General features: G+C 55.0%; 49 protein-coding genes (2 of these 49 cut by a window edge). 12 read left to right on the top strand and 37 right to left on the bottom strand.

Features of this window, described 5'->3' with window-relative positions; all coding sequences use genetic code 11:
• Positions 1–1,053, bottom strand: partial view of a RepB family plasmid replication initiator protein gene (locus L6D80_RS21450; RefSeq protein WP_175442762.1) — the 5' portion only. It extends 411 nt beyond the left edge of the window; the window shows 1,053 of its 1,464 coding nt (coding positions 1–1,053); its start codon is at positions 1,051–1,053; the stop codon falls past the left edge of the window.
• 1,770 nt (positions 1,054–2,823) lie between these two features.
• Positions 2,824–3,291 carry a hypothetical protein gene (locus L6D80_RS21445; protein ID WP_023383514.1) on the bottom strand — a complete coding sequence of 156 codons (468 nt, stop codon included), beginning with the start codon at positions 3,289–3,291 and terminating at the stop codon, positions 2,824–2,826.
• A 356-nt stretch (positions 3,292–3,647) separates the two neighbouring features.
• On the opposite strand from L6D80_RS21445, the gene L6D80_RS21440 reads away from it, so the two are divergent.
• A complete protein-coding gene (locus tag L6D80_RS21440) occupies positions 3,648–3,908 on the top strand; it encodes a xenobiotic compound monooxygenase A subunit (RefSeq protein ID WP_023383513.1) in 261 nt (86 codons plus the stop codon).
• Positions 3,909–5,511: 1,603 nt separating this feature from the next.
• Here the strand turns inward: L6D80_RS21440 and L6D80_RS21435 are convergent.
• The 4 genes from L6D80_RS21435 to L6D80_RS21420 all read right to left on the bottom strand — a co-directional run bounded on the left by L6D80_RS21435 (position 5,512) and on the right by L6D80_RS21420 (position 9,866).
• Positions 5,512–6,549, bottom strand: coding sequence for a ParB/RepB/Spo0J family partition protein (locus L6D80_RS21435; RefSeq protein WP_023383512.1), 1,038 nt, complete (start codon positions 6,547–6,549; stop codon positions 5,512–5,514).
• Entirely contained in the window at positions 6,546–7,667 is a 1,122-nt protein-coding gene (locus L6D80_RS21430; RefSeq protein WP_023383511.1) for a ParA family protein, read from the bottom strand. Before L6D80_RS21430 ends, L6D80_RS21435 begins: the two co-directional genes overlap by 4 nt.
• Before the next feature lie 382 nt (positions 7,668–8,049).
• On the bottom strand, positions 8,050–9,201 hold the full coding sequence (locus L6D80_RS21425; protein ID WP_054893896.1) for a tyrosine-type recombinase/integrase: 1,152 nt from the start codon (positions 9,199–9,201) through the stop codon (positions 8,050–8,052).
• The gene (locus tag L6D80_RS21420) at positions 9,198–9,866 is read right to left on the bottom strand and encodes a hypothetical protein (protein ID WP_023383816.1); all 669 of its coding nucleotides are present in this window, start codon (positions 9,864–9,866) and stop codon (positions 9,198–9,200) included. The genes L6D80_RS21425 and L6D80_RS21420 overlap by 4 nt, the downstream gene beginning before the upstream one ends.
• 962 nt (positions 9,867–10,828) lie before the next feature.
• Here L6D80_RS21420 and L6D80_RS21415 point away from each other — a divergent pair.
• The gene (locus tag L6D80_RS21415) at positions 10,829–11,854 is read left to right on the top strand and encodes a DNA-binding protein (RefSeq protein WP_023383815.1); all 1,026 of its coding nucleotides are present in this window, start codon (positions 10,829–10,831) and stop codon (positions 11,852–11,854) included.
• A gap of 165 nt (positions 11,855–12,019) precedes the next feature.
• Here the strand turns inward: L6D80_RS21415 and merR are convergent, their stop codons facing one another.
• Complete coding sequence (gene merR / locus L6D80_RS21410; RefSeq protein ID WP_003089120.1) at positions 12,020–12,418, bottom strand: Hg(II)-responsive transcriptional regulator; 399 nt, start codon at positions 12,416–12,418, stop codon at positions 12,020–12,022.
• Positions 12,419–12,492: 74 nt separating this feature from the next.
• Here merR and L6D80_RS21405 point away from each other — a divergent pair, with 74 nt between their 5' ends.
• Genes L6D80_RS21405 through L6D80_RS21395 form a run of 3 tightly spaced genes read left to right on the top strand, consistent with a single transcriptional unit; the run spans position 12,493 to position 13,351 of the window.
• Positions 12,493–12,843 carry a mercuric transporter MerT family protein gene (locus L6D80_RS21405; RefSeq protein WP_003089115.1) on the top strand — a complete coding sequence of 117 codons (351 nt, stop codon included), beginning with the start codon at positions 12,493–12,495 and terminating at the stop codon, positions 12,841–12,843.
• Between the two features lie 12 nt (positions 12,844–12,855).
• On the top strand, positions 12,856–13,131 hold the full coding sequence (gene merP / locus L6D80_RS21400) for a mercury resistance system periplasmic binding protein MerP (protein WP_003150552.1): 276 nt from the start codon (positions 12,856–12,858) through the stop codon (positions 13,129–13,131).
• Between the two features lie 7 nt (positions 13,132–13,138).
• On the top strand, positions 13,139–13,351 hold the full coding sequence (locus L6D80_RS21395; protein WP_003089113.1) for a GDCCVxC domain-containing (seleno)protein: 213 nt from the start codon (positions 13,139–13,141) through the stop codon (positions 13,349–13,351).
• Between the two features lie 12 nt (positions 13,352–13,363).
• On the opposite strand, the gene L6D80_RS21390 is transcribed toward L6D80_RS21395, so the two are convergent.
• The 3 genes from L6D80_RS21390 to L6D80_RS21380 are packed head-to-tail and all read right to left on the bottom strand — an operon-like array spanning position 13,364 to position 17,010.
• A complete protein-coding gene (locus L6D80_RS21390) occupies positions 13,364–16,357 on the bottom strand; it encodes a Tn3 family transposase (RefSeq protein ID WP_003299771.1) in 2,994 nt (997 codons plus the stop codon).
• Positions 16,358–16,360: 3 nt separating this feature from the next.
• On the bottom strand, positions 16,361–16,771 hold the full coding sequence (locus L6D80_RS21385) for a putative toxin-antitoxin system toxin component, PIN family (RefSeq protein ID WP_003150546.1): 411 nt from the start codon (positions 16,769–16,771) through the stop codon (positions 16,361–16,363).
• Positions 16,771–17,010, bottom strand: coding sequence for a ribbon-helix-helix domain-containing protein (locus L6D80_RS21380; RefSeq protein WP_003089107.1), 240 nt, complete (start codon positions 17,008–17,010; stop codon positions 16,771–16,773). The genes L6D80_RS21385 and L6D80_RS21380 overlap by 1 nt, the downstream gene beginning before the upstream one ends.
• 201 nt (positions 17,011–17,211) lie before the next feature.
• Between L6D80_RS21380 and L6D80_RS21375 the strand changes: the two genes are divergently transcribed.
• Positions 17,212–18,141: a recombinase family protein gene (locus tag L6D80_RS21375; RefSeq protein WP_003150544.1), complete on the top strand. Its 930-nt coding sequence runs from the start codon at positions 17,212–17,214 to the stop codon at positions 18,139–18,141.
• 81 nt (positions 18,142–18,222) lie between these two features.
• Positions 18,223–18,678: a hypothetical protein gene (locus L6D80_RS21370; RefSeq protein WP_023383814.1), complete on the top strand. Its 456-nt coding sequence runs from the start codon at positions 18,223–18,225 to the stop codon at positions 18,676–18,678.
• A 60-nt stretch (positions 18,679–18,738) separates the two neighbouring features.
• Here L6D80_RS21370 and L6D80_RS21365 read toward each other — a convergent pair whose 3' ends face one another.
• From L6D80_RS21365 to L6D80_RS21355, 3 genes are all read right to left on the bottom strand, one after another.
• Positions 18,739–21,237 carry an HD domain-containing protein gene (locus tag L6D80_RS21365; RefSeq protein WP_176514623.1) on the bottom strand — a complete coding sequence of 833 codons (2,499 nt, stop codon included), beginning with the start codon at positions 21,235–21,237 and terminating at the stop codon, positions 18,739–18,741.
• The gene (locus tag L6D80_RS21360) at positions 21,234–23,768 is read right to left on the bottom strand and encodes a DNA topoisomerase (RefSeq protein WP_023383812.1); all 2,535 of its coding nucleotides are present in this window, start codon (positions 23,766–23,768) and stop codon (positions 21,234–21,236) included. Before L6D80_RS21360 ends, L6D80_RS21365 begins: the two co-directional genes overlap by 4 nt.
• 141 nt (positions 23,769–23,909) lie before the next feature.
• Positions 23,910–24,902, bottom strand: a complete 993-nt coding sequence (locus L6D80_RS21355) for a hypothetical protein (RefSeq protein ID WP_004574787.1) — start codon at positions 24,900–24,902, stop codon at positions 23,910–23,912.
• A 286-nt stretch (positions 24,903–25,188) separates the two neighbouring features.
• Between L6D80_RS21355 and L6D80_RS21350 the strand changes: the two genes are divergently transcribed.
• A complete protein-coding gene (locus tag L6D80_RS21350; protein WP_224459423.1) occupies positions 25,189–25,884 on the top strand; it encodes an XRE family transcriptional regulator in 696 nt (231 codons plus the stop codon).
• Positions 25,885–25,932: 48 nt separating this feature from the next.
• Here the strand turns inward: L6D80_RS21350 and L6D80_RS21345 are convergent, their stop codons facing one another.
• The 11 genes from L6D80_RS21345 to L6D80_RS21295 all read right to left on the bottom strand — a co-directional run bounded on the left by L6D80_RS21345 (position 25,933) and on the right by L6D80_RS21295 (position 40,070).
• Entirely contained in the window at positions 25,933–27,054 is a 1,122-nt protein-coding gene (locus L6D80_RS21345) for a DUF3150 domain-containing protein (RefSeq protein ID WP_023383811.1), read from the bottom strand.
• A gap of 115 nt (positions 27,055–27,169) precedes the next feature.
• Positions 27,170–28,234: an AAA family ATPase gene (locus tag L6D80_RS21340; RefSeq protein WP_023383810.1), complete on the bottom strand. Its 1,065-nt coding sequence runs from the start codon at positions 28,232–28,234 to the stop codon at positions 27,170–27,172.
• Positions 28,235–28,359: 125 nt separating this feature from the next.
• Entirely contained in the window at positions 28,360–30,093 is a 1,734-nt protein-coding gene (locus L6D80_RS21335) for a VWA domain-containing protein (RefSeq protein WP_023383809.1), read from the bottom strand.
• An 80-nt stretch (positions 30,094–30,173) separates the two neighbouring features.
• The gene (locus tag L6D80_RS21330) at positions 30,174–30,815 is read right to left on the bottom strand and encodes a hypothetical protein (RefSeq protein WP_023383808.1); all 642 of its coding nucleotides are present in this window, start codon (positions 30,813–30,815) and stop codon (positions 30,174–30,176) included.
• A 14-nt stretch (positions 30,816–30,829) separates the two neighbouring features.
• Positions 30,830–32,623, bottom strand: a complete 1,794-nt coding sequence (locus L6D80_RS21325; RefSeq protein ID WP_224459422.1) for a helicase-related protein — start codon at positions 32,621–32,623, stop codon at positions 30,830–30,832.
• 279 nt (positions 32,624–32,902) lie between these two features.
• Positions 32,903–33,367: a membrane protein gene (locus L6D80_RS21320; RefSeq protein WP_041925804.1), complete on the bottom strand. Its 465-nt coding sequence runs from the start codon at positions 33,365–33,367 to the stop codon at positions 32,903–32,905.
• 306 nt (positions 33,368–33,673) lie between these two features.
• Positions 33,674–35,266 carry a conjugal transfer protein TraN gene (locus tag L6D80_RS21315; protein ID WP_218187328.1) on the bottom strand — a complete coding sequence of 531 codons (1,593 nt, stop codon included), beginning with the start codon at positions 35,264–35,266 and terminating at the stop codon, positions 33,674–33,676.
• 12 nt (positions 35,267–35,278) lie between these two features.
• On the bottom strand, positions 35,279–36,439 hold the full coding sequence (locus tag L6D80_RS21310) for a hypothetical protein (protein ID WP_041925803.1): 1,161 nt from the start codon (positions 36,437–36,439) through the stop codon (positions 35,279–35,281).
• Entirely contained in the window at positions 36,436–36,852 is a 417-nt protein-coding gene (locus L6D80_RS21305; RefSeq protein WP_023383803.1) for a hypothetical protein, read from the bottom strand. The genes L6D80_RS21310 and L6D80_RS21305 overlap by 4 nt, the downstream gene beginning before the upstream one ends.
• Before the next feature lie 245 nt (positions 36,853–37,097).
• Entirely contained in the window at positions 37,098–38,282 is a 1,185-nt protein-coding gene (locus L6D80_RS21300; RefSeq protein ID WP_175442732.1) for a hypothetical protein, read from the bottom strand.
• An 825-nt stretch (positions 38,283–39,107) separates the two neighbouring features.
• Positions 39,108–40,070 carry a tetratricopeptide repeat protein gene (locus L6D80_RS21295; protein WP_023383801.1) on the bottom strand — a complete coding sequence of 321 codons (963 nt, stop codon included), beginning with the start codon at positions 40,068–40,070 and terminating at the stop codon, positions 39,108–39,110.
• 48 nt (positions 40,071–40,118) lie between these two features.
• Here L6D80_RS21295 and L6D80_RS21290 point away from each other — a divergent pair, with 48 nt between their 5' ends.
• From L6D80_RS21290 to L6D80_RS21275, 4 genes are read left to right on the top strand one after another with little or no spacing between them, the layout of a single operon-like run.
• Positions 40,119–40,550, top strand: coding sequence for a lytic transglycosylase domain-containing protein (locus L6D80_RS21290; protein ID WP_023383800.1), 432 nt, complete (start codon positions 40,119–40,121; stop codon positions 40,548–40,550).
• A complete protein-coding gene (locus L6D80_RS21285; protein ID WP_023383799.1) occupies positions 40,551–40,829 on the top strand; it encodes a hypothetical protein in 279 nt (92 codons plus the stop codon).
• Between the two features lie 9 nt (positions 40,830–40,838).
• Positions 40,839–42,473, top strand: a complete 1,635-nt coding sequence (locus tag L6D80_RS21280; protein ID WP_023383798.1) for a GspE/PulE family protein — start codon at positions 40,839–40,841, stop codon at positions 42,471–42,473.
• Positions 42,379–42,999 carry a thiol:disulfide interchange protein DsbA/DsbL gene (locus L6D80_RS21275; protein WP_224459421.1) on the top strand — a complete coding sequence of 207 codons (621 nt, stop codon included), beginning with the start codon at positions 42,379–42,381 and terminating at the stop codon, positions 42,997–42,999. Before L6D80_RS21280 ends, L6D80_RS21275 begins: the two co-directional genes overlap by 95 nt.
• A gap of 192 nt (positions 43,000–43,191) precedes the next feature.
• On the opposite strand, the gene L6D80_RS21270 is transcribed toward L6D80_RS21275, so the two are convergent.
• The 13 genes from L6D80_RS21270 to L6D80_RS21210 all read right to left on the bottom strand — a co-directional run.
• Positions 43,192–47,388 carry a conjugal transfer protein TraG N-terminal domain-containing protein gene (locus L6D80_RS21270; protein WP_023383796.1) on the bottom strand — a complete coding sequence of 1,399 codons (4,197 nt, stop codon included), beginning with the start codon at positions 47,386–47,388 and terminating at the stop codon, positions 43,192–43,194.
• 9 nt (positions 47,389–47,397) lie between these two features.
• A complete protein-coding gene (locus L6D80_RS21265) occupies positions 47,398–48,837 on the bottom strand; it encodes a conjugal transfer protein TraH (RefSeq protein WP_224459420.1) in 1,440 nt (479 codons plus the stop codon).
• An 11-nt stretch (positions 48,838–48,848) separates the two neighbouring features.
• Complete coding sequence (gene traF, locus L6D80_RS21260) at positions 48,849–49,820, bottom strand: conjugal transfer protein TraF (protein ID WP_082412208.1); 972 nt, start codon at positions 49,818–49,820, stop codon at positions 48,849–48,851.
• 29 nt (positions 49,821–49,849) lie between these two features.
• Entirely contained in the window at positions 49,850–50,413 is a 564-nt protein-coding gene (locus L6D80_RS21255) for a S26 family signal peptidase (RefSeq protein WP_041925802.1), read from the bottom strand.
• 4 nt (positions 50,414–50,417) lie between these two features.
• Positions 50,418–50,882 (bottom strand): hypothetical protein, encoded by a 465-nt coding sequence (locus L6D80_RS21250; RefSeq protein WP_023383792.1) that lies wholly within the window; start codon positions 50,880–50,882, stop codon positions 50,418–50,420.
• 180 nt (positions 50,883–51,062) lie between these two features.
• A complete protein-coding gene (gene traC, locus L6D80_RS21245) occupies positions 51,063–53,495 on the bottom strand; it encodes a type IV secretion system protein TraC (RefSeq protein ID WP_054893906.1) in 2,433 nt (810 codons plus the stop codon).
• A 112-nt stretch (positions 53,496–53,607) separates the two neighbouring features.
• Positions 53,608–53,949, bottom strand: a complete 342-nt coding sequence (gene traA, locus L6D80_RS21240) for a TraA family conjugative transfer protein (protein WP_060500575.1) — start codon at positions 53,947–53,949, stop codon at positions 53,608–53,610.
• A gap of 19 nt (positions 53,950–53,968) precedes the next feature.
• Entirely contained in the window at positions 53,969–54,577 is a 609-nt protein-coding gene (gene traV, locus L6D80_RS21235; protein ID WP_082412207.1) for a type IV conjugative transfer system lipoprotein TraV, read from the bottom strand.
• Positions 54,578–54,591: 14 nt separating this feature from the next.
• Entirely contained in the window at positions 54,592–55,794 is a 1,203-nt protein-coding gene (locus L6D80_RS21230) for a TraB/VirB10 family protein (RefSeq protein WP_054893908.1), read from the bottom strand.
• Positions 55,795–55,796: 2 nt separating this feature from the next.
• Positions 55,797–56,642 (bottom strand): TraK domain-containing protein, encoded by an 846-nt coding sequence (locus L6D80_RS21225; protein ID WP_054925610.1) that lies wholly within the window; start codon positions 56,640–56,642, stop codon positions 55,797–55,799.
• Entirely contained in the window at positions 56,639–57,271 is a 633-nt protein-coding gene (locus L6D80_RS21220) for a TraE/TraK family type IV conjugative transfer system protein (protein WP_023383786.1), read from the bottom strand. The genes L6D80_RS21225 and L6D80_RS21220 overlap by 4 nt, the downstream gene beginning before the upstream one ends.
• A gap of 58 nt (positions 57,272–57,329) precedes the next feature.
• Positions 57,330–57,614, bottom strand: a complete 285-nt coding sequence (gene traL / locus L6D80_RS21215; protein ID WP_054893910.1) for a type IV conjugative transfer system protein TraL — start codon at positions 57,612–57,614, stop codon at positions 57,330–57,332.
• A protein-coding gene (locus tag L6D80_RS21210; protein ID WP_054893911.1) for an OmpA family protein crosses the window boundary here: on the bottom strand, positions 57,611–57,671 show its 3' end. It continues 551 nt past the right edge of the window; only the last 61 of its 612 coding nucleotides appear in the window; its start codon lies off the right edge, out of view; its stop codon occupies positions 57,611–57,613. Before L6D80_RS21210 ends, traL begins: the two co-directional genes overlap by 4 nt.

The following is a 57,671-nucleotide window of genomic DNA, read 5'->3' as shown; positions in this document are numbered from 1 at the left end:
GTTGGCTACTGCAGCCTTGAAATATGCCGCTGGACTTGCAACGTTAGCCCCTTCCTTGCGCATCTGTGCCTCGGTGTAGTCAGCTTGCGCAAGCAGGTACTCTTCATCGTGAGTCATGCCAAGCTCATCGATATCTTTTTGACTCAAGGACAGTGCTTTAAGGCGCTTTGACACGTCCTGGCTAACCAGCTCTGGTGATGGTCCAAGGTCTAGGCCAGGCTGAATCAGTGTCTCCAGCTTGAACCAAAGCTTGTCCATCTTCCGGTTTAGCTTTGTGACGTGCGGTGAGATGCGGAATCTGCGTTCAATGCTGTTGACCTGGTCGATTGCGCGACCCAGCATTTTGTTGAAGTCGCGAAATTCGGCATGTGGCGTAGCAGATCCTGACAGCACAACGCTCCACTCAGACCAATGTGCACGGTACGTCTCTCCCATGGGTGAGCCGAGGTAGCGAGACGTGATCTCGTGCAGAGTGAGAGCAGAGAAGCTGGAGAAGTGGTACTGCATCCGCAAGTCGATCAAGTTGAAGATCGCTGGGTCGAGTAGCCGGCGTTTCAGATCCGGTGGGAACGAAAAGCGAAGGGTCTGGCCATCTTCCAAGATGTAGGCTTCAGCGATCAGGTTTGCGATGCCCCATTCGCTCTTGCGCCCAGGGCTTTCACCCTTGTAGTCAAACTCCACCTGGGTCTGAGACATGCTCACGAGTACCTTCTTGAGGTAATCACGGCTGTTCGACGTGGTGTGTCCAATGTTGTCCTCGACCTGTTTGATCGGGATCTCATGAACCATCTCCTCTCTCGGCCGCTGCTGGGCGAATTGAAGGAGGGTGTTGTAGAGTTTTCGCTGAAGGAATGTGAAGTCACTGGCGGCAGAGACGTTTCGCATCGAGAGGGCTTCGGTTGCCTTTTTCAGCTCTACGGCTTTGGATGGCTCTACATCACGAACGACCTGGAGCTTGGGTGCCCTCTTGCGTTTAGCTGGACTGGTATCCGTTGTCGCTCCGGCTGTACGCTTTGCTCTCGGAGCTCGCGGTGTGGGGGTTTCTGAGTCCATGTGAATTGTGCCATCGGTGACTGTGGTGGCACATTACTCGAACGTATGACTTCTGGTCAACGAAAATACGGTTCCAACGTCAGTGCCCAATTGTGCCATCCCTAGGTACCGCTTTTGCCCTTCGCTTTTGACTCAAAAAAGCGATAGCAAAAAACCTACAACAGCTTGTTTCTGTTTTCACTGCTTTTTTAAAGCTTTGTTAGTGAATCACTCAAACCCTTGATACACAAGGGCTCTAGCCATTTTTCTGTGCCATCTCCAGGGGAAACAGTGCCATCCTCCGAGACTAATGTGCCGGCGGTAGATGGCTCCGGTGCCATCCTTAGAAACATGTGCCACCTTTAGACCCGTACTGTGCCATCGCTAGGCGATCTCGTGAATTGTGCCACTGGTAGGCCTGTGGCTTCCTAGCAATGGCACAATTGGGCCAATCCCAGTAAATACGGGCTTTCCAGCCATTACTGATGATCGATTTCGCATCGGCACCCTCCCTAACGATGGCACTCTTCAGCACGATTCGTGGCACACGAACGCAGCGATCTGCCGAAATTGCTTTAGCAGTGCTCTAACAATGGCACATTTCGTTTCTTCAGCCTTATCAGACACCTACAGAACCCCTCCTCCCCCTGACGATGGCACAATTGATGTTCTAGGGAGGTGCGACTCCCCCCTTAGCCCCCCCTAATAGTGGATTGCCACGACGCATAATGACTCAACCTGTTTGAACTAGTTGAACGAAGCCCGCGATCGGCATCGTTGATATAGTTTTCACTGTGAAAAGTGGCATAAGACTGATGGGGAGACACTCGAAGCGTGGCACATTTGGCTGGGTGGCCACTGCCCCTACCTCATCTAGAGATGGCACATTTCGGACGGCTTCCCAATTTTGCCCACTAACCATGGCACATTTGGGCAATTTCGATCTGTCGTGCCTCTAGAGATGGCACATTTCGCTGTTTCGCCCTGTGATCAGACAGCCAGGTCCAGGGAGGTCCGCGCCTACGAAGGACGCCACCTCTAGCCATGGCACAATTGGCGGCATGAGGTTTTCACGTGAAAACACTGCAGGCGGTCCCAGCAGGTCACCTCGATCAAGAGCCCTGGGTCACTTGAGCCATGACAGAGAGAAAAAGGGGGGCGATCGAGTCGACCAGGCTACGAAACAAGATGTCAGGCTCATGCTGCGTCTGATGGAACGAGCATGGGCGATAACGGGGGAATAGGACACCATTGCCAGAGTGCCCGTGGCCTTATCGGGAACAGCCGTGTTGCCGGCCTAATTGGCGGGAATAATGTATCTGCTCGGCCTGGCAAGGCCTCCTAAATGGCAGTCGGACCGAGCGAGCCCGCACGCAGCTAAAGCCCGGGCGGTAACCAGGTGCGCAGAACACGCTCTCTCTATGGGTATGGGCAGCATGGCCCTGGTCTTGATCGGTTGCAGTCTTGACTGGCCTCGCGCCGGCAGTGCCTGCCTACACGGTACCCAAGACCAGTAATGAAGGGCTGCATGATTATGTGGGCCGTATGTTGTGGGCGGCCTGGTCACATATGGCAGAGAGCGCCAATGACGCTGTGAAGGCCCAATTGCAGTCAGAGTTTGAGCTTTCGACCGCTTCGCGGAAGTCACCCTCCTACAGCGGTTAAGCCTGGGTAGTAAGCTGAGGTCCATTGCCGTTGAGATGAAGGGCCAGTACCTCGTGATTCGACTTCGAAGCTGCCTGCGGAAATGAACAGGCAAAAAAAAACCCCGCTAAGCGGGGTCTGGGGTTATCAGAATTGGAACCGAGGATCACCTGTATCCACTAGACCATCCTGAGCTGGGTTTGCATGCGCAGCAGCGTCAGCTGCTGGCGACGGCTGGCTCACCGGTCTAACCTTTGGTGTAACCGAAAGGCTGATGAATGGTGCACCACCATCCACGCCGTCTTTGCGCCAGCCTGCAATGCGCATTTCGTGGTTGAAGCCGAAGCTACCCGCGTAGTCGGGACCTTTTTCCTTCTTGTCAGCTTCCTTGAACAGGCTGGCATTGATCCCGCCTACTGACAGTGAGTAGAACTTCTCGTTCGAGCCGTTCTTCTGCTTGAGCCAGACCGCTACCTCAAGCTTCAGCTTATGGCTGCGCTCCTTGTTCAGCGGGAACTCCATATAGCCGATCATCACGGGTGCTGCATCAGATGTGCGGTTCTTGTTCTCGAAGATGGTTCCGGAGCCTTCGCTCAATACCAGTGCAATAGACATGCGTTTCTCCTGATCTTTTGGGGGCGTATGCGCCATAGCTTGCACTGCTGTTATGCAGCACATGGTTTTGTATTCGACGCATAACACGTAAACGTACTTTTATTGAATCCTATGGTAACAGATTGATCTGCTTGCCCCACGCCCTCTACTCTACAAATCAAAGGAGGACCCCATGCCAGGCCAAGCATACGCACCGTCTATGTACTGGTTACGTTGGGCAGGCGAGAACAATTGGGCGGTTCATCTATGCACTTCACCTAAAGTCCTTGATGACCGGGGGCCTGATTTTCACTGTGAAATGGCTAATTTATGAGCTCGTTTCATCCCTACGTTTCACAGTGAAATGACCACGCGAGTTGATTGACGGCCCGGTACCGGAATCGAACCTGGAGATCGTCGGGCTGCGCAGCACCGCGCAGATGTACTACGAGACCGCCCAGCGAAAAGGCCTGAGCATTCTTCAGCTGTGCAAGCGCATCGCTTGGAAGGCCCAGGAGCACCTGGCCATCGTCAGCACCGGTCAGGACGTGGGCGACAAGATGGAGGCTTGGGTCGAAGAGGAACCCGCCGATAGCGTCAACATCGCGCCCACTCACTTATACCCATGGCATCGATGATTTCGTCGAGTACGTGCTGCCCCGAATTGCGCCGCCGGCCGGATCCGCTTCCGCGAGAAATACGAAGGCAGAACGCTGCGCGAGAAAACAGCCCTGACCGTGCCTTAAAGCCGCTTCGCCTGGTCCTGGCCGGAGAGTCGTCATCATGTCGCCGGCCTTGATTCAAACCGAACCCGCCCCGGTATCAAAGGTAGCCGGTGATCCGCCTCTTTCCGCCGTTGCCTGGGGCAGTACGCTACGGGCAACGGCGGTGGTCACCGCGTGCAGCGGGGCACAGCTCAATGGCATGACCATCGACTCGGGACCCTCGCTGTATGAACCCAAAAGCAGCAGGTTCTTAACAAGCTGGCCCGTTATCTGGGCTCTTGGTTGTGAGTGTTTTCACTGTGAAACGCACAGCTTGATCCAGCAGCCGGCACGGATTTAATGCACTGCCGTTAACCCTGTCGATCCTCGCATCCCCTATGACCGTTGGGCATGGTGGAGAGCAGTTCGCGGTAACCGCTCGTAATGGTGTGCCACCCCGCGGGTTTTCACTGTGAAAACGTCGGAATGCCGCCAGTGGCGCGAATTGCACCACGGAGCTGATTAAGCCAGGACAGTTCGATACCTGTTTACGTACTGAGCTGCGTTTTGAATCCATGAGTTCCCTCACCGAGGTGAAGCTTTTCACAGTGAAATAGAAACCCGGAACCTGTCCGTATATGAAGGGGGCCGCGGCTTTTCACCGTGAAAAGCTCGATGCCAGATTGAAGCCAGGCGCGCAAAGTCGGATCACTCATGTCCATTTCCTTTGGATCTGCAGGCACTACCCCAGACCAGCAACCCGTAGTCTTTTCACCGTGAAAAGGGAGGCGGAAATCTATGGGCATTCACAACATGCACATTCCTGGACGCTGGCTATTCAACTCGGCAGTCGGCTGCTCATAACTTGAGTCTCCTAGAAGATGTCCGGTAGCACCCGTCTTGGTAAGGAGTTCCGTCCAAGTGCCCGAGCGCACTTTTCACCGTGAAAAGTGGGGATGGGTCGGTGCTCGGCAACTTGCCAGCTGCGCCGGTGATGTCTGGATCGCAGGAGCAGAACGAGACTTCTGGGCACGACTCGGAGAAGGAAGAGAGCAGGTGGAAGCCGATTACCTTTTCACTGTGAAACGACCCGCATTACAGCAATCGGCGGGAGCGCGTCGAACTGTGAAATGGTTTGGCTAGGAGAAGGGCTGCTAGAGCGTTTCACAGTGAAAAGCATGACGGCGTGACTTCATTCATCCAGCAAATGAGCTGGCTATGCGGTGCGCAGTGAGCAGTGAGCAGTGTGAGGTGTGCACTGCATAGTAAACACTGCACAGTGCGCAGTTGGTAGTGAGCGCTGATGGAGGGAGCTGCTACATAGTTGAGATGGGAATAGGGGCTAGTTTTTCACAGTGAAACGCCTAGGAGGGGGCGTTATTTTTCACTGTGAAAAATAGCCAGGAGGACAAGAAGTGATGTGATCCGAGACCGAGCTTTTCACAGTGAAACTACGAAAAACTCAACAATATCAGTGGATTAAAAAAGGAAAGGCGAGGGCGCCTTGCCGCCGGAGGGACCGGCGGCGGAAGGGATTTTAACTACGCGTTTTGAGCATCTCCTCGATGTATGCGAGGACCTCTGCGGGATCAATGCCTTTGGGAGGAGTGAGAATCAACTTGCGCCCATCGATACGGGCATCCAGCTGGGTGCGTTCCTTGTAATCGATTTGCCGCGGAGGAACAGGGGCCTGAGGTGATGTCTTGCGCCGAATCTCACCTTTGGCCCAGTTGATTGCGCTGTCCTGGGATGCACCTTCTTTAATACGGTTTGCGGCGGCCAGAACGGTTTCAATATGTCCCTTGTCAGCCAAAGCAACCATATCGGAGACAACCCTGTTACCAATCAGGTCAGGATCTTCTTCCAGCAGTGAAATGACACCCTCAGGCAACTTGAAATAAGCAAGGCAGCGGCTGATCGTGGCCATGCTTCGACCGACACGGCGGGACAACTCCGCCTGGGACTGTACAACCTTGTCATCGAGAAGCTTCTTGTAACTTGCACCACGCTCGAATTCAGTAAGGTCTTCCCGGGCATCGTTGTCCGTAACGGACAAGATCGCCGCTTCCGCATCCGACAGATTCCGGATGAGCGCGTAGATGTAGGCTTTTCGGAGCAGCTCATGAGCCAGGAACCGGCGCTCACCAGCAATAAGCTCGTAAGTACCGTCAGCAAGAGGGCGAACGATAATCGCGTTGTTGAGGCCTTTATCTTCAATCGTGTTCGCGAGAAGGCCGAGTTTCTCGGGGTCAAATTTGCGGCGTGGCTGATACTTCCCGCGGCGTATGAGCGTCAATTGCAAGAACTTTGCCTCGCCTGGCAAGCGCTCGCCGCTCAAGAAAATGTCATCCAAGCCCGGCTGGTGAACGTGATCAGCATCAGAAACCGGTGCACGTTCCAGCGGCTCCGCTGAACTGTCCCTTTCTTCATCAAGGTGCAAAGAACTGAGCACCTCGCTCATCGGCCGGAGGTTAGCTTCCGGAATAACCTTCGGAACATGTACGCCCTGGATGCTAGACGAACCCTCCGCCGGCGCGATCACAGTAGGCTTGCCGATCGGGCTAGAACTCCTCATTTACCCTTCTCCAGGACTGTTTTGATTCGGCCAACCATTTCCTCGAACACATTGCGGAACGCGACCAAAGAGTTCTCACCACCTTGTTTCCAGAGGGAAAGAGGTACGCCGTCTTCCAGGCTTTTCGAGTAGTCCTCGGAGTGGAAGAGCGGTTGTTCCGTAACCTTCCCTGGGAACAAACTGGACAAGCGAGCGAGGTTCGCTTGTAGGCGGGGGCGGTTGCGCATGTACATGGTGGGAACTGCAACGATCTCTGGAGCCCGACCGAAATCGGTGCTCATTTCATTGATCTTGTGGGCCAGTCGAGATAGCGCACGGAAGGAGAATTTGTCCATACGGATTGGGCACAGCAGGAAATCAGCTGCGGCCAGGCTGTTCCGGGATAGCATGGTTCCAGAAGGTGCGTTATCCATGATGATCACATCATAGCTTGATAAGTCGCAGTGAGGGAGCTGACCTTTGCGAGCTCGTTCGATGAACAGTGAGTACCGGAAGTCGGCACCCTGGGCGTTACGGAGCACAACGTCCATATCGTCCAAGGAATCGTAAGCTGGGATGAGGTGGGGGCCGTGCTCGCCAAATGGTTTTTTGATCACTTGGTCCAGGGTCATTTCTGGGAAGTTTCCGAGACGGATCAGGTTCCCGAGGTGGCCCTCTACTGCTCTGTCAGCAGGAAGGCCAAGCTCTACAAGCTCCTCGGTAGTCTGGTCAGGGTCATAGCCCAGCATGCTGGACACGTCGGCTTGAGGATCGTTGTCAATGATCAGGGTCTTGAAACCTGCCAAAGCGAACTCGATGCCGATATTGCAAGTGGTGGTAGTTTTCGCGGTCCCACCTTTTTGGACGTAAGTCGAGCAGGTGATTGGTCTCGAAAACCCTTTAGTGTTCCCATTTGCACGACGAATCGACGCAATCAGGAACATGTCAGCTAGCGTGTAGCTCCTGACCTCTACGGATCCGCGTGCGACACGTGCGATGTTGAGGTCGTGTTCCTTCTCGATGGCTTTGAGTGTCTGCGTGCTGATCATCAAGCGTTCAGCCACAAATTGTGGGGTGAAGGTTAGCTGAGTGAAATCAGTGAAGATGTACTGATCGAGTGGCGCAGCAGCTGAAGTCATGTGGTTTACCGAGGTCAGGTAGGTAGGATGGCCGCATTTTCATACGAATCCATACGGTCAGACAAGAAAAAACGCATTTCTACCTGATAGAGATAGAACACTTACTGAAATCTGTCATCTGGTAGTGTCTGGGTTCAAACGCTGTCAACCAGATGATTTTGGGTAATTAACTGATTTAGCGACAAAAATATCGAGGGTAGGGCGCTCAGATGTCCGTCGTAACGGAGAGGGCTCTATGCGGAGGACGTACACTGCAGGTATGAGAGTTGTTCGTCGAAAATGGTCGGACGATGCTTCATCCCTCACAGCAGCCGGGCCATCAGCGAAGGGTGGCCTTGGCAGCCACCGTCACTGATTCAACAACACTGAGGCCTGGAGATATTTACCGGTGTAGTCGAGGGGTGCTTAGGGTTTGAACGACACCCGCATGCAAAGCGTCGTCCTCCGTATGCAGGTAACGACTGGTGGTTTCGATTTTGCTGTGACCAGCCAGAGCCTTGATCATCACCAGGTCACCAGTAGCTTTGGCAAGGTGACTGAAGCACGAGTGGCGGAGCCAGTGCGTTGAGGCCTCCTCAAGTCGATCGGCCAAATCGAACTGGCTGCGCTCTATTGCCAGGGCTGCAGCACGATGCATGATCTCTTTGACTGCTTTCAAAATGGTGTCGTTATGCGCGCGTTTGAGCTTTGAGTTCGAGGCGAGGAGGAGGGGGGTTGTGTCCTTCACTGGCACCTCACGTGACAACCCGAACGCGTGGCGATACTGCAACAAGTCCTCATAGAGGTCTTCGGATATCGGCACATCTCTAACCTTGTTTCGTTTGCCCAGCACCTCCAACCACAGAGTACCGCTTGCTGATCGCCGGATTTTGCCCATGGTAGCGCCGGTCGCTTCGAACGTTCGCACGCCGGTCATGTAGAACAAGCTCAACATGAAATGGTCGCGAGCTCGTTTGAGTGGGCTTTTTGTAGCTGCGATAGCCTCAAATGCCAAGCCTATGGCTGCCTCGGGAAGCAGCCGTTTGATCGTCAAGTCGACGTCGACTTGGGGCTTGGCCACGAGCGACACTGGGTTCGCTTTAAGGCGTCCACCCTGGATCATCCACTTGTACATGCTGCCGATCTGGATCAGGGCGTACTGCTGCGACGCTTTGCTAAGTGGTCCAGCGAACGGTCTCCAGTCTGGATGAGAGCGCTTGTGCTTTGTATGCGATACCCAAACCTCAGCCGGCTGTGGGTCAGCCATAAAGCCGATGTACTGGGTGATGTCCATCACAGTTATTTGGGAGAGCTGTTTACCCAGGGTGTGCAATGCCCAGAGGATGAACCGCTCCACTTCCTTCCGCATAACCCGTTTAGTCTTAGGGTTCGTTCCTTTGGCATGGAGCCACATCCAAGCTGCTTCGATGTCGTTATCTGCCTGGATCACATCGACCTGGTCAATGACGTCGACAGGCTCGCGATCAAGCAGCGCAACTTCTGACTTGGCCTGGAGGTACGGAATTCTGTGTATGGCTGGAGTGTTCGTGTTCATCGTAAGTCTCGCGTTTTGCCGTTGTAGACAAGCCAGTCGTCAATCTCATCGGGCTCGAACCATCGCTGCGAGCCTGATGGTGCTTCGCACTGGTACTCTTCCTGTACGCCTCCAGCCGAATCGACACCTTCCCGTGTTGCAACCACTACCAGAATGGACCCGAACGTCGCAAAGTTGTCGATCTCGCTGTCGACGACCAGCTCGGCACCGCGGGATAGGTAGCGCCTCCAGCGATAGCCGTCTGTGGCGACCCCTGCGAACTCTTCGTCATCTTCGTCGTCATCATGATTCCAAGTGAAGGGCTTATCAGCAGCTGCAGAGCTTGCGACCGCTACTGGCACCTCGATCGGTGCATCTTGCACCTGAGTGATCTTGCGCTGCCGTTTGGCTGGTGGCGCCAGCACCATGCGAGCTGCTTTCACCGCAGCCTGTTCGTTTGGGCTCAGCGTTGGTAAAGCCCGGGCCAGGTCGTCCCATTTGAAGTCCCTGTCCTCGTCGGCAGCGATGCGGCTCATGTGCTCTGGACGAATTGACCAACGGCATGCCACATCAGCCATGCGCCAACCCTTATGTAGGATCAGTTGCTTGAAGTCATCTCGGGACAGCTTCCCAGGGCGCAGGAGCAGCAGCCCACGAGAAATCTTTGCATTTTTGGCTTGATCCACAGCGCAAGTCTTTTGTTGTGAAATCCCTGATTTTAGGGGCATTAACGATGAAATCAAGTAGTTGGATGAGCCAGGTTGGCTGCGCCCGTTGAATCCTGAGATGAGCCCAGAAGATGGATTTTTTACGTGCTCCTGTGTGAAATCTGGTGATGTTAGCCCCTGCGAATTGATCAGAATCGACGTAGGAGCGTCTTCGGGGTCCGTACATCCCAGTGGTCGCCGCGGCTTATGAGCAAGGTACCGTGGGGCTCTGTCCTCGGAAGTAATACTGAGGACGTTTCCGGAACTGATTCCTGGACCGTTGCGTTCATCCTCCAAGTTCACGAATTACTTCCCGCCGTTGGCAGCCATGCCTCAGACGTCTGGATCACCGCCGGCGCCAGACTGCTCAACAAGACGGTTTTGCCTGGGCGTTTGACCCAGGAGCATCAGTGAGGCTTTGCCAATACAGCAGGTTTTCTGCAGCTGATCGGGCAATGATCGGGTTGCGGCCGCTCTGTGCTAGGGTTTGAAAAGTGTCCATGGTTCGTTTCAGCTATGGTGCCCCGCAGATCCGGTGCTGCCTTGCTTTCGCATTTTTGGCCGTGGCTTCGCATTTATGGCTGACGTTGATGCTTGATCTCCAGCGCAAGCAAATTTGTCAGAACCCCTTTGTTCATAGGGGTTAACGAGTAATCAAAAACGCCTCTTTGAAAAGCCAGCTACTGATAGCGATGGGCTTTTGAAGGGGCGTTTTTTCTTGCTTGAAAAAACTCGTGATAATCGGAGATATTCACGAGTTTTTCATTTTTCGGATACGTTACGTATGATATCCAATACGAATTTGTTGTTTTAGAGACGTGAGTGTATGCTCCCCTCTAAGGCCAGCCCCCTCCCTGTGAGGAGCGGCCAAGGCACGTACTGGCCCCTCGCCGAGGTCGCCGGCTCCTAGTCTCCCGACCCTATCTCCAAGGATACGCCTCATGGCCAACACCGGACTCCCATCTGACAAAAGGCTGAGCACCAGAGATCTTGTCCACCTTTACGCGAGAGAGCTGCTTGATGCGGGTCGCGAGGTTCGCCAGGCGGAAATTCGCGAGTGCATATACATTCACCATGACCTCAAAGCCTCGCCCAATCTGGTGAACGAGGAAATCAAAAGGTTCTGGAGTGAGACCGGCCCTATTCTGAGCGCCAGGCTGCGAAGACCTGGTGTTCCAAACGCAGTGTGCGAAAAGCTTGATGAGATCTGGGATGTCGCTCTAAAGGCGGCCGAGGAGACTCATGCGGTTGAGCGCAAAGCGCTTGAGACGGCGACAGCGGCTGCCGTTGATGCCGCCAAGGCGGCGCAGGACAATGAGCGGGCAGCTACTGCTAGCCTTGAATCCCAGAGCAGAGAGCTCGCTGGCCTCATCGCGGACAAGGAGCGGTTGACCGATCAGCTGGATCAGTCGAGTGCTTATATTCGGCAACTTCAAGCTGAGGTCGCAGATCTCAACAAGAGACTCACTGCCGCAAGTCAGGCTCATGGTGAGGAAATCAAGCGCCTGCAGGATGTGCACAGTGGCGTAGTTGAGCGTGCCCAGGACATGCATCGCGGAGAGCTTGAGCGCCTTCAGCAGCAGCTCCAATCAGCAAACGATGCGACTGAGTCTGCACGTGCGAAGGCCGAGACTGCGCGGATTGCCGCGGAGGAGCACCTTGAGAGAACCGAAAACCACCTGATGATGGAGACCGCCAGGGTTCGGGATGAAGAGAGAGGCAAAACAGAGAAGGTCGGCAAGGAGCTGCAGCAAGCTTTGACGCTCATCGACCAGCTGCGGATTCAGCGCTCGAAGGCCACTGACGATGCCGCTGAGACCCGCGGTCGTCTGGAGGTTACCCAACAGAACCTGAGCGCCCTAGAAGCACAGAACAAGGAGCTGCGTGAACTGAACAGAACCCTGCAGGCCGCTCTGCTGGAAGGCTTTAGAGGTGGTAAAGCAGCAGCTTCTGGCACGGATGAATAGTTTGCTGAATTGACATTTTGTCAATTTGTCAAGTATTTCTTGTGGTTTTCGGATGAAGGGTGGTAGTTTAATAAGGGGTTTGGGGAGCAATGGAACCAAAAACCAACGTAAGCTCTGAATCCCACCGTAAAGGGGCTTTCCGATCTCCAGCTCACCCGCCAGGCATTACTCTCTGATCAGTGCCTCGATGATCGGGCAGATCGTTCCGCCGTCTCCCGCATCACATTGCTGCACCAGTTCGCCTAACAGTTGCTGCATGACGACCAAGTCGGCCATCTTCTGCTCGATCAACGCGAGCTTGCGTGCAGCCCGTGCTCGCGTTTCGGCACAGGCGCACGACTCATCCAGCGTCAGCAGTCCACCGACTTCCGAGAGCGTGAAACCCAGCGCCTGAGCCCGCTTGATGAAACGCAGTCGCTTCACCATGTCCACCGGATAGCGCCGATGGCCACCCAAGGGTTTGGCTGGTTCATCCAGCAGCCCGCGTCGCTGGTAGTAGCGGATCGTCTCGACGTTCACCCCGGCGGCGTCTGCCAGCTTGCCAATGGTCAGCTCTGTGGCCATCACTTTCTCCTTGATTCCGTACTTTGGTACGGAGTTTAGAATAGCACCTAGGCAATCAGGCTCAGGAGATGGGAATGGGGATGCAACTCACCGGGAAAGGCTCGCTGGTCGCGAGTTCGCTGACCGCCATCGGTGCGTCGGTGTGCTGTGTCGGGCCACTGGTGCTGTTGGCACTCGGTGTCGGCGGTACGTGGGTGGGCGCTCTGACCATGATGGAGCCACTACGCCCCCTCTTCATCGGGTTGACTCTACTGTTCCTGGGATTGGCATTCCGCAAGCTCTACCTGGTGCCACAGGTTTGTACGCCAGGTACACCCTGCGCCGATCCGCGCACGCTCGTGCGACAGCGACTCGTGTTCTGGATCGTCAGCGTGCTGCTGCTCGGCCTATTGGCCGTGCCGTGGCTCGCCCCGCTGTTCTACTGAAGGAGATTAACCATGCGCAAACTGCTGATCGCCGTGCTTTTCGCCTTGCCCTTCGTGGCGCTGGCGGCTCCCCCGAAAACCGTCACGCTCGACGTGCAGAACATGACGTGCGGACTCTGTCCGATCACGGTCAAGAAGTCGCTGGAGAAGGTGTCCGGCGTGAGTGACGTCCAGGTCAATTTCGACCAGAAGACGGCGACCGTCACCTACGATCCCGATAAGGCCCAGCCCGAGGCACTGACTGAGGCGACCGCGAACGCGGGATACCCCTCCACAGTGCAGAAGTGAGGTCACGATGAGCGCCATTGTCCTTGAGTCCGTGCTGACTTGCCCGCGCTGCGGCTTCGCCAAGCCGGAAACCATGCCCACGGACGCCTGCCAGTTCTATTACGAGTGCAGCAACTGCAAGGCGCTGCTGCGCCCCAACCCAGGGGATTGCTGCGTTTTCTGTTCGTTCGGCTCGGTGAAGTGCCCGCCGATCCAGCAGCAGCTTGGGTGTTGCTCATAGCGTTTAGGGGGATCACAGGTCGTCGTCTGGATTACGCAGTGGCCGCAGCTCGCCGCGCGCAACTTCTTCCGGTACCGCAAAGGAATACCGCCCGAGCATGTTGATGTGCTCGTAGATCAGCGGCGATAGCCGGGCCAAATCCTCTTCCAGCACTGGATAGCCGTGCTGCTTGAGCCGTTCCACGGCCGCCGTCATGTAGAGGGTGTTCCACAGCACGATGATGTTCACCACCAGGCCCAGAGCACCGAGCTGGTCTTCCTGGCCTTCGCGGTAGCGCTGGCGGAGCTCGCCGCGTTTGCCGTGGAACACGGCGCGGGCCAGGCTGTGCCGGCCTTCGCCTCGGTTCAACTGGGTCAGGGTGGCGCGGCGCTTGGACTCGTCGTCGATATAGGTCAACGTGTGCAGAGTCTTTTCGATCCGCCCGAATTCGGCCAGCGCCTGGGCCAGCCGGGTGGGTCTATCTCCCGTTTGCAGCGTGCGCATGATGCCAGTCGCCGGCACCCGGCCGAGTTTGAGCGAGCCGGCCAGGCGCAGCAGGTCGTCCCAGTGCTCGGCGATCAGGTCGAGTTTGACCGACTGGCGGGCCAGCCCGTTGAGCTTGCCGTAGTCCGCGTCCGGGCGCGTGCGCCAGAAGCGGGTACCGCCGACATCGGCCAGCCGCGGACTGAAGTGGTAGCCAAGTAGGCGGAAGAGCCCGAACACCACATCGCTGTAGGCCCCGGTGTCGGTCATGATTTGCGTCGGCTGCAACTCGGTCTGCTGTTCCAGCACGACCGCCAGCAACACCAGGCTGTCGCGCAGCGTGCCGGGCACGGTGATGGCGTTGAGGCCGGAGAATTGGTCGGAAATCAGGTTGTACCAGGTGACACCCCGGCCGGTGCCGAAATACTTCGGATTGGGGCCGGCATGCACGGTGCGCACCGGTACGACGAAGCGCATGCCATCGGCGGAGGCGACCTCGCCGCCACCCCAGACTTGGGCCAGTTCCAGTTGGCTTTGCGCTCCGACCAGGATGGCGTTAGCCGCTGACAGGGTGTCGTCGCGGATATAATTCTGGCTGACCCAGGACAGCCGGTCACGGCGCAGCGCCGGGTTGTCGGTGCGGATCAAGGGCTCCAGGCCGGTGTTGCAGGCCCCGCCCAACAGCACCGCGCAGAGGCTGGTGACCAGGTTGTCGGCGCGTGCATTGCGTTCGGAGACATGGGTGAAGGCCTCGGAAAAGCCAGTGCGGGCGGCGATTTCCAAGAGGATTTCCGGCAGATCGACACGCGGCATCAGGTCAGACACGGCCGCCCGCAGTTGCAGCAACGAGCAGGGCTCGTCCAGCTTGTCCAGCGCCCCGAGCGACAGTTCGGTCTTGCCCTCGGTGTTCTCGCTCAGTTGAATCGCCGGGTTGTCGGGCAGGCGCGCGGCTACTGCCAGCCAGGTTGCATCCAGCTCGACGGACAAGGCGTCCAGGGTGGTTTTGGCGTCGATGGTCAGGCCCAGTGACCGGCAGATGATCGGTCGCGCCGCCAGCCATTCGGCACCGTCGAGCAGGCCAAGGCGCGGGTCGGCATAGCGCCAACTGGGCGAGACGAAGACATCGCGGCGGCGCAGGGCCGTGCGCAGCGCATCGAGCGTGCAGAACACATAGGCACCCATGTCGAGGGAGCCATCTTCGCGGGTGATGTGCTTCTGCCAAGCCTTGGCCACGATCTCCTGCGGCGCGTCATCCTCTGGCTTCCGGCGCGGCAGGTTCAGTTGCAGCCACTCCAGACTAGCCGCCACGCCCTTGCCGGCCGGGCTGAAGCCGAAGCGGATGTGCTTGAGCAGGTCGGGCAGGAAGCGGCGCACGCTGCGGTAGCGCGCTTCCAATGCAAGAAAATAGACGTCATCTACCGGGCGGATCAGCGCGTTGACCTCTTCCAGGGCCTTTTCCAGGGTGGTCCTCGGCAGGTCGTTGAACAGCCGGGCGCGCACGTTGTCATCGCTGATCGAGCTGTCCAGCACGACCTTGCACGCGGCGGCGAGCGTCGCGGCCGACCGATCCAGGTCTTTCAGGCTGCGCATGCGGGCTTTCTTGTCGGCCTTCTCCGCGTTGCTGAACAGGTCGCGCAGCAAGGCCTCCAGGACTTCCAGTGCGTCGTCGTGCGCAGTCGCCTCCAGGCAGAGTGCGAAGGCCACCAGTGTCGCCATCCGCCGCGACGCCGGCAGCCGATTAATCGCGGTGACCTTGGCCGTGTTGGCGAAGCGGGCCAGGGCGGCGATACGGCTGGGAGGGATGTGCGCCGCCGCCGGCAAGGTGATGCCGATGCCGCGCACGTCATCGAGCCGGCGCAGTGCCCGAATCAACGCGGGGCCACTGACCATGACCGGGCCGGAGCGCAATTGATCCAGCCGGGAGCTGCGGTTGCCTTCGGCCACCGTCAGCAAGTCTTGCAGTTGCAATCGCTGTTCCTCAGTCACGCTGCGGCCCAGCGTAAACCAGAGGCGTTCTTCGACCCGACTGCGCAACTGGGCGATAAAGCGCTCTAGTTGAGACACACCAGGCAGGAGGACTTTCTGTGTGAACAGCCACGAGGTGGCTCGCTCAAACAGCACTCCCGGCCGGTCGGTGCCCGTCCAGCAGAGGGCATACAGCCAGCGGCTCAAGCGAAAGCCGATGCCCGGATCGGTGAAATGACGATAGCCAAAGCGGTTCTGAATATCGGTGGCATGTATCCAGCGGCGATGATCGCTATAGCGCTGGAGGCAGTCGGGGTCTGGAATCGCCAGTTGTCGGCAAAGCACCTGCAGGACTTCCACCGGCACGGCGGCGGGCTTGTCCGGCAGAACGCCAACGAAGCGGACGGTGGTCAGCAGAACGGCATAACCCAGACGGTTATGGTTACCCCGCAGCACCTGGATGGCTTCACGGTCTTCATCGCTCAGGTGGAAGTAACGTTCCAGCTCTTCACGGCTGGGCGAATCAACATAGCGGCCAAAACCGTCGCGTTGCTCTTGAGTCAGAAAACCGACCGGCATTGATCACAGCACCTCGACGCAGAACACGGCGGGCGTGACGATCCGCGTGCGTTCGATGTGCCCGCGTTGCAGCAGGCCGGCGCGGCGATCACCGGTTACCAGGTAGTCCGCATCGCCCGCCAAGGCCATGGCCAGCAAAAACGAGTCATCCGGATCATCGGCTTCGACCTCGATGGTCAGGCGCTCCAGTACCACAGCCCGTTGCAGGTTATTGATCATGGCGCCCACCTTGGCGGGCTGTAGGATGGCCTGAAGCTTGGGATAGCGGCTGGCTCGACGAATTTCATCGAGTTGCATCCGCGAGGTCACCACCTCGAAACGCGCCGCCCGCCAGGCACGGTAGATCGCATCGGGCGCGCCATGTGGCGAGATCAGGGCGCTGAACAGGATGTTGGTATCCAACACGACCCGCATCAGCGCTTACGTGCCCAGTCGAGCGCTTCGTCAACCGCGTTGGTCAATTCTGCCTCACTCAGATGGGCGTTAGCGGCCTTGGCCTGCTCAGCGCTCAGCTCCAGGATGTGTGCCCGTACCGCTTCTTCGATGAAGCGCGACAGGTCGCCCTTACGGCCGCCGCCCTGGCTGGCCAGAAACATCCGAAGCGACTGGTCGGTGTCGGCCGAGACGGCGACATTCCAGCGAATGGTATTCATAGCGTTCTCCGCTAATAGGTGTTTGTGTGTTTATACGCCAATCACAAAGGGCGATGCAATGGTTCGACAAAACGAAGGTTTTGCCGAACTCTATCGAGGAATGGCTCGGTTCGTTAAGCTCCCCGCGCTACGGTTCAAATAACTGGTACGCTTAATCAAAGTTCAACTATTACTAACGTAGTCGAGTAAACAGTACTTTTGATGAAGATCGGTTATGCGCGAGTGAGCACTCGGGATCAGAAAGCCGACCTACAAGTCGATGCCCTGAAACAGGCCGGGTGCGAACGCATCTACCAAGACATCGCCAGCGGCGCGAAAAGCGCCCGGCCGGAGTTGGACAAACTGCTGGCCAACGTGCGGCCGGGTGATGCCGTGGTGATCTGGAAGCTGGATCGCCTTGGGCGTTCCCTCAAGCACCTGGTCGAGTTGGTCGGCGAGCTGGCAGAGCGCAAGGTCGGCTTACAGAGCCTGAATGACCCCATCGACACCACCCACGCCCAAGGCCGCCTGGTGTTCAACCTGTTCGCCTCGCTGGCGGAGTTCGAGCGCGAGCTGATCCGCGAGCGGACTCAGGCGGGTCTGTCGGCCGCACGGGCGCGTGGCCGGATCGGTGGCCGTCCCAAGGGCCTGCCAGCCAAGGCTGAGGCCACCGCCATGGCGGCCGAAACCCTCTACCGCGAAGGTCGCCTGAGCGTCAGCGCGATCGGCGAGAAGCTGCACATCTCCAAGAGCACGCTGTACAGCTACCTGCGCCACCGTGGTGTCGAGATCGGCGCGTACCAGAAGAGCGCCAGGTCACGCGACCAGCAGCCTTCGGCCGCGTCGCCGGCAGAGCCGCCCGCCGCCGAGCGGGTGGCCACCGTCACCCTGCGCCTCGCGGTGGTGAATAACAGCAAGTTCGTGCGCGGCCGGAAGCGGGCCACGGAGAACATTGAGCGCTACTGCCTGGAGCCCTATGGCATGAAGCGGCTGGATGCCGGCCACTATGAGTTGACCATTCCGTATCGGAGCGACGATGAGCTGGACAAGAGCGTGCATGACCTGCTGACCGAGATCAGCCAGGAGGCCGACATGCGCAACTGTTTTGTCGAGATGGGCGCCTGGGAAGAAGACACCGAAAAGCGTTGGTAGGGCTTACGTTGGTTTTTGGTTCCATTGCTCCCCAAACCCCAATAACGCACCGCGTGGTGCTACTTTAGATGAGGACTTTTTATGGCTAACCGCAAGACATGCACGGACAGTGCATCTAACGAGGCAGCGCTTCTGCAGGTGTTTGCCACCAACACCTTTCGTAAGGTCATCTTTTTTGCTAGCCCAGATACGGGCGGTTCGCGCAAGGATGGCTCCGAAAACAACTGGCCATTGATGGCTGTGTTGGTCGAGGACCAATCAGGCGAGCTCGACGTTTATGATGGGGATTTCCTTACTGCTACTCGTTACCCGCGCTACCTGGAAGTTAAAGCCGTCTTGGATGCGGCCCAGGCTAGTAACGGCAATGTGTTTTATGCCACAGCTCCACTTCCTTTCACTTCGGGCAAAGGAGAGGATGCAGCTGCGTTGGACATGCTCTCAGTTCAAACCGACGTATTTGATCAGTCGACGCGAGCAAATTATTTCAAACTGCTGAGCCGTTTGACCGAAAAGCAGTACGCTCAGACCTACGACTGATCATGGCTCCCTGGCTTTCTTGATGTCAGCCAGGGAGTCATGATCAGAGCCGGCAGCTCGTCAAAGGTCCAGCTGCATCGGCGCCATCGGAATGCCCACCATTACCACGCCTGGCTTAGGCTCGACGGTAGGCAACTTCCCCGCCCGAATCAGCGTGCTCAATTTCAGTTTTGGGTCGTAGACCATCAGGTCTGACTCCAACACGTAATCAAACCCATCTCTTGTCCCACAAATCGGTATTTCTTCCGCTTTTACTGCTGCGCGGATACCCTCTAGCTGCTCAGCAGGGCCTGGCTTTTTCTTCCTTGGTGCAACGAATGCAGTGAAGTTGGCGCCTGCCTCTTCAAGAGCCCTGAGCGCTGCGGATTCGGCAGCAGGGCTTATCCTTTTCGTTGGGGTTGCATCAGGATCAGGTATGGCTACCGCCACAGGTGCCGGCGCCGGTACGCCTAGATCACCATCATTGTGTATGAGCGAAGCGCCCGGCCCTTCTTCTCCTGCAGTTGAATTCACGCTTTGCTCGGCTGTGTCCACGATCGAGGATTCACTGGGCGCGAATGCGCCGAACACATCATCCACATCATCGACGTCATCGCTCCCTGAGTGCCCAGGTTCTATGGCGAGAAAATCTTCCTCCAGTTCCACCTCCTGCCCGGGACCGAACGAGCTAATCGACAAGCTCTGCAGGTCCTCATCTAGCAAGTCGTCATCTGCACCACCACTCATGAGCGGGTCATCATCCTGCGCCGCTAGCGCTTCAGCGGAGATACCGGATTGCGTCCCTGGAACGTCACTTTGCTCGGAATCACCGCTTGCAGCGCCGGCGAGCGCAGATGTTGCGTGCTCGGTTGAGTCGACTGTTGGAGCATTAGGTTGAGGAACACTCGCGGTATCAGCTATGGGTTGACTAAATCCTTCATCAGCCCGAACTTGTGGTGCTGGTGCTGGTGCTGGTGCTGGTGCTGGTGCTGGTTGTGGCTTCACTTCTTGCTTGCCGGCGATGTTCATCTTCGCGGCGATTTCAGCACTGAAACCACGGGCAACGATCTCCCGAAGCGCATCTGCTTCAGTGATTCCCAGATTGTGCGTGAACAATGGGCGCTCGATATCCAGCTTAGTACCCATGTTGGGTAATCCACTGAGGCCCGCAAGCTCGGGGGTGGTGGCAACTGGCACGACAATAATGCAAGGTTCCCAGGTCGTGAGGTGAGCACCCGTTTGTGCGTTGCGCAACGATACCGAGTACATCGGCAAAAATCGGCTCATGTCGGCGTGATTATGTCGCGAGTACAGCAGCCCCTTCTCTTGGAGCGTCGTCATAAGATTGAGGGTCATTCGGTACCGACCATCACCCTCCTCCAACGACCAGCCCATTTTGGCCAAGATGAGAGATCGAAGGTCCTTTTCCCGGATGACGATCAGTCCATCGTGTTTCTGAGCAATCTTCAGCGTGGAATCTTTGGCCTGGTCACCGGTGCCGTTAACTCTGCCGTACTCCGTCATGATCTCGACGAAGCTGTGATAAATGGCATTGGACTCGTCTTCTGAGATCTCGTGATCACTCAGCGTCTCGGTGATGCTCGACTCGGCCATGCCGGTCTTTTTGTCAACCAGGATCAGGAACTCCATGAGCGCCGTCATGCGGTCGTCCAGGCTGAGGCCATTGCGGTCAACCGGGAAATCGCTTGGGTGGTGGTAGTGGGCGATGACCAGGTTCACTGCTTGTCGATCGCGTGCAGGTAAGGCCCAGTATTCCGGGAAGCGTGCAAGAATTCTCGCACCCAGGGCATCGTGCTGGATCCGGTTGTCATCCTGCGGTGTGAGCGCTCCAACCTCCTCCTGGGTCTTAACACTGCCGTCGGGTAGGAGCTCATAGGCTTCCAGCTTACCGATGTCATGCGCCAGGCCCAGAATGGGGATCAGCGGATCAGTGGCGTCAAACCGATATTCCTTGTTTTTCAGGTCAATGATTTTGAATTTGGGCTTGCCCCTGGCCTTTACATAAACCCCGTCGAATACGTATGCGCCAGCATCCTCCAGTGCGGTATCTGCCACGGCCAGACAATGCTCCCAAAGCCGACGATTTCCGTGCCCCCCCTTGCGATGCGATGCAGGGAAGTGCGCATGTGCGGAATAGGTGTCCCAAATAGCCCAGAAAAACGCTACATGTGCCGGCCACTTCTTCTCATTGGCAGCAACCCAAGCCAGCACTTTTTCACTGCCGATGGGGAGACGCTTTGACGCTACCTCGATGCGAGGTAGCGCTGAGGTGGGCATGGGAACCTTGCCGAGCGTCGATCGGGCGCCGTTGAGGATGTTTCCTTTCTTGCCGGCGTATAGCTTGTTCAGTGCTGACAACCTGGTGAACCAGATAAACCAGACACCGATGATCAGACCGGAAACAACGCCCAGGATCCAGTGTGAGACGTTATAGCCCACCAGAGGCCAGTTCTCTAAAAACTCCATGGGAGAACCGCCAAAGGCTCGGGCCGTAAGCAGAAGCCACCAGAAACCGAACACGATGGCCGTTGCGCGAATGACCTTGTTGTTGGCGTTCACAGGAAAGCTCCGCTGTCTGTTTGGACCGTAGGTGACGGCGCCCCGTCTGAACTGGCTGGTTGTTCCTTCGGAACCGGGGCCCCGTTATTGTCCTTTAATGTGTTGGAGCACCCACCGCCCCCCTTCACAAAGCCACTGCAACCCCAGAAAGGAGACTTTTCAGCGTTCCGCAGGTACATGGGTTTGCCGCAGAGGTCACATGGAAATGACTTCGGCCGCTCCACTGGGTCGCCGTCGCGATCGTTCATGGTGTGATTGCACTGCTCTCGATCAACGCAGGCCCAGAAGTGCCCTTTGGGGACTTTGATTTTGCGCATGCCGCCTTGGCATTTCGGGCAGGAAACGACATTACCTTTGGAGTCCCGGGTATTCGCCGTCGGGTCGAAGTAAAACTCGACCTTGCCTGTGTCGAGCAGCTTCAGCCCGGCCTCGAACTTGGTGGATTTCTTCGGATTGACAAAGCCCTTGAGCCCAAGCACTACCTTGTCCCGGAGCAAGGTTTCTGCTTCCGATACTTTCAGCATGCGACTGGCAATCTCCCGCCATATGGAAAATCCGCACTGCCGCTCGCACATGAACGTTCGGGCCTGGATCTCAACTGCGCCGCCGCAGGTGGGGCAGAGAGCGCCAAGCTTCTTGACCTGGACACCTGCGTATTTTTTCTTGATGGAGTCGAGGATTTCCGTGGTCAACTCTGCAAGCTCGGATTTGAAAGCGTCACGCTTGTACGCCCCCTTTTCCATCTGACGGAGCTTGTGCTCCCATTCCCCGGTGAGAACTGGCGACGTAAGGGCATCGATGCCGTTGTCGACCAGGAAACGGTAGACAGTCATCCCCTTTGCGCTGGGAGCAAAGTACTTCTTCTGCTGGATGAGATAGGGCTCTTTTTTTCGGCCTGCGCCGTCCTTGGTGGATTGGAGCGATTCGATCATTGCAGAGCGCGTGACCGGTGTACCCAGCCCCCGCTCCTTCATCGCCTCACGAAGGTCCTCATCCTCTACCAGGCGCCCTGCCGTCTCCATCGCGCCCAGCAACGTGTCCTCGGTGTACCGTTCTGGAGGCTTGGTTTTGAGCATCTTCAGCTCCATGCCCAGCGGAGTGACTGACTCTCCTTTGACGTACCGTGCGAGCTCTTTCTTGTCGTCGGAGTCACCATTTTGATCGGTTACGTCCTCGACGATCCCGGCTCCGTAAACCACCATCCAACCTGGGGACACAAGCACACGACCTGTCGACCTGAAGAGCTCGTCAGCCACCGTCGTAAGCCGGACAGTCACCGAATACTCAGCTGCTGGATGGAACACGGCAATGAAGCGCTTGACGATCATGTCATAGATTTTTTGAACGTCCGGCTCCAGGTCCCCAGCTCGCTTTCCGGTTGGAATGATAGCGAAGTGGTCCGACACCTTCGTCGAGTCAAAAATCTTCTTGTTGGGTCGTACCCAGCCTTCATCGAGCACGCGCTGCGCGTGATCTGCATAGGGGGTTCCAGCAAACATTCCCATGACCTTCTTCGTGTCGTTGATTGCGTCATCGGGAAGGTAGGCAGAGTCAGTCCGCGGGTAAGTAGTGAGGCTGAGCTCCAGGTAAAGTTTCTGGGCAATCTCCAGTGTGTATGCTGCAGAAAACCCAAGCTTGCGGTTCGCCTCTCGCTGCAGCGAGGTGAGGTCGTACAGCTTGCCAGGGCCCGTCTGGGCCGGCTTGACTTCATCCACCACACTGCTCGGTGCGACTCCAGAGCACTTGCTGATCAAAGCATCGGCTTTTGCTCGATCCATGATCCGGTGCTGGGAGCCACCCTTCTGCTCAGTCGTCTGTGGTGCCAACCACTTGCCGGTGTATTTACCAGCAGCAACCCCAAAGCTCCCGTGAACCTCCCAATAGGGCATGGGCCGGAAGGTCAAAATTGCCAGCTCCAAAGCACAAACCAAGGACAGCGTTGGGGTCTGCACGCGGCCAAGCGGGAATATCTCGGCTTTAGCAGTCTCTCGCTCATAGAGGCGTGAGATACCCCGGCTCGCGTTGATGCCGACGATAAAGTCGCCTTCGCTTCTGATCTCTGCTGCCATGGCGAGGTTGTCGAAATCTGCGCCTGGCTGCATGTTCTTGTACGCCTGCCGGATAGCGTCATCGACCATGGATCTCATCCACATCCGAAGCATTGGCTTTGTGCATCCAGCCATTTTGTAGATGAGCCTGAATATGAGCTCGCCCTCGCGGCCGGCATCGCACGCGTTCGCAACAGCGGTGACGTCAGGCCGACGCATTAGGCGTTGCAGCACGTTATAGAACTTGGCCTTTGGCTCAATGACCCTCAGGTCGAATTGATCTGGGATCACAGGCAGATTGCCGATGTCCCGCCCTCCCTTGGCCATTTCCTCTGAATGGATTTCAACCAGGTGGCCGGCAGCGGGGGCAAGAATAGCGTTCTCGCTCTCCAGCCATGATTCCACCTTGCTGAATCCTCCGACCGCTTGCGCGATTGAGACCGCTACGGTTGCTTTTTCAGTGATGATCAGTGTCTTGCCCATGCGGACTAGCCTTCCAGTGCAGAATTACATTTCTTCCAAGCTGCCGGCCTAGCCAGACGGCTGCTGGGTGAGAAACAAAAAAGCCATCGACTCCAGTGCTGGATCTCGATGGCTTCACAGAACGAGGTGAGGCGGCCGCTGCTATGCGTCTTGTTGCTCACCTGGAGTTGCAGGCGTGCTTGCCGAGTCGGAACCAAAGGCCGAGGCGAACATGGCGCTGCGCTCTGCATCTCCTTGTTTCGGCTGCGGCGCCTGGGTACCGTGGCCCTTGAAGAGCTCAGCCGCCCAGCTTGGCACGATCTTGATGTGGCCAGAGTCCGGGAGCACAGGGCCTGGCATGTCCTTGGCCTGAATGAACGGAATTTTGGACACTTCGGCGATCCCTGTTTCACCATCCGGCAGGGAGATTGCCTTTACGTCCATACGGAATTCGCCGTTGACGATGATAGGCATGCCGCGGGCGAGTTTCTCAGACAGCGGCTGCAGATTACGGCCGTACCAACGAACAGGGATGCAGGCATCGGTGTCCTTCGACTGCCGAATCAGCACGACCAGGCGGTCGTTGATTGGAGTACCGTCTACGGGATGTTTGCGGTTGCGTTCCAGCGACTTGGCTTGAATGAAGCCTGCGATACGGATCTGGTTCGAGGCGTTCTTGTTGAGATCCATTGCCTTCCAATCGAACGAGTTGAGACGGTCTTCTGTGCCAGCGCTGGGTAGACTCTCCAGCTGTGCCACAGAATCCGGAGTACCGGAGTCCTTTGCCGCTGCGTGCACGGCTACATCCCATTTCCGCATGAAGTCGTCTCGAAAACGCCCTCCAAGGTGCATCAGGTTTGGAGCTTCGAATCGGATGCTCTTCACCCGTGCAATACGGTTATCACCCTCGATGGCGCCATCGGTGTGAACGAACGCCATGATGAGGTCCCACTCCTTGATGTCCTTGGGGATCGGCGACTTCTTGGGATCGTAGTGGATGGGAAGCATGTGGTTTTCCGCCCGGGTCTGCTGGATGTAGCAGATCCCCTTGACCGGATCATTCAACCGCAGGACGCCGGCGATGTAGCCAGAGTTGAGCATCCCGTTTGGATACGAATAGGAGTCAGGCTTCCGCTTTGCGTCCTGGGGCAGCATTGAGTACCTCGATACGTGAATGGCTTGGTTTTCTCAAGAATACGCAACACGTACCAATAATACAAGGCGAATCAAAATGCACTTGTCGCGTGCTTGGCGGTCACAGAGCTACCTGCAAGGGGGCACATCCAGCCCAAAAGTCTCTTTTTCCACCGGAACAAGAGATTTGAATCTTGTTGTTAACTGTGTAGAATCTTTTTTAAATTTATACTGGATTTCTCTGCTTTATTTGTTTAGGGAGCGTCCTGAATCGTGTTAGACGCCGCGACCAACCTGGAGCCGCACAATGCCCAAAGCTAGCGACAAGACCGCAAGTGAATCGACAGGACGGCGGTCTCAAGCGCCCGCCAAAGCACCAGCAAAACCAGCTGCAAAAGCTGCGGCGAAGCCGGTAGCTAAAAAGCCTACTGCAAAAACGCAAGCCCCTCAGGCTGCTACGCCTAAGAGGCCTCGTGCTTCTGCCAAGGCCAAAACAGCAGTACCAGAAGATAAGGGACATGCAGCAGTCGAAACTCGGAACACTATGCCGGGCTCTCGCCTCGTCAAGATGATCAAAAAGGTGATCATCGATCGTGGACTACCTGATCGTGCAATTGCCGATGTCATGGGTATCACGGTCATCTACTGGAACTCCCTGGCTAACGGGAACCGCCAGATACGATCGCTGGGTAAGGAAAAGCTGCAAATGGTGGCTGAATTCCTTGGCCTCCCCCTCATCCAGGTTTACAACCTGGCTGATTTCTTCACGCCAGAAGATTTTGTGTACAAGAAAGATCTTGATGAGCAGCTCTGGCTGTCGATCGAGAAGATGGGTAGTGATCCTACCTGGGCGGGCTATATCCCGAAGCCGGATGAATGGGCGCAAACGCCTCTCTCCGTTCGCATGACCATGGTGTTGCTGTATGAGCAGCTCTCTGGGCGCCAGCTGTTGGCTAAGGCCGAAATCGAGCTGCCTGGTGTGCAACCGCCGCCGGTGGCTTAATTTGCGGGAATAAAGAAACCCCGGTCATTGACCGGGGTTTTTTTTGGGTTAGAAGATGAACGGAGCCGATGGTGGCTGCGAGGTGGTGTCCGATGGCACAACCTTTTCAGGCTCTACCAGGGTTTTTTCAGGTTCAGCCGCAAAGAAGAGGTTCTCCTCTGTCTTGCGACCAGTTGGAAGTGGCGGAATCACAGAGACCTCAGGAACGATGGTAACTTCATTTTGTTCTGCTTGAGGATGAATAGTTGCAGATGCTGAGCTACTGAAGAAGACGTTATCGTCAGCAACAGCCGGCGCTGAATCAGAAGCCGATACATTCAAAGGATCAAACTCGGTGGCATGTTCTCCAAGGATTTTTTCAGGATCCATGCAGAAGGACAACAAGCCAGATACTTGGATGTAAGCAACCCCTTCAATGCTCGGTCCGCTCGGAACAGCAGCCAACACCGATGCACACATTTTCTCCAAGTTAGAGAATTTGCTTGAAAGAACGCTCATAGCTTCAGCTTTGTCCTGAACCCGACGGATCAAACCCAGGATTCTCGACGTCGTTTTGCCGTTGCCCTTGCGAGTCCAGGAGCGATTTACATCTTCCGCGATCTCCAAAGCGGCCTGGCCGACTAAGCCTTTAACTTCCGTTTGAAGTGCATCTTCTTCGCCAAAGTAGCTGGTGTTGCTGATACGAATCGCCGAAGTGTCAAAGGTCAACAGTCTTTCGAGCACTTGTGCCTGTGGAGCATGCTGGCGGATCAAATCTGCACGGGATTTACCACCTGGTGTTGTAACCGCGTTTGCAGGAGAGCTAGCCCACTTCTCCACCAGGTCCGGTAAAGTGTTTAGGAAGGAAGCCTTTTCAACCAGATATTTTCCTTTGATCGCATGCAGCACTTTTGCAAGCTCGTCTGCGTGTTGGGTGGGTACAAAGTATCCGCGGATACGATTGTTTACCTTTCGAGAAACCCCTACTTTAAGGATTTCTCGCTTGGCTTCCGATCGGTATTTGTTAACCCAAGCGAATGCGCCCGACGGCAGCATGCGCCCGACCTCGCGGATGAAGTCATCCCCATCTACAGTTTTCTCACCGGTGCTTCCACCAATGATGACGTCAAAAAGCACTACATCCTGAAGGATGCTGATGCCCAATTCATCGGTTTGCTTGGTAGTGCTCATGGTGGTTCTCCTGAAATTGAAAGAGCGGGTCCCTTGCGAAAGACCCAGTGACAGGAGATGCCTCACAGGCACCCATAAACGAAAAAACCCCGGCGAGCCGGGGTATGGTGAAGCGTTAGACTTTTCCGACGATCGTCGACCAGGTGCTCAGGATCGCAGCAGCCTCATCGTGCGGTGCGAAGTCCAGAACTGTCACTTGCAGAGCAAGCTTCTGGCTTTCTTCAGTCGTTTTGCCCATCTGCATGAGGAGCTTGTAGTTCATCGCCCAGTTCAGCACATTACGGGTTGTAATGGTGAAGTTGAAGGCCATCCCCCCTGCCCCAGCATCCTCGTTGAGAGCGATGAAGTTCGCCCGAACTTTGGCTGCCAGGGTTGCCATGGATTTTGCAACCAGTGGATCAGTATTCGTCTGGTCTACAATGAGGTTGGCTTCACGACCCTCCTCCATGTAGGTGCAGAACATCGAATTGAAGCGGTCCATCGTCGCGATGTTCATTTTCTTGGTACCCCTGTAGCCAGTAGCGCTACCGCCTTTGCCGCCAGCAGACCCTTGGCCGTTTGTGTTGCCAGTAGCAGCGATCAAGCATCCAGGAGCAATCGGGATCACTTCGTTGGTCTGATCAAGAAAGATCGGCTTGCCATCCAGAATACCGTTGAGACCCATCTGGATCTGTGGTGGTAACTGATCGAACTCATCCAAGAGCAGGATGGAGTTGGGGGTTTTAGCCCATTGGCACACCTTCCCATAGATCCACTTCATGCCTTCGGGGCCGCACAATTTCCAACTGCCGAAGAGGTCAGAAAGAGTGGTTTCCTCGGAACATTGAACGGTGAAAACCGACCTGCCCGTACGGGACGCAAAGGCCTCGACTAACGTGGTTTTGCCGGCGCCGGTTGGCCCGTAGATGTAGGTCGCTTTCTTGATGGATGCCTTGAAAAAGTCCTGTGGAAGTCCTGCTGAAGCTGCCCAAAGGATCAGGCGCGTAAGCAATTCATCGTCGAAGCTGTAAGGTACGATTTTTGGTGTGAAGCGTGTTTCAGCAAAGATCTTGGTCTGCATTCCATTGAAAAATGGTGCTGTTGTACCGAAAACCTCTGGTGCTAAACGGACTTCAATTGGATTGAGGGTGTCGATTCCAGCGTCGAGTTGCGGGTCGTTGATGTGTTGGAAAGCAGTCATGGTCAAATCCCCAGTAGGCAATGGATGGCCTCTTGCGAAGGCCTGGTACAAGGGGATGCCTAACACGCGAGTAGAAACATAAAAAACCGGACTCCAAGGAGTCCGGCTGGTCTTTCGTTTTGGCTCTATACGATACCCTGCTTCAACGCTGCAAAAACGGCTGTCGCGAGGTCTTTGTCGGATTGTGCCACTCCACAGGCCAAACCCAGGTCAGCGTAGCGTTTATGGTACCCATCACCGATCAGGACGAAGCGTACTTCGATGCCCATCAGCATTGCTTCATCAACGGCTGAACGCAGCACATCGCTATTCCCAGGATCCCCGTCAGTAACCACAATCAGAATTCTGCGGGCCTCCGGTCGATCGATGAGTTTCTTGAGCGCCCAGACCACAGCAAGGTGAGTTTTCGTACCATTTTTGGGCTCAGGGCTGTACCGTTGCAATGTACCGGCCCAGCTCTCTTCAAACCCATGCCATTCACGAACTACTGTGTTGTAGGTAGCAATTCCAAATGGAATGGCCGAGTTATTCAAAACTTCACCTACTGCCACCGAAACCCGGTTGCAAGCTTCCTGTGCTGAGATCCGATCGTCACTCTCATCCTTCTTTGGAATTGGTCCAAATTTATTGTCCATGGAAGAGCTTTCGTCACCCAAAAGGTAGAAACAGGTGTCAATCTCCTCCGCTTGCTTTCTTCTGGTGCAGATTAGGTCGTCTCCCACTGCGTATCGCCAAAGTTTTCGAGTGTTGAGCCTTCCTTCACTTGCAGCCCATACTTCATTTTGGGTGATTGTTTCTATGAGTTCCTCGAAAGTCGCTGAGAGTATTGCAGCTGTCTTCTGAGCGCCAGCCCGAAGAAGGCTACGATTTTCAAATGAGCCACCAGACTTTGAAAGACTCAATTCCTTCATCTCGTTTGAGGCGTCTGGCTGATAGCCTCCCAACCGATTCTGACTCACGCCAGGCAGGCTGGAACAGATGACATCTTCTAACCCTTTTGCATAGCTTCCACAATCAATCTGGCTCGCGTTCAGCACTTGGTTTATGGCGTCGGAGATGTTACCGGGAGTACTGGGTTGGCCATTACTACCTGGTTGCCCCGGAGAACCAGGTTCACCTTGCGGGTTGTGGCTACCAGATCCTTGTTGCGGGGGGCTCTTCTGTTGGTCCTTAGTCAGTTGGAGTAGATCCACAATCTCATTCGCTGCAAGGTTCGCACCCTGAGTGTCTGATGCATTGCAGCCCTTTACAGCAATCGCCTTCACTTGCTCAACCAAAGGTGCACCGAACGTTGCAATAGCCAGTGCGCGATACGCGATAGCGAAGTCCTTCAGACAGGTTTGTTCAAGGAGCTCACTACGAAGCTCAGTGACCAACCAGGCAACGAGAATTGACTGAGGTGTTTCTTGGCCAGCGACTGGACCGTGAAAAACTCCTCTTTTCACCAGGATCTTTAAGGTGTTGTGAATATTCGCGTTGGCACCACGAAAGCGGGGCTTTGCCAATAGCTCGCCGCGGGGATCCTCTAGAACGTTCAGCAGTGTTCCGGAGATATCTGGCTTCATCAAAACAGAAAAGTCCGTGTGCAGGCCGTGGCAGAGAATTTCATGGTCGAGTAGACCTTGGATCAATTCGAGATCTTCATCAGTACCCATGGCAGCGGTCAGAGGCAAGGTCAGAAGTAACCCACCAGCAACCTTTTGATCCGGGCCAATCGAAGCAGTTTTAATGTTGGCCCAGATGACACGCACCCGTCGCCCCAGCTTGTTCGCTTCCGCGATCAGCAGATGGGTATAGAGGTAAATGTGACGCATCGAGACTTTGGACGTTGCAGGAAGCTGCGCTTGAGCGAGACCCATGGATATCCCCTTCTATTGAGTGACGGCATCGGCGATGCCTTTGCCTTACGAAGGGGAATGCTTGACACGTGATTAGAAAATCAATCGTCACCCTGTGGCAGTTCGATACCATGCTTTTGCAATTGCTCACGAAGAGCGCACTGCAGGTCCTTCATGAGAGCTTTGCCATCGAGGGCTGGGGCTGCAGGCTCAACTGGCGCCGGCGTCTGTGATTGGTGGACCAAGGTGGGTGGTAGGGGCCGGCCGTTGGCTTTGTACCGGGCAATGTAGTCCTCAACAATGTCACGTAGGAGTGCCGACGATGTAAGGCCTGGGTGGGATGACTGCGACATCTCAGCTACGATCGCTTGAAAATCTTCTTCAGTTGTACGGCTTACGCGGGTCGACAATGGCTGATCAGCGCTCTCCCGGCTTGCGAAGTTGATTTTCTCAGCCTGGCCCAGGTAGGGCTCCAGGATCGGGGCCATCAGGTCTCGTACTACCTCGTCATCCACATACTGGTAGCACTGGATTTTAACGGTGCGGCTTAAGAAGCCCACCAGGATGGGAGAGCTCTCGACCGCTTCAAGCAGGCGCAGCTCCGCAACCGCATCATTAGCGTACTTCAAAACGGTTGGCATACTGATGACATACATGCGGCCGACGTCGCGGGCTATGTCCCCGGAGAGTAGTCGCTGGTAAATCGCTACCTTGACAGCGAGCGGTGTTGATTTCGCGGCCAATTTGTCCCCCTGTCCTATTCCTGAGCCGGTATGAGGCCCGCTTTGACTGCGCCAGCCATGATTTCACCATGACTTAGCCGTAAACCGAAGAACAACGGTCGATTGGCACCAGATTGCTTTTCACCCTCTAGGCTCAGATCACCATAGCCGCGACTCTCCGCATCTTTCTCGGCGAGCACGAACCCATCATTGCAGGCTGTCAAAAGTCGCAAGCGCGATGACGCTGACTGTTTGATGGGGCTCGGCAGATACATGATGAAAAACCCACGCCCCCCCTTACGAGCTACCCGACCACGGAGCTGGTGCAACTGAGCCACACCAAAGTGCTCGGGGCTCACTGCAACTAGCAAAGTCAGACCGGGGAAGGTAACGCCTACCTCGATCACAGTGGAGGCGACCAAAAGTTTCAGTTGCCCGGCCTTCATCTTGTTTATGACGTCAGTCTTTTCGTCATCCGTCATTCCCCCATGGACCCGGCCTACGTCGTCTCCCAAGCTCCTCCTGAATCGCTCGTAGGCGGCTTCCACGGCATTGCGAGTTTCAGCCTCACCATTGACGACGGGATAGACGAACGCTGCTTGTCCGCCCTGCTTGATGATCTGCATAACGAGATCATGCAACTTCTGCCTAGCGTTGTGCGTGATGATCCTTGTTACGATCTCCCGCGGTACCGGCGTGGTCCTCAGAATTGAGATTGGCAGGCCTCCGAGCTTGACCAGTGCAACCGTTCTGGGAATCGCGGTTGCCGTTGATTCAAGGAAGTTGGTATGGGGCGCGATGAGCTTCTGCCGTTGCGCCACAGAGAATCGTTGCTGCTCGTCAGCGATGACCAGGTCGAAGACTATCCCCGCTTTTTTGGCGGCAGAAAGCACAGCAGTGGTGCCGACAACGATTCCCGCAGACAGGTCAATATTGGTCTTGCCCACCGGACCGACAACAGTGACAACGGGGATTTCGTAGAAGAGGCTGCTCAACTCGGCCGCCAGTTGCTGCGCCAAGATTTGCCCGGGCGCGATGATGGCAACCTTTGCCCCCGCGAGGTAGCTTGCCGCAGCTGGAACCATGAACGTGAATGACTTGCCCGTACTGACATCACCCGACAGGACACGCTGCATCGGATAGGGCGACCTGAGGTCTGACACGATCTCGTCGATGGCTTGAAGCTGGTCGGCAGACGGCGAGAAAGGAGCACGCCTGATTAAATCAGCAACCTGGACTCGGTCGATTCGGAGGAGGGCTCCTTTCACTGCTGGTCGGTTGCGATGAGCCTCAACGCGATTAACAAGCGCCTGTATGCATACGGCCTTGGCAATCCTCACCGCCTCGTCTCCCTCACGCACTGACAAAGGCGTGTGCAGGTTACGCAGCAAGTCAGCAGGGTCGACAAGGCCTGTCAGCTTCCGGAAGTCATCTTCGTGCATCAGGGCCTGTTCTAGGAGCAGGCAGGCTGCCTCGTTGATGTGTGCCATCGCTGCGGTGATGGCCTCACCAAGAACTTCAGCACTCACCTGATTCTGCTTTCCCTGATAGACGGGCATCACCCGTCCAATCATCGCAGGGGGTATGACCATTGGGTTGGACATGGAGGGACGGCCCTCATAGGTGACCACCTCGCCGTAGGTGTGCACCGTCGCGCCAAAGTCGTACGCCATCCAGGGTTCGATCGAAGGCTTACCAATCAAGCTGATGTGCAGACGCTGACCTCGCCCGTCGACCACTTTGACGAATCCGCGGAACGCCCCTTTGGCCTCTTGCAAGGGCGCACCGGTGCGATCGTAGATCGATCGCTCGATTAGGGTGAGCGCCATGTACGAGGCTTCGCCAGTGTCAGGCAAGGGAAGCACCACAATGGGGTCGTGAAAATCCCTGTATTCCTTCGGTACCGTCAGAAGGCACTCGGGCAGCGATGTGAACCCCAGGCGTGTGAGGCGGCCTATGTCATGCATAATCTGATTTCGCGGTTGATGATCGAATATGAATAGTCACGCGTAACTATAACTCAAGAGAATCAAATAGCACTCGCTTGGTTCCGGTGCCGGCACAAAAAAGCCCTAGACGAATGATGTCGTCTAGGGCTGGGTGGAACATTAGTGGCTGACCCGAGAGTCGCCGGTTTGGCCTGTGATCAAGCGAACCGAATCACCAGGGGCGAAGGTTTCAGCTGGATCTTTTGCCTGGGTGACCGCCTGCAAGCTACCGTCACTGGTCATTTTAACGGTGATCTCGACCCCATCAGCATCGTGGGCTTTTTTGTCGACCGCAGCACCAATGGCGGCGCCAACTGCACCTGCGACGACCATCACGGCCAGTTGTCCCAGACCACCACCGCCATTGCTGCCGGCGATAGCGCCCAAGGCACCACCAGCCATGCCGCCGATTGGCGAGGGCTTCCCATTGATTTTGACATCACGAACAGAGTCGACGACACCGAGTTCAACCTTCATCTTCTGCATGGCAGTTGCTTGGGAGTAATCCCGGTTCGTCATGTTCGAGGCGCAACCAGACATTGCAGCAGTAGTGACGATCAGCAGAGATGCGATAATTTTATTCATAATTTTTATCCTTAAGTCAGTTGTTCGCTTTAATAGTGCGAATTAGAAAGAGCACAGGACGGCGACGGCCGAGACGGTGTGATCCAATCCTGAATGGGTCTTGGGTTAGCTTTACACTCACGGGATGTGCCACACGGGTTTGTAAACGGCGGCGAAAAAAACTGATTGGCAGTTATAGGTCCGTGTAAATCATCTCTTAAGCCCCATTCTCTTTTCCTTCACAAGGCCGTGTATTAATCGGTTGCCCGGACACACCCAGCCAAAAAAAAGCCCCGCTAATTTGCGGGGCTCTAGAGGGTTTCCGTTTTAGTTGTATGTGTTGTCGCTGGCTTTTTGTGAGATGTCATCCTGAATGTTTTTGACCTCAGGAAGAACGGTTGCATTCATGACATCATCTACGAACTCGGAGAGGTCGAGTGCTGAGAAGTCAATTTGCTGGAACTCCTCCACTGTAAATCCGCCACAACTAGGGCTTTCGGGTGTTCCCCAGCCCTTCCCTATCTGTGGCTTGCCCTGTTCGTTGATGATTTTTGCAAGCACAGAGTTGTAGCAGCAGTACGCCTCAGTGGTTTCGAGGCATGCACCAAAGACTTTTTTAGAGCAGTAGCTACCGACCAGGTGACACAGGTTTGCGCCACGATGCATCCCAAGTTGCTGCTCCTCTGGCTCGCAGGACTTGAGCTCCATTACTACTTGAATTGCGACAGCAATCGCAAAGCTGTACGGGTCGAAGTAAAAGCCGCCGCCAAGGCCATAAACAGGGCCACCAAGCATACCTGTGGCAGGGATGGTTCCACCGACGGCATAGCTCAAGCCGTAGACACTGAAGCTAAGTGTTGGCGCAGATGGCGCCGCCGCCCCCAAAGCAGAAGCACCTTGTTTTACCCACTCGACGTTGTTGTACGCAAAGTCATACATGTATTTCGAGCCATAGCTAGCTAGGCCTCCTCCGACAGTAGAGACTGCCTGGCCCATAATGGAGAAGTTGGTTTCAGCTCCGCTACTTTTACCGCAGCAGTTTTTAATACCACCGTACCCTTTTCGGCAGGATTCATCTTCACCGCCAAACAGTTCGCCGTCCGAACCATACACACCGGCTTCACGAGCTGCCTCTTTAGCTGCAACAGCTTTGGCGAAATCGCTATCAGATGGATAGCTGGTGTCCCAGCAGACACCCTCGTAGCAGGAGACTTTCGTGCTGCAATCCTCGGTGGTGGTCGTCTCACCCTTTTTGGTAATACAACTATAGGTGATCTGGGACATAACGCAGCCGATCGGATCGGTACTCTCGATGCACGTCTGGTCGATTTTCTTACAGCCCTTGTCCTCGTATTGCTGGCAGTCGTTCTTTTTGTCAGGGTTGATGCAGGAATAGTCGTCCTTGTATTTCCAGCATGCCTTATAGACCGGCAACCCGTTGATGACCCGGGTTTCCGGTCCCTCAACGCACGTGTGCGACGCGATATAGCACAGCGGGTTTGTAGCGAGTGGGTCGCACTGGCTGGTGTCGAGCTCGTCGCGGATAATCGTATGGGTGTCGTCCAACTGTATGGTGTCGGACGGCTTTGGTGTGGCCGGATTGTCGCAACGATAAGTTCGCTGCTCGACCAGGCACGTGCCGTTCCAAGCGGTGGAAATGCAGGATGTTGAGGTTTGATAACAGCCAGCGACCTTCGAAATGGCGGCACAATAATCAACAGAGTCAGGCTTCACGCATTCGTATGTAGATCTATATCGCCAACAAGCCTTGTAGATTAAGTTGCCCGCAATATTTCGGGTTTCGGCGCCCTCTACGCATGTTTCCCCTGTTTTACGGCAGTCAGCCGCATGGGAGAAGGTTGCAAAAAAAACTAACACCATTAGCGGAATCAGTTTCTTCCAAACGTTTCTAATACTCATCCGTTATAACCCCTACTGAGCGCGAGCATTCAGCGCGCTACATTGATCAGTCCATGTTTCGGTGCAGGGGCCGTTGCACAGCATCCGAGCGTACATTGTGATGTAAGTTTCGCCTCCGCCACCTACAGCTGTGATCGTTTCAAGCTTGTTGACACCAGCCACCAGGTAAGGAATCAGATTGATGTTTGGTTTCGCCCCCCAGCTTTTACCAAGCTCCCGGTTGCGCTGTACTCCATCACCGATGTTAACTTTGCCGTTGCTGAAAAGGGACAGCTCAGTACCGCCATAAGGACCACTGAACAAATAAGTACCGTTGATTTTGATCAGGATGTAGTCGTCGTAGTACACGGATGCGAGCGTAAACTCGGTGAGCATTGTCGGGTCTTTGACTTCGAACTCAAGCGAACGCGGATAAATACCATCGCGCCAGTAGTTGTCACCGATGGAGCCGAACTGAAGCGCATAGGTACCGTTAGAGTTGGCCAGCTTCCAGGAAGTGTACATGTCGGATTGTGTGGTTCCTGGCACAATACCTCCGTTGTCGCATCCTACAATAGGCGGCTCGCAGGCCATGGTGAGGTAACGGTCACACGTGACGTTCTCGATAGCGTTGTGTGTCACATTGCACTGAAAATTTGCCTTTGTGTCGACATCAACGACTTGACCCATTGAGCAATATTTTGCTTCGCTCAAGTTGTACTCGTTGCATACCTCCGTCGAGTAGATGTCCGGGGTGGTTGTGGTTTTGGTACCGCAGTTTTCAGTGATATCGCCTGGCTTGGCATTGTTGATGATTTCACCGATCCCGCTGATGATCGGGTCGTTCTCGTCGACATCAACTTTGACTCGTTCGTAGGGATTCTTTGCCAAGAAGTTGACAGCATCGCATTCTTGGTTCGCGATCTGGTCGGGGCCGTCTGGCTCTGTCTTGCACGTGTTTATCCGTGCGGTACCGACGTTGAATAGTGATGTGCTGCCGAACTGTGAAGACTGCGATGGCGTGTCTGTGTAGAAAGGCATCGCCTTCGCATTGGATGAGCTCACGTTGGAGGAAAGTTTACTGAGGTTTGCCTTGCCGAGCTCTGTCCCCTCAGAGTGTGGATCAGCCACAACTGTGGTTGACAGCACGAGAGCCGCGGCCAAGGTCAGCAGGCCATTGATTCTGGATTTCATTTGGACTGGACCTTGTTGACCTTGGTCGCCGATTGCGGTTCTTGAGTGAACAAACTCGGGTCTGCCGGTGGCGCTCCGTCCTCACAGACGTTCATCCCCCAGCCAACTTCAAGTGGTCCGGACCCCCCATTGACTTTCGGTACCATCTGCTGGGTGAACTGAATGGCTACGCGAGCACAGCCTGGCTGCTTCAACTGCTCTACGACTTTGGCTTCCACCATGATCGGTTCACGGGAATGGGTTTGAGCCATCCAGACGTCAGCCTGGTCACCGGTTAGCTCAGCGGATGCATGTCCGGATTTCACAGCTTCGATCAGAATTTCTTTTGAGGTGTCGGCGTGCGCTGCGAATGGGGCGGCGGCGAGGACGATGAAGGAGGTGCACAGGGACAACAGCTTGGCTCTGAAATGCATTTCGGCTTCCCGGATACTGACAGTATTTTACACGTAAATGTAAGGCACTTTGGTATCGAAATCAATCTGGCAGATTGGAGGCCGGCTGAACGCCACTAGCCATCGGGAACGTATCCGCAAGTGATCTGGCGCCGGTTACGCTCAAAGAAGCCCTCAGTTCAGATGATCTGCGGGCTTCTGATTCATAAGCATACGTTTGGTCGGGTTACATGCGCTGATACGCGGGGTAGTTCAGTGGTGAGGGTTTATAGCGAACGTTGTTCATACGATGAGCACTGATCAACCCAAGTTTCCTCGCATTCTGGAGGGCACTGTTGGTGCGCTGTGATATAAACCATCCCATAGCCTGGGCCTTTACCATTGAGAACTTTAATATTTATAACGTTCGAGCCTTCTCGCAAATATGGAATCAAGTCGATATGCTCGCTTGTTTTGAGATTATTGCCAGTCTCTGCTTTGTAGTGGTCGGCGGGATTGTCACTCCACCGAGCATGAGGAGGGCTGTAATTGGTGTCTTGAACCAGCTTAGTGGCATTCGCGTTCCAGCCTCCAAATGCACGGCCGTGTACACCAATAAAGATGCCATTGACTGCAATGCCTACATAGTTGTCGGAATGTATGGCGTTGATGAAGAACTCATCGACACGGTCAAGCCCTGCGATGGAAAAGTTAAAGTCTGCTTCTGTCACTTCATTGATGGCCGTGACGTTATTGACGATCGTCAGGGCAGAGCCGACCAGAGTAAACTGATAGGCGCCATTACTGATCGTTGCGGAGTTTACGGCGATGCCTGATCCTGTGCAGCCTGCGATTGGGGGTTGGCAGGACAGCACAAGGTACTTGTCGCACGATACCGTTTCTAGTGCGTTCTGGGTGACATTGCATTGGAAGTTGGCCTTTGTGTCAACGTCCACAACCTGGCCCATTGAACAGATTTTTTGATCGCTGAGGTTGTACTCGTTGCACACTTCTGTTGAGTAAATGTCTGGCGTAGTAGTCGTCTTCGTGCCGCAGCTCTCAGTGATCTCATCGGGTTTTGCATTATTGATGATTTCGCCAATGCCACTGATTATCGGATCATTTTCGTCGACATCAACTTTAACGCGTTCATATGGGTTCTTTGCTAGGAAGTTTACTGCATCACACTCTTGATTCGCGATCGCATCAGGGCCGTCAGCTTCAGTTTTACAACTATTGATGCGGCTTGTACCAACAGTGAAAAGTGAGCTGCTGCCAAATTGAGAGGATTGCGATGGTGTGTCAGTGTAAAAAGGCATCGATTTAGCGTTAGCTGAAGTCACATTAGAGGAGAGTTTACCTAAAGTTGATTTTCCAAGTTCGGTACCTTCCGAGTGCGGGTCGGCTAAAGCACCAACGGCTACGGCCAATAACCCCGCCAGAGTTAGCACCCGTTGTTTTCCTTTTTTCATCCCATTCACCTTGCTATCGGATGCTGGATGGTGAGGACTTCCTTTCCAGCATGACTGCGACAATGCGGACCCAACAGGCCATCTCGTACCAATCCGCTACCCCTGCCCACGGCCCGGTTGAGATTGCTTGGCCTCTTCATGTACCGCACTTGATTCAATGTCAGATCGGCCTGAGCATTGTCGAAATTTAGAAACGCCGATCGCATGACACATGGTTGCGTACATCGTCTGCGCATGACACATAAGCATAATACTGTCAGTATTGAAAGCGCTTTTCATGGGATTTCATTAGCGCGAGGGATGATGGATGGTTATGGAGCGATACAGTGCTCTGGAGAATTTTTTGCTGGCAAGCCCTGGGGGTTACCTGGTGCCAATGCTTGTGATGGCATTTGTCGTGCGAATGCTGCCACCTCGATCCCTTGCAGCGTCTCTGCTCAGGGCGGTTGGTGTTTTCAGCCATGAACTCTTCCATTTCGCGGTGGGCTACCTCACAAGGGCTAGGCCCATTGGAATGACCCTGATACCTCGGCGAGAAGGAAATCAAATTATCCTTGGGTCCGTGGAGTTCGAGCGCCTGACATGGGCGAATGCTTGGGCTACCGCTCTTGCACCCTTGTTAGCTCTGCCAGTCCTCTATGCGCTCGCCTCATGGCGCACCACGAATCAGGTAGGGGGACTGGCTTTTGAGGACCTGGCCTGGTGGATTCTCGCAGGTCCCATTGTCTTGCACTGCTGGCCATCGAGGGCAGACTGGCGGATAGCCCTCATCTCGTGGCCGATAGTGGGGCTAGGTCTGCTATCTACAGCTCTGTACGTATGGACTCACGACTTGTCGTTTCTGTTGGCCTGGAGCAGCGTGGCGTCGTAGTCAGGACGCTTCATGTGTTTGTGTGTCAATAGCCAGTTGGTTGCGAAGCTGGTTGCGTCATTCTGTTCTTTGGCGGTCAGTCCGAAGGACGACATTCCCGCTGAGTTCATGCCCGGTTTTCCCTTGTTCAGACCGACGTAGATCATCCACCAGGATGCGGCCATCTTCACGTTTTGATTCATCCCCTGGCCATTTTTGTACATCGCAGAGAGGATGGCGGGTGCATTCGGTTCGCTTGCTTGCGCTGCCTTCGTCAGCCAGTTGTATGCCTCTTGGTACCCCCCGCGTTCGTAGAGCATCCGCCCAAGTAGGTAGTAGGCTGTCACGTTGCCACGGTTGGCGCCCTCATTTGCCCATGTCCAGGCTTTGTCATGGTCGCCTTTGTTGAGGTAGTAGAGCGACAGGCGGACAGCTGCAAGATCGACAGACGCGTCCTTTACTGACGACTCAAACATCTCCATCGCCTTGGTCTCGTCCTTCGGTACACCGCGGCCAAGCAAAGTAAGTACTGCCAGGTTGTACCGAGCAAGGGGGTAGTCAGAGCTGGCGGCAGAGAAATATGCTGCAGCGGCGGCGCTGTCTTTTTTGACCCCTTCACCGTGATCCAGCAGATAGCCCACTACGTTCTGTGCTCGGCTATTCCCGCCTTGGGCGAGCTCGAAGAGCTTCGGCAGTGCAGCTTTGTCCCCAGCTTTGTAGGCTGCCCAAGTCCGAAGTACTTCGCCACCCTCCCGGGCGGTTGAAAGGAGGCCCTTCATAGCAGTGGAGATGTCTGGGAGGTCGGCGCCCCCTGCTGCTGCTTCGTTGCTGAAGTATGCAGCTGCTGACGTGTCTTGGGCGCTGCTTGCAGCACAGGTGAGGCTCACGAACGCTAGAGGGAGCGCCAACAGGATCGGCAGTCGATTCAGTGAATGCATTAGCGGATACACCTTGTTTATTGGTACGCGTAATGTATTCTCTAGCGCATGAAAAAACTATCCCTCCCTTTTCTCCTGATAGGTGCATTGGCCTGGCTTCCTACGACCTCCCACGCGGACTGCTTCGCCGAGGCGGCTGCGCGATATAGGGTCAGCGAGAAGCTACTCCGCGCCATTCAGGTCACCGAGAACCGACCGGGCAAAGCAGACGTAGTGAGCCAAAAAAATAGCGATGGGACCTGGGATATCGGATTGATGCAGATCAATTCCTCTTGGCTTCCAAAGCTATCGAAATACGGTATTGGTGAGAAGGAGCTGTTAGATCGCTGTGTTAGCGCGAATGTCGGCGCCTGGATCCTAGCAAGTAACATCGCTTCACACGGCCATGTTTGGAAAGCGGTTGGCGCATACAACAGCCCTAATGAGAAAAGTCAGCGGATTTACATTCAGAAAGTCATGAATAACTACGGTGGTTTGTAAATGAAACAGCTATTCAGCAGTTTTTTTGCTGTTCTTCTATTTGGCTGGATTTTGTACACGGTATCCCCGGAGGAACCGTGTGAACGCGTCGAGCGTGGCGCTTTACCGGTCCGAGTTGTTTTTGATGCAGTTCGTTGGGCAGGTACGAACTACCTTAGTACAGATTCGCGTATTGACTTGTTGATTTGGAGCATTGCGGCTGATAAATCCGTGCAAAGTTTCATTTCGCGCTTGTTCTATGGCCCAGAACTCAACTGCACTACCGGCCAGGCTAAATAGGAGCTGACTGTGGCAAAGGAACCAGATCTTTTTATTTACAACTCCCCGGCAGATAAACCGGCGGCAACCTATTTGAACGACTTGTTCAGGATGGCCGCCGAGAATAAAGTCCCGGACATTCACTTCCAGTGGGTTCAAGGTCACGTGCATATTCAGCTACGGCAAGACGGTCAGCTGAGGCATTTTGAAACTGTAGAGCCTGCTATGGGAAAAATGATCGATACGAAAATTCGATCGCGGGCCACCATGGACCTCTCGCAGCATCAAATCCCCCTCGATGGTCGTATCGGATTGCGATACCCGGGACTGGAGTTGGAGGTCCGTGTGAGCTTGGTTCCAAGTCACAATGGGCAAAAAATCGTATGCCGGTTGCTCGACCAAGAAAACGCGTCGATGAGCCTTGACCGAATTCGAATGCCGCCTCTGGTCGAGCACGCATTCCGCGAGATGATCAACGAACCTCAAGGGCTGATCCTTGTCACCGGCCCAACCGGCTCAGGTAAAACCACGACACTGTACGCAGCACTCAATGCCATCAACGACGGTACGCTCAACATCTGTACTATCGAGCATCCGGTTGAGTATGTAGTTAAGGGCTTTGTCCAAATCAACGTAACGCCCCAGCTCAGTTTCGCATTGGGTCTACGGGCCCTGTTGCGTCAGGATCCGGACGTTATTCTGATTGGTGAGATTCGTGACCAGGAAACCGCACAGATTGCCATTCAGGCTGCAAACACCGGCCACTTGGTCTTTGCCACATTGCACTCCAATAGTGCAGCACAAGCTGTACCTCGCATCGTTGATCTTGGGGTCGATGCCCAAACACTTGCGTCTGTACTCATTGGTGTGATTGCTCAGCGACTTGTGCAGACTCTTCGGACTGATATAGAACACGAATGGCTACCTATTAATGACGTAGAGCGCATGTGGTTGAAAAAGAATGGGCTGCCGCCTGTCACAGGCAATATTCCATTTGCGCCTTCGAAAGATTCGTTTTCAGGTAAATGCCCCATCATTGAGCTTATTAGATCAGACAGATCAGTGCGTGCAGCCATTATCGGTGGCGGTGGAGAGATGGCTGTGTTGAACGCTGCTGCACGGCAGAGCCAATTCGACACATTAGGCCAATCCGCTGTGCGGATGGTAACTGATGGCTTGACAACCTTGGGACGGGTACGGACCTTAATTAAAGATGATTCTGTGAAGCCAGCGGTTAGGCGCATCGGTGATGTTCTAATCGCTCAGGGCCTCATTACCTTTACGCAGGCAAATCAGGCAGCTGAACTTCAGCTGCGGTGTACGATTGAAGGCAAGGTCAAAAAGTTCGGGCAAGCCCTCATTGATCTGGCGCTTGTGTCACAAGATGACGTGGTGAACGCTCTTGGTTACACCGAGGGGGCGGTGGAATTTTTGAATGAGTTGGCCGCGACCCGGAAAATCAACTTCAGGGCACTGAAGGATACTGTCGAGCTGTGGCGCACTGAGCGAAATCAAGAGTCAATCTTCGACATGCTCATCGAGCAGAACCTCATCAGCAAGGAAAGTTTATATGAAGAAGTTTATTGCGCGGATGGCTATGGCAGCCCTGCTGGCAACTCCAGTCCTCTCCTTAGCACAGGAGTCGCTGCCGTCGCTGCCGTATAGAGAGGTTGCGGCCCAGGCTGAAGACAGTCACAAGGTCATCGTGTTCTTTTCCTTTGCGTGTCCAGTCTGTGCTTCATACGATCAGACCTTGGCTCGGTGGGCCAAAACGATGCCGCCTGGCTGGTCCGCTGAGTTCCTTCCCGTAGCGGTCCCCGACAAAGCCAATTACATTGCTGCTCGTGCATTTTTTGCTGTCCAGGATGCAGATCCAGCCCGACTCGACGCATTCATGTCGGCGGCCTATACGTTGATCCAGCAGAATGGCATGCCGATGGAGAGCCCTGATACATGGACGAAAGCTGTAGCGATCTCGAACGTTCAGGGGTTCAACGAAGCCTGGCACAACGTCACTCAGCAGCGGCTGGAGAAGGCTTTTGCCAAGCTCCTCACATATGGAGTTGATGCCACACCTTCCATGGTCATCAATGGGAAGTACGTGATCACACCTGACGATGTTTCCGGCGATAGTGCGCTCTACATGAACCTGGCCAACGGCATGATTTCCAAGGTGATGCTGGAGCAATAACCCAGCCCACGGTTGGTTCTGCCAGGAAAGATTGTCAAAACAGGAAACCCCCGTACCCACGGGGGTTTTGCATTTTGGCGGCCAGCCCGGTGCCAGGGATCCTATCTACAAAGAAGAGCTGTACAGTCCGAAGGCGGGCAGCGTTACAAAAAAGAAAGCCCGGCATAGTCGGGCTTTCTTTTTCAGCTGTAGTTAGCTTTTGCCCCCTCTCGTCGTCGGCGGCTTGGCGTCGTCATCACCCTTGTCTTCCGGGGTAACAACGGTGTTTTCCAGGGTCATCACTCGCGTAACGGGTGCCGGCTTCCCTCCTCCACTGAACGGCGACTCGTAAGCATCCGCAGCTCCCATCATGCCTTCACCGTATGGGCTACCTGACCCATTATCTGAGCCGGACAGTTGTGGCTCACCTGCTGAGAGCCCAGCGCTAGCCTGCGATTGGGCACCAGCAGTCATCAAACCAGCACCCGATGCCGTCATCATTTCGCCCGCTTGTAGTTCAGTGTGGGACTCGGCCATGGCTGGTTGCGAACCCATATGGAGTTGACCGGTGTGAGCGGCGGTGGACGCGTGACCAATGGGCTCCATCAGGTTCTGACTAGTCCCCGCGGTCATGAGCCCCTCACCTGGGGCCGCTCTAAGCTCCCCTGCGTGACCTGTGATCGGTGCAGCCTCGACGCCGGTCAGCGCTGCGGCCGCGACGGGCTGGCTGGCTTGTACAGGTGCAGCGTCCTGACGGATTGGTGCCTGTGCCTCGGCGCTGGTCAGCGCTGCGGCCGCCACGGGCTGGCTGGCTTGAACAGGTGCAGCGTCTTGGCGGATCGGTGCGTTGCCCTCCCCCCCGGCGAGCGCTGCCGCTGCTACAGGCTGACTGCTCTGTGCATGGGGCGCCTCCTGTCGTATTGGAGCTGGTGCTGGGGCAGGCGCTTCAGCGTTTGCATTAATTGGTGTGACCAGTGGCTGGCCATGGGCTGCAGCTTGCGTATTTTCGCCCGGGGCAGCCATCAAGTTGCCTGCGTGTCCGCCCAGGGGAGCAAGAGCGTCGGCGCGCGCCGGCATTGGGGTCACAAGCGGCTGACCACTCTGTGCTTGAGGGCCAGGTGTGGCGCCATCACTCTGGAGCATTGAGCGCACACTTGAGCCGGGCTCAAAGCGCTCAGGCTTGCCGTTGGCGGCCACATCAGCATTGTAGTTGTCTGCCATGTGATCGGAAGCGATCATCATCCCTGGAACAACCGAAACGTTGCCAGCAAGCTTGGTGGCGGCTGCGGCCTCGCGGCCAGCAGTCTTCGCAGTAGCTGCAGCGGCTTTCGCAGTTTCAGCAGCTTCTGCCACATGTTCGGCGTTCACGACCCGCGAAGCCTGGCCTTGGCCACGAAGCAGCGCAGGTACCTCGTGCCCAGCTGCATTGACCACGCGTGCAGCCTGAGCAACTTCGGTACCGGCTTCAGCTGCTTTCAAGGCAGTTTCAGCGCTGCGTGCTGCCAGAACCGCTCTTGTCGCTTGAGTCCCTTTGATAGCTGCTCCACCCCATCCTGCGCCTGGCACAAACATAGTCGCTGCCGTAACGGCCATCGCAGTTTTAGGGTTTTCTTGCTCCCATTGCTGCTCGGCCTGGCCTACGCCGACCATGGTGTTCGTGATTGGCTTGACCGACATTGTGTCGCGGATCTGCTCAGGGGAAAGGGTAGTGTCCGCATTTTCGAGTGCTGTTTTACCCGCCCGCATCTGCTCTTGAGCTTTGGCATGGCTGCTTGGCATTTGCGACGATACATAGGTCTCGCGGTCCTCGTAGGAACGGTATGGATCCATTCCAGATGCGACTTCCCTGAGCTCTTGTGGTTGTGGAGCACCAGTAGGGCCGACCTGATTCGGATTGACCCCGGGAACATTGGTCGACGGGTTGCCGATGTTAGCGCGAGAAACCTGACCGGCTGGGTTGTCACTGACCTGGGCTGCTCGCCCACCTACGCCTTGGAATTTGGCCGCATCACCTTCGCTCGGCCCACCCACAACGTTTCCAGTCATAGCCGAAATGACATTCGCGAACTCTGTGTCCGCCCCAATGGACTTGAGGGCCCACAGCTGGGCTGACTCACGAGCGCCAACCATGCCAGTGGATTGCTGGGCATAGCGGGTTTCAAGCTCGGGGAATTTCTTGTTGAATTCACTGCGCTGCGAATCGCTGAGCCCGGCGATTGCCTGATTGAGCGCCTGCATCCCCTGCTGCGATCGGGTGAGATTCCCGCCGGTGGTCTCCTCACTGATCTTCGCGTTTGCGGAAACGCCGGCCTCCGCTGATGTAGCTTGCTGGAAGCGATTGAACGACGATTGGGTGTCGGCGGTGGTTGCACTCAGACGTCGACCCAAGGCGTTTTCAGTTGCGGCTTCTCTGCCAGTGCTATGAGAGAACGTATCAGCAACTGAGGCCTTCCACCCGGACATGTCACTTTCATTTTTGGAGATCTCTGAACCAAACTGGGATGCAATGGTTGAGGCCTGAGACTTGGTCATATCTTTCCCAGTGGCGTTCTGAATGCCAGCAGAAACACCGCCGAAGATACCGCTGAAACCCACCTTCGCGTCGAACGCCTCTTTGAAGGAATTCATCTCCTTCCCAGTGAACCCCAAGGCCTGACCAATGCTATCCCCCAGCTTCATCGCCTGCTGGGAAATATTGCTGTGCTGGCGATCGAGCGATTGCATGCGCTGATCTGTCCAGCTGTCACCGGATTTGTAGGAGGACATTTGGCGCAGTGAGGCCTCGACAGCTGAGGAGCTCTCGCTGCGCTTAGAATGGTCGGAACCGAAGGCACTCTGGGTGGAAGTGCTTAGCGTGTTTTTTAGATCCGCCGTGTTCCAGTTGGCGCCATTGAGTGACAGACCGTTATTTACACTGCCGGAATGTTCTGACTGGTACTGGTTACGGCTTGCCACATCGACATGTGCCCCATTTTTTACAAGATCAGGAGACTGAAGTTTCTCGTCATTGTGGTCGCGCCCCGACCAGCGGCTGGCAAGGCTTACCATGCCGTAAGCAGTCAAGCCAAGCATTGCTGCAGAAATGAGTGGTGTGGCGGCCAGCATATCCGATGCGATACCCAGCCTAGTTGCAAGAACATCGTAATAGACCGCCTTCATGTTGCTCGGTACTAGGCCAGCTTCTGTGAACTCAGTCAGTTTCTCTGCGACATCGTTTTGGATGTACATCTGAATCACAGCGGAAAATGGCAGCCAGGAAGTAGTCCATATCCCGAACCCCAGAAACTTTACATACATCATCAGCGATCCAGCCCCTTTAAACAGGCTGTAAATGATGACGATGGGCGCGAAGCCGAAGAAGAGAATCTGAAGGAAGACCATTGTCGGTGTCATGATCTTTGCAAAGAAACTGCCAGACGCCGCAGCATCGGAGCGGAACTGCTCGTCTTGCTGAGTCAACGATGTCATACAAAGATTGAAGCTGTTTTGATCGGAAACGCTATCTAGACAGTTGTATGTCCCTACTACAGAGTTGTAGAACAGCGCGTTCACCATGAAATCATCAGCGCTTTGAGCGGCAGACCACAGCGAAGGCACCAGGTTGGTAATTGCAGCACTAACATCGTCAGGCGTGTAAGCACTGCCCGAAGGGCTCTTAACCTTCATGCCGGCATTGATCATTTGTTTCGCGGCTGCGGAGGATGGGAACGCATCAACCTTGAGTGCTATCTTGGTCTGTGCTTCCTGGCAAGAAAGAGCGGAGCCTCCAATATTGACGTTATCCCAATAGGTGGTAAGGCCCGTGCCGCGGGAATGGCCTAATACATAAGAAACAATATTTGTGGATTTTTGGAAATCCGCAATGCTGAATGTCGTTGAGCCAGGAACACAGTCGATAATGTATTGTTTCAAGCTGGCCACAAGGTACGGGTCAACATTCTCCACACCCTTGCGCAGTGTAAGAAGCAGTTTCAACGGAGTGACAAAGCCATTCTGAGTGACGGCCATGTAACTCCCTGAGGTGCTTTGGTAGGCTGTGTTGATTTTTTCAAACAGTCCGTACATTGTCGTTGTGAACAAGCTGGCTGGTGCCGCGATTACAAGGGGGACGTTATCAACCTTGTTGACCGTCCCTGTGTAGATATCCTCGATCTTCACATCGGCCTTAATGGTGCAACACGCAACCATCATGGCGAAGCCAAACAGGCCACCCACAGGTCCGTTTGCAGGGATGAACTGTTCCGAAGCGCCTTTCTGAATTACAAACATAATTCCTGAGATCAGCGCAATGAACCCACCAACGAGGTACACGCCAGTCATGAAACCCTTGGCGTTGAATATCATCGCTACGCTGTTGAGCGTATTGTAAAAAGTCGAAACATCACCTAGTACAAATACAGTGAAGTCCATAATATATCCCTAGAGGCCCGGCTTAACAAAGATCGCTGGGTTGCTGGTTAAAATCATCTTAATCCACTGCTCGGTAGCAACAACCCTTGGTTGGAAGTTTGCGTCCTCCGCCCTGATGGCTGCGAGCTCCTGAACGAGCTTGTTAATGTTCTGGTCAACAAAGTCAGGTTTGATGCCTTTAACTCCGTTGAATGTCTGGTTCGCTGCATACAGAGCAGCCTCACCATATTTCAGGGCCAGTTCATTTGCGATGATTGGCGCCATTTGTTCCGCAACACCCTGAATTGCCCCAGGGAATTGCTGTACCTTTCTAATCAAGGCAAGCGCAGGTGTTTTGACAGAGTTGATGAACTGTTTTTGTGCTGCAGTGAAGTCGCAAGAGTTACTGGTGCAGTTTGTAAGCTTGCCTACAATCGAAGTGCTAGCTGTACCACTTGTCGCGCCTTGTGCGTAGCCGAACAGCATTTTGTTGGTGTAGCCCAAGGTGCCATCAAAGCTCAATGTCTTATTGGGGTTGATGCTAGTGCACTTGTTGCGGTCGTACCCGTTGTCGCAATGCAGGAGTTTAAGCGGCGTACTGTTGGAGCTTGAGCCGTTTTTGAAATTCATCAGTGTCAAGGTTGGGCTATAAATTTGACCAACCTTAGGCTTTTCAGAACCGTCAGAGTTTTTCGAGGAGCTGTCCGGCGCAGTCATAACTACTGCGCCAATCATGCTCATCACAACTTCGTTAGCGAGATTGCTGTCAGCTTCGCCAGTGTCGGGGTTACCCAGGTATTGGCCTGATGAGGTGTCGGTAAGGGCTTTCCAAACAGGGTTGCCGCACTCCTCGCAGCTTCCGTCATTGGTGCCTTTGTCAGAACTGCTGTTCGGAGAGCTGAATAGATCTGTCAAACCAGCGAACAGATCAGAGAAGGAGCCAGTTGCTGCCGAGGCCGCCGTCGATGCCTGGTCAACCATCTCTTTTCGAGCTGATGGATCTGTGAACGACTTGACGATGGAGTTCGCCACAGCGCATGTGTTCTTCATCATCTGGTTCAGGGCTTGCAGCTTATTCTGGAAGTCCTGCATCAGCTTGCCCAGAGCCGGGTTGATAGCGTCAATGGCGGCTTTGAACGCAACCCCAACAGCGTTCGCTGCGATTTGGCGGAACAATGCAACCAGGGCGTCTGCGTTGATGAACGAGAATGACCCCGCGAACATATCAATCCCGCCGCAACCGGCCGAGAATCGAGGCGGGTCGAAAGCAACCAGGTTAATGTTACGAACCGGGCTTCGAAGGGCTGCGCCACCGCCTACCATGCCGCCGCGGCTTTGGCTTGTGAAGGCGCCCGCGCTGGTGCTGTTCGACATGAACATGCCGTCAAGCGCATCAGCAAGTCCAGCTGATGCAGGTGCTGAAACCATGGTAAGTGTTGCCACCAGTAATAACGATACCAGCTGTTTCAATATATTCCGCATTATTGTTGCCCCCCTTCGTAGCGGCCTTCCAGTTTGTCCTTCAGGTATTTAACCCACTGCTTTGGATCATCACTCGCACCCTTTTGAGTGTCTTCGTTGGTCAAGACGCCTCGATCATATGTATTGATTTTCTGTGCAATGTCTTTCGGCAATAGATTGTTGCTGTCAGCTGCAATGATGATCCGCTCTGCGAGCTGGTCTTGGGCCATCATCCCTTGCGATACGATGTAGTAGTTGTTCGGAGGAACAACGAGAACTGTAGTTGGCGTGATGCGCAGGTTCAGAATGCTCGCTTGCCCGGTGTTTTTCTCAAATTCCGTTACATTCGGTAGAGGTTTGCCATCCATGGAAATGAATTTCGTGACAAATCCATACTCCTTGGCCAGTTTCTGAACGGTGTTCACTTGAGGTCGGCAGAATTCACACTTCGAATCGAAGAAAACCCACAAGCCGCCCACGGTCGCGACATGTTTTAGTGCCTCAGTTACACCGGCCTGAGCATTCCTCAGGAAGAATGGTTTCGTGTAAGTTGCGATAGGGACTCGGTTGTTCTCGTCCAGGAATGGATCGGCGGCCACAACACGGGTTGTCATCTCTGCATAGCGCTGGGACTTGTCCATGGCCACGCGCTGCGCGTAGAGATACGCCTCAACGTTTTCCTTGCTAGGGTCGTCGATCGCGGCGTCCAACAGCTTCGGCATGTTTTCGCGCAGCCACGAAACAGAAAACGGGTGAACTGTCGGTTCTTTGGAGTCAGGTTTTTCGCTGGGAGCTTTGGGCTCTTGACGGATTAATGGCGGAGGCGGTGCAGTCTCTTTTGGATCTTTGTAGAAAAACCACCCCTCAGCTTTGCGCTCGATGAACCTCGGAGATCCGCTGTCGACATCCGCATAGACAACACTGGGCAAGGCGGCGATAGACAATAGCGCCGATACTAGAATGTTTTTTAGTAATCCTTCACGCGTACGCATACGCTTGAGTCGTTCGAATGGAGCTTTCATCAGATGATGGGCCCTACCTTGCCAATGATCAGCTTCGAATCTAGGAAGCCCCAGTAGCGGCCGTCATAGCTCCTTGGCTCAGTCCCAATGACCAGAATCTTGCCGGCCGGTACTGTCATGACACGGTCGAAATCGCCGGACTTCTTGCCCAGCTTTTCGATAAGGTCCAGCTCACCGATCAGTCGATCGCCGATGTAGGCGACGTTGTTCTTCACGACCAGCTTGTCACCCGGGAGGCCTGCGACCATCTTTCCAACGGTCTTCCCTTCGAAGTGCTCGCCCATGAGGCCGCCTTTCGGCACGAATGCGACGAAATCACCCCGTTTGAGGTCAGCAGGCTGGCCATAAGTGATCATGTACAGGCGCCAGGGCAGGCAACGGACTGACGCAAGATCAACACCGATCCGGTAGTCCTGGCGAAACGTCGTAACGGCCGCAATTGCAACGATGAACGCAGCGGCGATACCTATGAGCGAGTTTCGAAGAAATCGAAGCCGTGCTTTGTCTGTCCGAAGGGTTTTGAGCGGGGACACCAGTCGAGACGCCAGTGCTTTAGAGTTCATGCGATCACTCCAGCTCAAGGCCAAGGTGCTGTGCAACCTGGCCGGTAACGTTCAGCCCCGCGGGTGCGTTTAGGGCTACCGATGAGTTGATCACCAGCACCCCTGAATCTGTGTACCCCTTCAGTACATTTTGAAGTTCTGTCACGAATGCAAGGCCGTCGGCTTGCGCTTGCTCAGGGCTTAAGCCGGCCTTATCGAGAGTACGCTTCATCTGCGCATTGGCGAGCTTGGTGCCATCAACCAGCACTACCTGTGCTCCCGAACTGAGGTTCTGCCCGGCGAAGTGATAAGCCATGAAGCTGGTGAAGCCGGATACAGCGAGAGCCACGAAGGCGCATGTCAGAAAGGAAACCCCTGCAGGTGCTTGCTGGGCTTTGCCACCCTGTGCTGGCTTAGTCCTTACCTGGTCATCATCAGGGCGGATTTGCTCCCCTGGCTGTTGTTGTTGGCTATTCGCTGTATCAGTCATCGTGGCGTTCCCTAGTAGCGGTGGAAAGAGGTAGCGCTCAATGCGCAGTTATTTTTGCAATCATAACACGTAGCACTACGACCACAGTATCAGTTTGCCGCAATAAAAAGCCCGGCGCATGGCCGGGCTTTTTATTGCAGTGGTGGTGATGGTGCAGGTGCTGACTGCTTGCTGGCCTGATTACGCCGCAGAGCTCTGGCGGGCCATGTAATTGTTCACTGCCTCTACCGCATCGACCCCACGGTCAAGATCATCAAGAATCTCGTTGCGGGCTGCCCCTTTCGAGGAGAACGTCACGTTGTGGAACTCATCCACAACAAGGCGCACGATGCCCCAATCGGTTTCGCTACGCTTGACCATAATCTCGCTGTACTTGCCGGGCATGGTGTGTACCGTCTTCAGCATGTGAGCCCCGTAAGGTTCGATCTTGAACTGCTTGCTGTCGATGGCCGAGTCGATCGATTCGGACTTCTGCTGCAGGATGAACTGCCAGGCCGAGTTTGCGGCGATTGCCTCGGTGTTTTTCGACGCATAGACGTCGCCAATAGCCTGCGTTACTACCAGCACCGCACCATCTTCTTTCCGCGCTTTGCGGTAAGCAGCAACCATGGCCTTGGCCATCATTGGATCGTCGAGCATCTCCCAGGCCTCATCGACGATGAGGATTTTCTTCCGGCCTCGCTCACCCAGCTGCGCCTTGTACATGTCGTGGTTGATGCGCGAGATCAACTGCAGGAGGACCACCTGCTGAAGAGCTGGGCGCCCCTTCAGATCGCTCAGCTCCATGCAGATGAACGCGTTGCTCATGTCCAGGTTGTTCTCACCATCGAACCATTTGGTGTACTGACCACCGGCAAACGGGAACAGCTGGCGGCCCAAGCGCCGGCACTCTTCGTCATCCGATTGATTGATGAACCAGTCTGCAACAGCGGTGATATTTGCGGCGTTGCCGAACTTCTCCCAGGTACTGGTAATGGCCTGCTCGACACGGGACAGCTGGTAATCGTTAAGCGTGTCCTCCGGTGCGGCCATTTTGGCGATGGTGGCTTTGAGGATGTCCATTTCCTCGTGCAAGTCTTCAACATGCGTGAACGGGTTCAGGCATACATCCGACTCAGGCTTGAACTCGATGAATTCGCCACCAACCATCTTGCACAGCTTCAGGTAACTCCGGCCGGCGTCGATCACCCACAATTTTGCGCCTGCAGCGAGGTAGTCGGCGGCGATTTTCTGTGTGAAGAACGACTTGCCAGCGCCGGCCTCAGCAAAAATGATCCCGCTGTAGTTGGTACTCGACTCGTACAGATCAACCAAAGCAGGCTGGCCACGGCGCGTGAGCAGCAGCATTGCCCCACCCATGCCGCTACCTGTCCATTCGCCGAGTATCGGTAGGAACTGACAGGCATGTCGCACTGCCATCGTATGGAAGCGATAGAGGTTCTTGACGCCTTCATTGGACGTATTGAGTGGCAGCAGGTTGTTCCAGAGAGCTTCAAGGATGCGCCTGTCTTCCCGGAGCTCGAAAGCCAGAGAGGTGTAGTAAGCCTGCAGGCCCGCGGACAACTTGTTCAGGCGCTGCTTGTCACGCGAGAACAGGAAAATCGTAAAGTTCACCTCAACGATGATCGCACCCTTGCCGTCGATCTCATGAACCAGGGTGTCGATGCCCTTTTTCTTGTAGCTGAGGATGGGTATCAGGTGAGCTGTGGGCCCAAAGACCTGGTGGTTGATGATCGAGGACGTTTGCTTGACTTCGTCCTTCTTCACGACCTGGTCAGGGTAGTGGATGGTCAGCACCATGTAGTACGGGTCGGTGATCTGGTTCGAAAGCCCGTTCGGGTCGCCGATCATGTGGTTCATGATTGCGAGGCTGGTTTTCTGAGGGAAGTGTTTGACACTCAGCGCTTTCGCATAGTGGGCGCCGTCATTGAAATTGATGGTCGACGGGTCATCGTAGTTGATGGAGTCGCCAGGGTAGTAGACCTGGTCCTTGATCAGTTGATCTTCATCGTAGTGCGACCGAGGAGCATCCCACAGCTTCGTGAGGATTCGCATGAGCACCAGATAGCCAACTGCATCGAGCTGGAACAGATTCAGCGACGCTGCTTTGAGCGCTTCCGTGACCCGGTCGGCCGATTCTTTCGTCGCCGCGATGTCTGCGTCATCGGGGCTATCGGTGCGGCAAGGGAACTTCACGGTCACGATGACGCGCTGACGATTCAGCATCACACCACTCCGCTGAACCAGCGGATTATCAACGCCACCGTTAATCAGGTTGGCGTGCTGGCGTGAGAGAGCCTTGAGAATCGGGTTCAGCGCTGGCTTGCTGTTCAAATAGGCATCGATGTATTCGCCGACATCGGGGCTTTCAAGCATTGCGATCTGAATGTAGGTGCCTGCCGCGAAGTTCATGCTCAGGGCAGACTGAAGCTTGTCGACGGTCGAGGAGCTGGCGCCTGTCAGGGCGTCAGATACAAAACATGCCCCGAGGTAATGTTCATTCCCGTCGGAGCAAAAGAATACTTTTGAGTCGGGGTCGATAGCCCTGACATTGAGTTTTTTTTGAGGGGTGGATGTTCTATCCCCTTTGAGCGTCGCTTTCGAAGCTGCCATTTCACTGTTCGCCATATGTGGTGGTTGAGTAGGCTTGGAAGGCCTGGAGGGCAACCCGCAGGCAGAGCCAGTTGAAAAGGCGCACTAGCGACCTAGTGCGCCTTGAGGGGCGTTACAGCGTTGCGGTGAAGATGTTGGTCAGTACGCCTGGGCCAACGCTTGCAGAGAGCGCTACGGCTACGCCGGTCACAACGGCCATGACCGATTGCTTGACCACGCCGATTGCCAGGCCGGTACCGAGGGCACCCAGGGCAAAGACCTTACCGAGGGAGCCGGTCATCCAACCGTCGAGGCTGATGACGATCTCGGTGAAGGTGGAGTCGGCGCCGGCGGTCACGTCGACGGCGACAGCCAGACCGACCACAGCCATGCTCACCAGGGCACGTTTGTCGATTTTCTTGAATGGAGCAGCGGCTACTGCGGTGGTTTCGATTTGTGCGATTTGTGCGGTCATTGTGTAGCTCCCAGTGTTATCAGTTCAGATTGATGTCAGTTGTGGATGGGATTGCGGACGACGTAACTTGCGGTCCGTAATTGGTTGGTTCTGCAGCAACGTTTTCCGATTTAGGGGCGGCAACATTGACTGGCGGTACAGCGGTTAACTCAAGGTGAGGAACAACCATGCCTTGGCCTGAGTATTCGGATTTTCCGAACGACCAAGTGCGTGGCTGAATCTCGGTAAAGAGGTAGGACGGAAAGTGCAAATCGTCCTTGCTGTCGATCCACGGAGCGATCCAGATGCGCATGACTTGGGCTGGAACTCGAACCGGTCGAGCAAGATCCGCAACAGCTGGCCCTGGCACACCATTGGATACCTTGAGGTTATGCTCAGAGCCGGCAGTCTTTCCCATGTCGTCACCGTACTTTACGTTCGGTGCCTTCTGACCAATTGGCATATCGCTGTCGGTCAGCGCTGGGCTCTGTTCTGTGGACTTGTAAACAGCCATTGGCGACTTACAAATGATGCCTTGCGGCATGCCTGGGCATGAGAACTCGTCATCGCCGGCGGTATTCAACCAGGACGAACAACCACTCAGAAGAGCAATAGGCAACAGCGCTGCGACTAATGCAGTACGTTTCATATGATTACCTTTCATCATTTCAGTTCGATCCCTTTCACCAGCATGATCGTAACTTTGCGGCCGGCGTCGATCTCAACTACCGGAGTCATTTCGCGAGCCATCTCCATGTAGAATTTGGCAATTTCATTCGCGGAAGTAGAGAACCCTTTAGCAACACCAGTTTGCAGAATGGTCGATGTGTCAGCGCTTTGGGTTTGAGTGGTGCTGCTGTCACCCAGGCTCAACTGCGGGATTGTTTGTGGTGTCATGCCCTGTGCGAGGCCCGAGAGACCGCCGGCAACCAAAGTTTTGGCAATCATCTGGCCCTGCTTGGACACGAGTCGACCACGCATACCGACCCGCCCGTCCTCGCCAACGATGTAACCTTCCATCTTCCCTTCGATGATCTTTCCGTCTTTGCGTACGCAAGAGAAAGATTCTGTCCGGAGCATAGCGCGCTCACTGGAAAGAACACCGTAGCCAGAAGCGAGCGCAAAACATTCTTTAACATCGACGCTGTACTTGTTTGGCAGTACGGCGTCAGACTTGATTCGCATGGTCGTCGGCACAGGGTTTTTCTGCGTTGTGGAGCTGGTTGGCGCGTCCATACCGTTCAGCAGCACACCTTCGAAGAACGAACCGGCTGGCATCGCCGGGGTCGGCTTCTCTGCCTGCTTCGGGGCCTCATTCCGGGCCGTTTGGGTACCGCCAGTGACCCGCAGGGTTGCTACCTTCGGTTTCGGCTCTTGCAGGGCTTCACCAGTGCCAGCTGCGCTTTCATAGCCTGGCAACGCAGCATTCAGAGCTGGAGCGGTACCGCCCTTGCTAAGCTCCAGTTTGTCCATCCGATCACCCAAGCGCTTCAGCTCGCGAAGCGTGTCCTGGGTAACAGGGTCAGGCCGTTGCCCCCGCAGTCGTTCTTCTTCAAGGGCGCGTAGGCGATCATCTTTGCGATCTTGCTCCATCTGCTTGAGCGATTGGCCGATCTCTTTAAAACGTTTGTCCTGTAAAGCCAATTTAGCCATGATCTGCTCAGGAGTATTATTATCTCCACGAGGCAAGAGCAGCTTGGTGTCGGAAGTGCCTTCGGTTTTCGTATTGTTCTTGGGCTTGTCATTGCCAACAATTACAGAGCCGACAATCATCAAGAAGCCTAAAAGGCCAATAATTGCAATTGTCGATCGAACGCCTGGGCTAAGATCTTGCCACTTATCTTTCAGCTGGTCTTTGATAGCCATGCTTAATTCCCCGTAGCCGACTTATCAGAGACGATGAACACATCAGTGGTCATGCCGGCACGTAGGGTGGCTGTCGGGAAGAAAGACACAGCGCGGACACCATCGCTGTAGAACGTACCTTCATCAAGATCGACGTCGGTTTTGGACGTTCCTTGCAGGCTGTAACGATAAATATCGTACTCTGGGCCGGAGTAACGAACTTTTGGATAGGCAATTACGTTGCCAATGTTCGCGGCCGACGCAGGCAACAGACCTTCACTGAAGCCTTCAGGGGTTTTGCCGAGAGCTGCTTCTCGCAACACGTAACGAATAGTATCGGTGTAGTTGTTGCTGTCGGGCGCATGGTTCTCGGACGCATGACCGCCAGTTTCCACCATCGGCTTGTCCAGTTGCAGCGTAATGGTCTGCTGTGGGAGCTCCTTCGGAATCAGGGTCAAAGAAATGACCGGGTCGTTTGGATTAGAACCAGTCACGTACAGTGCGACTGGCTTATCCTTCGTCTTCATCGTCGCATAAAGCGATTGACCGATCGTACTGATATCCAAATCATCAGGTTGCTGGTCGACTGCTTTAGGCGAAGCGAACGGAGTGGAAATCCGGTTCGGCAAGATGTTCGAAACGTAAATAACTTCGTTACGGTCCGAGCTCACGCGAACTACCTGGGTGCGCGAATCAGATTCGGCGCCAGGCATAACGCCCAAGCCAGGCAGAGGCTGCGCTTCGACAGGTTTGACTCGTTTTGCTGCCGTAGGAACAGGCGGCAATTTTACTTCCGCCATCCCATCAGCCCATGAGATGGATGCATGGATGGTGGCCAGCACGATTAGAGCAATGGCTGAGCGTTTCACTGAAGCGCCTCCTTGGTTGGTTCTGCTGGCTTAGGCGGGTGAGACTGAAGCCACTTGAGTGTTTTTGGGGTGCTGCCTGGGTAGTGGTCCATACCCGTGATCCAAGGGCGGCCCGCACGCATCTCGATGACGTACTCGACCACTTGGTAGTCCGGTTTGGGCTTGCCGGTTGCGCTGCGAGACTCCATCGAACCGAGAATGAAAACCTTCTTCGTCTCCTTCTCGTAGCTGATGTCAGTGGCGTTCCAGGACACAGAACCAGCATTCGTTGCGAACACGGGGTCGTTGGCCAACACGAACATCTTCTTGCGCACGTCTGCGTAGATCTTCGGATCAACGAAGGCGCTAACAGAGTCGGCAATGAAATTCACGTTCTTGGGCGTGACATTGCCCATCAAAGTCGAGGCATAAAGGCCAAAGGACTTGATGTACTCGTCGTCCGCGTTGTTCCAGCCAACCTTCACGGCCTTGTCCAGGTTCGGCGGCACCAAACGTGTGGTTTCGTGCTGCCCCATTTGGTTGAAAGTGAGCAGCAGGACCGATACCGAAAGGCACGCGATCGACAAGGTCTGGAAGTTTCTGAGACTTTTCAGCCCTTCCATCGTGTTCTGCATTTTCTTGATCTTCATTGCGGCCTCAAAGCGCTATCGAATACATAACGCGTACAAATAAAGTCGTTCGAAAGCTTTAGTAGAAGTAGTCGCGCTTCGAAGAGTCGTCGTAGTGTTTATTCAGCCCCATGACGCCTGCCTCGTAGCAGAGGTGATGCAGAATGCCGTCCAGTGCACCGCTCTTGAAACGCTTAAACCGCTTTACTGCGTACCAGCCGCCGGCGAGGGAAGCGATGGTTGCCCAGCCCCCCAGTGCGATACCTGCGCCCAGGCAGCCAATGAAGATCGCAGCCTCATCGATTTCCCAAAAAAGTAATTGCGTCTGACTGTCAACGTAGCGCGGGATATCGATCTCCTTCACAGAGGTTTCCCCGCAGCTTTAACGATGTCGACCTCGACCCGACGGTTCATCGAGCTA

The organism is Pseudomonas ceruminis, assembly GCF_021602025.1.
GTDB lineage: Bacteria > Pseudomonadota > Gammaproteobacteria > Pseudomonadales > Pseudomonadaceae > Aquipseudomonas > Aquipseudomonas ceruminis.
Note: the sequence above shows the minus strand (reverse complement) of the source record. Positions and strands in the feature narration are given on the sequence as shown.

Coding starts and splice junctions, on each gene's coding strand:
- L6D80_RS21445 (WP_023383514.1), bottom strand. CDS start 3,291: ATGTCTATTGCACTGGTATTGAGCGAAGGCTCCGGAACCATCTTCGAG.
- L6D80_RS21435 (WP_023383512.1), bottom strand. CDS start 6,549: ATGAGGAGTTCTAGCCCGATCGGCAAGCCTACTGTGATCGCGCCGGCG.
- L6D80_RS21430 (WP_023383511.1), bottom strand. CDS start 7,667: ATGACTTCAGCTGCTGCGCCACTCGATCAGTACATCTTCACTGATTTC.
- L6D80_RS21425 (WP_054893896.1), bottom strand. CDS start 9,201: ATGAACACGAACACTCCAGCCATACACAGAATTCCGTACCTCCAGGCC.
- L6D80_RS21415 (WP_023383815.1), top strand. CDS start 10,829: ATGGCCAACACCGGACTCCCATCTGACAAAAGGCTGAGCACCAGAGAT.
- merR (WP_003089120.1), bottom strand. CDS start 12,418: ATGGCCACAGAGCTGACCATTGGCAAGCTGGCAGACGCCGCCGGGGTG.
- L6D80_RS21405 (WP_003089115.1), top strand. CDS start 12,493: ATGGGGATGCAACTCACCGGGAAAGGCTCGCTGGTCGCGAGTTCGCTG.
- merP (WP_003150552.1), top strand. CDS start 12,856: ATGCGCAAACTGCTGATCGCCGTGCTTTTCGCCTTGCCCTTCGTGGCG.
- L6D80_RS21395 (WP_003089113.1), top strand. CDS start 13,139: ATGAGCGCCATTGTCCTTGAGTCCGTGCTGACTTGCCCGCGCTGCGGC.
- L6D80_RS21390 (WP_003299771.1), bottom strand. CDS start 16,357: ATGCCGGTCGGTTTTCTGACTCAAGAGCAACGCGACGGTTTTGGCCGC.
- L6D80_RS21385 (WP_003150546.1), bottom strand. CDS start 16,771: ATGCGGGTCGTGTTGGATACCAACATCCTGTTCAGCGCCCTGATCTCG.
- L6D80_RS21380 (WP_003089107.1), bottom strand. CDS start 17,010: ATGAATACCATTCGCTGGAATGTCGCCGTCTCGGCCGACACCGACCAG.
- L6D80_RS21375 (WP_003150544.1), top strand. CDS start 17,212: ATGAAGATCGGTTATGCGCGAGTGAGCACTCGGGATCAGAAAGCCGAC.
- L6D80_RS21370 (WP_023383814.1), top strand. CDS start 18,223: ATGGCTAACCGCAAGACATGCACGGACAGTGCATCTAACGAGGCAGCG.
- L6D80_RS21360 (WP_023383812.1), bottom strand. CDS start 23,768: ATGGGCAAGACACTGATCATCACTGAAAAAGCAACCGTAGCGGTCTCA.
- L6D80_RS21355 (WP_004574787.1), bottom strand. CDS start 24,902: ATGCTGCCCCAGGACGCAAAGCGGAAGCCTGACTCCTATTCGTATCCA.
- L6D80_RS21350 (WP_224459423.1), top strand. CDS start 25,189: ATGCCCAAAGCTAGCGACAAGACCGCAAGTGAATCGACAGGACGGCGG.
- L6D80_RS21345 (WP_023383811.1), bottom strand. CDS start 27,054: ATGAGCACTACCAAGCAAACCGATGAATTGGGCATCAGCATCCTTCAG.
- L6D80_RS21340 (WP_023383810.1), bottom strand. CDS start 28,234: ATGACTGCTTTCCAACACATCAACGACCCGCAACTCGACGCTGGAATC.
- L6D80_RS21335 (WP_023383809.1), bottom strand. CDS start 30,093: ATGGGTCTCGCTCAAGCGCAGCTTCCTGCAACGTCCAAAGTCTCGATG.
- L6D80_RS21325 (WP_224459422.1), bottom strand. CDS start 32,623: ATGGCGCTCACCCTAATCGAGCGATCGATCTACGATCGCACCGGTGCG.
- L6D80_RS21320 (WP_041925804.1), bottom strand. CDS start 33,367: ATGAATAAAATTATCGCATCTCTGCTGATCGTCACTACTGCTGCAATG.
- L6D80_RS21315 (WP_218187328.1), bottom strand. CDS start 35,266: ATGAGTATTAGAAACGTTTGGAAGAAACTGATTCCGCTAATGGTGTTA.
- L6D80_RS21310 (WP_041925803.1), bottom strand. CDS start 36,439: ATGAAATCCAGAATCAATGGCCTGCTGACCTTGGCCGCGGCTCTCGTG.
- L6D80_RS21305 (WP_023383803.1), bottom strand. CDS start 36,852: ATGCATTTCAGAGCCAAGCTGTTGTCCCTGTGCACCTCCTTCATCGTC.
- L6D80_RS21300 (WP_175442732.1), bottom strand. CDS start 38,282: ATGAAAAAAGGAAAACAACGGGTGCTAACTCTGGCGGGGTTATTGGCC.
- L6D80_RS21295 (WP_023383801.1), bottom strand. CDS start 40,070: ATGCATTCACTGAATCGACTGCCGATCCTGTTGGCGCTCCCTCTAGCG.
- L6D80_RS21290 (WP_023383800.1), top strand. CDS start 40,119: ATGAAAAAACTATCCCTCCCTTTTCTCCTGATAGGTGCATTGGCCTGG.
- L6D80_RS21285 (WP_023383799.1), top strand. CDS start 40,551: ATGAAACAGCTATTCAGCAGTTTTTTTGCTGTTCTTCTATTTGGCTGG.
- L6D80_RS21275 (WP_224459421.1), top strand. CDS start 42,379: ATGAAGAAGTTTATTGCGCGGATGGCTATGGCAGCCCTGCTGGCAACT.
- L6D80_RS21270 (WP_023383796.1), bottom strand. CDS start 47,388: ATGGACTTCACTGTATTTGTACTAGGTGATGTTTCGACTTTTTACAAT.
- traF (WP_082412208.1), bottom strand. CDS start 49,820: ATGCGTACGCGTGAAGGATTACTAAAAAACATTCTAGTATCGGCGCTA.
- L6D80_RS21255 (WP_041925802.1), bottom strand. CDS start 50,413: ATGAACTCTAAAGCACTGGCGTCTCGACTGGTGTCCCCGCTCAAAACC.
- L6D80_RS21250 (WP_023383792.1), bottom strand. CDS start 50,882: ATGACTGATACAGCGAATAGCCAACAACAACAGCCAGGGGAGCAAATC.
- traC (WP_054893906.1), bottom strand. CDS start 53,495: ATGGCAGCTTCGAAAGCGACGCTCAAAGGGGATAGAACATCCACCCCT.
- traA (WP_060500575.1), bottom strand. CDS start 53,949: ATGACCGCACAAATCGCACAAATCGAAACCACCGCAGTAGCCGCTGCT.
- traV (WP_082412207.1), bottom strand. CDS start 54,577: ATGAAACGTACTGCATTAGTCGCAGCGCTGTTGCCTATTGCTCTTCTG.
- L6D80_RS21230 (WP_054893908.1), bottom strand. CDS start 55,794: ATGGCTATCAAAGACCAGCTGAAAGATAAGTGGCAAGATCTTAGCCCA.
- L6D80_RS21220 (WP_023383786.1), bottom strand. CDS start 57,271: ATGAAGATCAAGAAAATGCAGAACACGATGGAAGGGCTGAAAAGTCTC.